Origin of the sequence: Kitasatospora sp. NPDC088264 (genome assembly GCF_040685715.1) — a bacterium.
GTDB lineage: Bacteria > Actinomycetota > Actinomycetes > Streptomycetales > Streptomycetaceae > Kitasatospora.
The window spans coordinates 1-47,587 of record NZ_JBFBIR010000061.1 but is presented as its reverse complement, the minus strand read 5'-3'; the positions used below and the strand labels follow the sequence as shown (position 1 = coordinate 47,587).

General features: G+C 74.7%; 34 protein-coding genes and 1 tRNA gene. 20 read left to right on the top strand and 15 right to left on the bottom strand.

Annotated elements, in window-relative coordinates; all coding sequences use genetic code 11:
• Nucleotides 1–116 precede the first annotated feature (116 nt).
• Nucleotides 117–1,118: an ATP-binding protein gene (locus tag AB0O82_RS31920; protein ID WP_363587429.1), complete on the bottom strand. Its 1,002-nt coding sequence runs from the start codon at nt 1,116–1,118 to the stop codon at nt 117–119.
• Between the two features lie 220 nt (nt 1,119–1,338).
• Here AB0O82_RS31920 and AB0O82_RS31915 point away from each other — a divergent pair, with 220 nt between their 5' ends.
• Nucleotides 1,339–2,229 carry an oxidoreductase gene (locus AB0O82_RS31915; RefSeq protein ID WP_363587427.1) on the top strand — a complete coding sequence of 297 codons (891 nt, stop codon included), beginning with the start codon at nt 1,339–1,341 and terminating at the stop codon, nt 2,227–2,229.
• A gap of 423 nt (nt 2,230–2,652) precedes the next feature.
• Here the strand turns inward: AB0O82_RS31915 and AB0O82_RS31910 are convergent, their stop codons facing one another.
• The gene (locus tag AB0O82_RS31910; RefSeq protein WP_363587425.1) at nt 2,653–3,552 is read right to left on the bottom strand and encodes an HAD-IB family hydrolase; all 900 of its coding nucleotides are present in this window, start codon (nt 3,550–3,552) and stop codon (nt 2,653–2,655) included.
• Nucleotides 3,553–4,279: 727 nt separating this feature from the next.
• On the opposite strand from AB0O82_RS31910, the gene ssd reads away from it, so the two are divergent.
• From ssd to AB0O82_RS31875, 7 genes are all read left to right on the top strand, one after another.
• A complete protein-coding gene (gene ssd, locus AB0O82_RS31905; RefSeq protein WP_363587423.1) occupies nt 4,280–5,404 on the top strand; it encodes a septum site-determining protein Ssd in 1,125 nt (374 codons plus the stop codon).
• Nucleotides 5,404–6,753, top strand: a complete 1,350-nt coding sequence (locus tag AB0O82_RS31900) for a TadA family conjugal transfer-associated ATPase (protein WP_363587421.1) — start codon at nt 5,404–5,406, stop codon at nt 6,751–6,753. Before ssd ends, AB0O82_RS31900 begins: the two co-directional genes overlap by 1 nt.
• Before the next feature lie 378 nt (nt 6,754–7,131).
• The gene (locus tag AB0O82_RS31895) at nt 7,132–7,914 is read left to right on the top strand and encodes a type II secretion system F family protein (RefSeq protein ID WP_363587419.1); all 783 of its coding nucleotides are present in this window, start codon (nt 7,132–7,134) and stop codon (nt 7,912–7,914) included.
• A 17-nt stretch (nt 7,915–7,931) separates the two neighbouring features.
• Complete coding sequence (locus AB0O82_RS31890; RefSeq protein ID WP_363587417.1) at nt 7,932–8,696, top strand: type II secretion system F family protein; 765 nt, start codon at nt 7,932–7,934, stop codon at nt 8,694–8,696.
• 139 nt (nt 8,697–8,835) lie between these two features.
• Nucleotides 8,836–9,108 (top strand): DUF4244 domain-containing protein, encoded by a 273-nt coding sequence (locus tag AB0O82_RS31885; RefSeq protein WP_350882009.1) that lies wholly within the window; start codon nt 8,836–8,838, stop codon nt 9,106–9,108.
• 205 nt (nt 9,109–9,313) lie between these two features.
• Complete coding sequence (locus AB0O82_RS31880) at nt 9,314–9,742, top strand: TadE family type IV pilus minor pilin (RefSeq protein ID WP_363587433.1); 429 nt, start codon at nt 9,314–9,316, stop codon at nt 9,740–9,742.
• Entirely contained in the window at nt 9,730–10,230 is a 501-nt protein-coding gene (locus AB0O82_RS31875) for an Rv3654c family TadE-like protein (protein ID WP_363587415.1), read from the top strand. Before AB0O82_RS31880 ends, AB0O82_RS31875 begins: the two co-directional genes overlap by 13 nt.
• 57 nt (nt 10,231–10,287) lie before the next feature.
• On the opposite strand, the gene AB0O82_RS31870 is transcribed toward AB0O82_RS31875, so the two are convergent.
• Nucleotides 10,288–12,720, bottom strand: a complete 2,433-nt coding sequence (locus AB0O82_RS31870) for a DEAD/DEAH box helicase (RefSeq protein ID WP_363587413.1) — start codon at nt 12,718–12,720, stop codon at nt 10,288–10,290.
• A 221-nt stretch (nt 12,721–12,941) separates the two neighbouring features.
• Here AB0O82_RS31870 and bldG point away from each other — a divergent pair, with 221 nt between their 5' ends.
• The 12 genes from bldG to AB0O82_RS31810 all read left to right on the top strand — a co-directional run bounded on the left by bldG (nt 12,942) and on the right by AB0O82_RS31810 (nt 29,985).
• The gene (gene bldG, locus AB0O82_RS31865) at nt 12,942–13,283 is read left to right on the top strand and encodes an anti-sigma factor antagonist BldG (RefSeq protein ID WP_049659132.1); all 342 of its coding nucleotides are present in this window, start codon (nt 12,942–12,944) and stop codon (nt 13,281–13,283) included.
• Between the two features lie 166 nt (nt 13,284–13,449).
• Complete coding sequence (locus AB0O82_RS31860) at nt 13,450–13,869, top strand: ATP-binding protein (protein ID WP_363587411.1); 420 nt, start codon at nt 13,450–13,452, stop codon at nt 13,867–13,869.
• Between the two features lie 418 nt (nt 13,870–14,287).
• On the top strand, nt 14,288–15,034 hold the full coding sequence (locus AB0O82_RS31855) for a hypothetical protein (RefSeq protein ID WP_363587409.1): 747 nt from the start codon (nt 14,288–14,290) through the stop codon (nt 15,032–15,034).
• Nucleotides 15,035–15,166: 132 nt separating this feature from the next.
• Entirely contained in the window at nt 15,167–16,699 is a 1,533-nt protein-coding gene (locus AB0O82_RS31850) for a methyltransferase (protein ID WP_363587408.1), read from the top strand.
• A gap of 250 nt (nt 16,700–16,949) precedes the next feature.
• Nucleotides 16,950–17,408: a DUF3592 domain-containing protein gene (locus AB0O82_RS31845; protein ID WP_363587406.1), complete on the top strand. Its 459-nt coding sequence runs from the start codon at nt 16,950–16,952 to the stop codon at nt 17,406–17,408.
• Nucleotides 17,409–17,798: 390 nt separating this feature from the next.
• Nucleotides 17,799–20,666, top strand: a complete 2,868-nt coding sequence (gene topA / locus AB0O82_RS31840) for a type I DNA topoisomerase (protein WP_363587404.1) — start codon at nt 17,799–17,801, stop codon at nt 20,664–20,666.
• Nucleotides 20,667–20,892: 226 nt separating this feature from the next.
• Nucleotides 20,893–24,405, top strand: a complete 3,513-nt coding sequence (gene tmk / locus AB0O82_RS31835) for a dTMP kinase (protein ID WP_363587402.1) — start codon at nt 20,893–20,895, stop codon at nt 24,403–24,405.
• Between the two features lie 225 nt (nt 24,406–24,630).
• A complete protein-coding gene (locus tag AB0O82_RS31830; protein WP_363587431.1) occupies nt 24,631–25,842 on the top strand; it encodes a DNA polymerase III subunit delta' in 1,212 nt (403 codons plus the stop codon).
• A gap of 290 nt (nt 25,843–26,132) precedes the next feature.
• Nucleotides 26,133–27,266: a hypothetical protein gene (locus AB0O82_RS31825; protein WP_363587400.1), complete on the top strand. Its 1,134-nt coding sequence runs from the start codon at nt 26,133–26,135 to the stop codon at nt 27,264–27,266.
• Between the two features lie 140 nt (nt 27,267–27,406).
• Nucleotides 27,407–29,074: an alpha/beta hydrolase gene (locus AB0O82_RS31820; protein WP_363587398.1), complete on the top strand. Its 1,668-nt coding sequence runs from the start codon at nt 27,407–27,409 to the stop codon at nt 29,072–29,074.
• 89 nt (nt 29,075–29,163) lie between these two features.
• Nucleotides 29,164–29,829 carry a leucine efflux protein LeuE gene (gene leuE, locus AB0O82_RS31815; protein WP_363587396.1) on the top strand — a complete coding sequence of 222 codons (666 nt, stop codon included), beginning with the start codon at nt 29,164–29,166 and terminating at the stop codon, nt 29,827–29,829.
• Nucleotides 29,830–29,911: 82 nt separating this feature from the next.
• Nucleotides 29,912–29,985: transfer RNA gene (locus AB0O82_RS31810), tRNA-Thr, on the top strand.
• A gap of 60 nt (nt 29,986–30,045) precedes the next feature.
• Here AB0O82_RS31810 and AB0O82_RS31805 read toward each other — a convergent pair.
• From AB0O82_RS31805 to AB0O82_RS31750, 12 genes are all read right to left on the bottom strand, one after another.
• On the bottom strand, nt 30,046–30,690 hold the full coding sequence (locus AB0O82_RS31805; RefSeq protein ID WP_063348719.1) for a response regulator transcription factor: 645 nt from the start codon (nt 30,688–30,690) through the stop codon (nt 30,046–30,048).
• Nucleotides 30,654–31,973, bottom strand: coding sequence for a histidine kinase (locus tag AB0O82_RS31800; RefSeq protein ID WP_363587394.1), 1,320 nt, complete (start codon nt 31,971–31,973; stop codon nt 30,654–30,656). Before AB0O82_RS31800 ends, AB0O82_RS31805 begins: the two co-directional genes overlap by 37 nt.
• Before the next feature lie 164 nt (nt 31,974–32,137).
• Complete coding sequence (locus AB0O82_RS31795; protein WP_363587392.1) at nt 32,138–32,626, bottom strand: MaoC family dehydratase; 489 nt, start codon at nt 32,624–32,626, stop codon at nt 32,138–32,140.
• Between the two features lie 175 nt (nt 32,627–32,801).
• A complete protein-coding gene (sbnB, locus tag AB0O82_RS31790; RefSeq protein WP_363587390.1) occupies nt 32,802–33,833 on the bottom strand; it encodes a 2,3-diaminopropionate biosynthesis protein SbnB in 1,032 nt (343 codons plus the stop codon).
• Between the two features lie 92 nt (nt 33,834–33,925).
• On the bottom strand, nt 33,926–35,626 hold the full coding sequence (locus AB0O82_RS31785; RefSeq protein WP_363587388.1) for an NAD(P)/FAD-dependent oxidoreductase: 1,701 nt from the start codon (nt 35,624–35,626) through the stop codon (nt 33,926–33,928).
• 11 nt (nt 35,627–35,637) lie between these two features.
• Nucleotides 35,638–36,366 (bottom strand): 3-oxoacyl-ACP reductase FabG, encoded by a 729-nt coding sequence (fabG, locus tag AB0O82_RS31780; protein ID WP_363587386.1) that lies wholly within the window; start codon nt 36,364–36,366, stop codon nt 35,638–35,640.
• A complete protein-coding gene (locus AB0O82_RS31775) occupies nt 36,363–37,484 on the bottom strand; it encodes a beta-ketoacyl synthase N-terminal-like domain-containing protein (protein ID WP_363587384.1) in 1,122 nt (373 codons plus the stop codon). Before AB0O82_RS31775 ends, fabG begins: the two co-directional genes overlap by 4 nt.
• A 2-nt stretch (nt 37,485–37,486) precedes the next feature.
• On the bottom strand, nt 37,487–38,755 hold the full coding sequence (locus tag AB0O82_RS31770) for a beta-ketoacyl-[acyl-carrier-protein] synthase family protein (protein ID WP_363587382.1): 1,269 nt from the start codon (nt 38,753–38,755) through the stop codon (nt 37,487–37,489).
• A 61-nt stretch (nt 38,756–38,816) separates the two neighbouring features.
• Nucleotides 38,817–39,065, bottom strand: a complete 249-nt coding sequence (locus AB0O82_RS31765) for an acyl carrier protein (protein ID WP_063348726.1) — start codon at nt 39,063–39,065, stop codon at nt 38,817–38,819.
• A gap of 287 nt (nt 39,066–39,352) precedes the next feature.
• Entirely contained in the window at nt 39,353–39,556 is a 204-nt protein-coding gene (locus AB0O82_RS31760; protein WP_350882087.1) for an MbtH family protein, read from the bottom strand.
• Between the two features lie 50 nt (nt 39,557–39,606).
• Nucleotides 39,607–46,932 carry an amino acid adenylation domain-containing protein gene (locus AB0O82_RS31755; protein WP_363587380.1) on the bottom strand — a complete coding sequence of 2,442 codons (7,326 nt, stop codon included), beginning with the start codon at nt 46,930–46,932 and terminating at the stop codon, nt 39,607–39,609.
• A partial coding sequence (locus AB0O82_RS31750) for a phosphopantetheine-binding protein (RefSeq protein WP_363587378.1) occupies nt 46,929–47,587 on the bottom strand: 659 nt, incomplete at its 5' end. The genes AB0O82_RS31755 and AB0O82_RS31750, both read right to left, overlap by 4 nt.

The window sequence follows — 47,587 nt, the reverse complement described above, 5'->3', positions numbered from 1 at the left end:
GGGCGCGGGGGGGGGCGGGGCGGGGGGGGGGGGCGGGGGGGGGGGGGGGGGGCGCGGGGGGGGGGCCCCCCCCGGGGGGGGGGGGGCGCCCCCCGGCCCGTTCGGGCGGAGCGGCGTCAGGCGCGCGCACCCGCCGGGGCGGGCCGCTCGCCGCCGACCCCGCCCAGCACGAAGGCCTCGTCCACCTGGGTCGCGAGGTCGACGCCGACCTTGGCGTTGGCCCAACTCTCCGCGTTGCGCACGTGGAAGAGCACGGCCTGCTCGGTGTAGCGGCGTACGTCCCGCTGCCCGTACGCGGACTCGGCCTCGGCCCGCAGCTCCTCCAGGACGGCCCGGTTGGTCGGCTCCAGCGACTTCAGCGGCGGCTCGGCGCCCTGCTCCAGACGGCGCACCCAGTCCGAGTGCCCGAAGGTGGTGAGCAGGTCGTCGCCGACCTCCCGGCGCAGGAACGCCAGGTCGTCCGGGCCCTGCACCTTGTTGCCGATCACCCGCAGCCGGACGCCGAAGTCGCGGGCGTAGTCCTTGTACTGGCGGTAGACGGAGACGCCCTTGCGGGTCGGTTCGGCCACCAGGAAGGTCAGGTCGAAGCGGGTGAACAGGCCGGAGGCGAAGGAGTCCGAGCCCGCCGTCATGTCGGTGACCAGGTACTCGTCGGGGCCGTCCAACAGGTGGTTGAGCAGCAGTTCCACCGCGCCGACCTTGGAGTGGTAGCAGGCCACCCCGAGGTCCTCCTCGGTGAAGGCGCCGGTCGCCAGCAGTCGGACCGATCCCTCGTCCAGGGCGATCGGGCGGGCGCAGGCGGCGTAGACCGGGTTCTCCTCGACGATCCGCAGCAGGCGCGAACCCCGGCCGGGCGGCGTGGTCTTGATCATCTCGTCGGCCGAGCGGATCAGCGGGTTGCTGCCGCGCAGGTACTCCTTGATCTCCGGCAGGTGCGCGCCGAGCGAGGGCAGCTCCGCGGCCTGGGCATCCGTCAGACCCAGGGCCGGGCCCAGGTGCTGGTTGATGTCGGCGTCGACGGCGATGACCGGCCGGCCCGCGGCGGCCAGATGGCGGATGAACAGTGCGGACAGCGTGGTCTTCCCGCTGCCGCCCTTGCCGACGAAGGCGATCTTCATCTGGGACTCCGGCTCTCGCTCTGGGCCCGCGCTCGGGGGGCCACCTGCTCAGGGGCCGCACATGCCGAGGCGCCCTAAGTGGAAATAGTTATCGTCTCCGATAGTGGCCATGCTAGCCGGGGTTTGGGCCTCCTCGGCGGAGGGAAGTGAGGATTGCCTCTAATGGGTGATCCGGGGTTGCTGTTCCGGGAGGGGGCGGCTGTTCATTACTCTCGGGTAGGTGAGCACTGGAACAGATCCCCTCGCCCCGCTGGCCCAGCTCCCCGGGGTGCCCGACGCCGTGGCCGAGGTCCGCAAGGCCGTCGACCGGCTCTACGGCCACCGGGTGATGCGCCGCCGCGCGGCCGAGGTCACCTCCGAGTCCGCGCTGCGCGGCGCCCGCGCGTCGGCGGCGCTGGCCGGGGCCGACTGGCCGCTGGAGGAGGTCCGGCGCCGCAGCGACTTCAGCGCGGACCCCGAGGCTCGGACGGTCGGCGCGGCCCTGCGGATCGCCGCCGAGGCCGGCCAGCTGCTCAGCATCTGGCGGCACTCGCCGCTCCAGGTGCTGGCCCGGCTGCACCTGCTCGCCGTCGGCGACGGCGAGCCGTCCGCCGGGCGGCCCCGCCGCGCGGGCGAAGGCGTCGAGGACCTGTTCCCGCTGGGGCTCGAGCCGGTGGAGAGCGTCGAGGTCGTCCAGGTGGACGAACCGCTGCCCGCGCTGCCGCCCGCCCCGGGTGCCGAGGAGGTCGCGGCCCGGCTCGACCAGCTCTCCCGACTGCTGGTGGCGCGCGCCGAGGGCCAGGGCGTGGGGACGCCGGCCCTGGTGGTCGCCTCCGTGGTGCACGGCGAACTGCTCGCGCTGCGGCCGTTCGGCGCGTACAACGGCGTGATCGCGCGGGCCGCCCAGCGGATCGTGCTGCTCGCCGAGGGGCTCGACCCGAAGTCGATCTGCCCGGCCGAGGTCGGGCTGGCGGAACTCGGCACCGACGCCTACCGGCGGGCCCTGGCCGGCTATCTGGCGGGCGCGCCCGAGGGGATGGCGGCCTGGATCGCGCACTGCGGGCGGGCGCTGCGACTCGGGGTGCGGGAGAGTACGGCGGTCTGCGAGGCGATGCAGCGCGGGATGGTCTGAGCGGGCGGGGGCCGCGGGGGCGGCGCGGGCGGGGACCGCGGGCGCTTCTGGCGCTTCCGGCACGAAGATGCGGCGGCACCCGATCCTGCCTGGTGCCGCCGCTGGTGCAGATACCGGGTGACCATGCATGCACCGGAAGTGCTGATCAGACGGGGATCCTGCCCGTTCGTCTGGTCCAGCGGCCCGACAGCGGGTCGGCTGCATGTGGGTGCTCGGATACCTGAACACGCGGTCCGTGGGGCCTTAACTGCGTTGTCGGTTTGACCTCTTCGGGTCCTGACCGGGTCTCGCGGGCCGTGCTTCATTTGTATCGCGTTTCGGGCGAAAGGGGAACCCGAAAAGAGAACTCTGTGCTGATTGTCTGATTTGCCCTGCGCTGCGGGGCCTGCGGTTGCCCGCGTTGCGGGGCCCGAGGCGGGCGGTTCAGGCCTCCGGGCGGCGCCGGTGGGCCAGGTACCAGATGACCCCGGCGGTCACGGCCGCCGTCCCGATCGCCACGGCCGTCAGCACCGAGCCGCTCGGCGCGGAGAACTCCGGGAGCCGCCGCCGCAGTTCCACCGGCCGGTCGAAGACCAGCACCGGCCACTCCCGGGCCTGCGCCTCCTTCCGCAGCGCGCGGTCGGGGTTGACCGCCGACGGGTGGCCGACGGCCTCCAGTAGTGGCAGGTCGGTGGAGGAGTCGCTGTAGGCGTAGGACGCGGCCAGGTCGTAGCCCTCGGACTCGGCCAACTCCCGGATGGCGGCAGCCTTGTTCTCGGCGTAGGCGTAGTACTCGATCTCGCCGGTGTAGCAGCCGTCCTCGACCTTGAGCCGGGTGGCGATCACGTGGTCCGCGCCGAGCAGCGCGCCGATCGGCTCGACCACCTCGGAGCCCGAACTGCTGACGATCACCACGTCCCGACCGGCCGCGTGGTGCTGCTCGATCAGTGAGGCGGCCTCGTCGTAGATGATCGGGTCGATCAGGTTGTGCAGCGTCTCCGCGACGATCTCGCGGACCTGCTGGACGTTCCAGCCCCGGGTGAGCGAGGAGAGGTACTCGCGCATCTTCTCCATCTGGTCGTGGTCCGCGCCGCCGACCAGGAAGACGAACTGGGCGTACGCGCTGCGCAGTACGGCCCGACGGTTGATCAGACCGCCCTGGTAGAACGGGCGGCTGAAGGCCAGCGCGCTCGACTTGGCGATGATGGTCTTGTCCAGGTCGAAGAAGGCCGCCGTGCGCGGCCCGCCCGGCCCGGGGCGAACGGGTGAGCGGGTCTGCGCGGGCCCGGTGGCCTCGCCCGGGGACTCGTCGGCGTGGTCGTCGGCGTTCTCGGTGGTGTCCACGGGAACCGAGGATAGAGGGAGCCGCAAAACAGGCCGCCATTCGGTGTACTCGTGGGCGTGCGGGTTTGTGTTTCTGGCCGCTCGGGTACACCATGGAAGTCACGGATCGTTCGCGACCGTGCTAACCCGGTCCGGCTCCTCCCCCCCGAGTCGGGCCGTGGATAGACGACCCCCGCTCTCCCCCCCGGCGGGGGTCGTCGCACGTCCGGGGCCATTTTTGGGCCCTGAAGGCCCCTCGCGGCGAGCGCCGCGGCCGCCCTGCCGACGGTGTACGGGGGGTGTCGACACCCTGGTCCACTGACCACCTTTCGTCACTCTGCGTCGCTGTTTGCTCATGGCTGCCCGTGGCTCTTCGGCTGGTTCCGATCGGTGGGCAGAGCTGCTGCGGCGGGGTGCCCGAGGGGGCGGCCGGGAGGGTCCGTCCGGTGGCCGGCGAGGGTGCGACGGGCTTCCGGTTCACATCCGTGATCCCCGATCGTCAATTCTTTGACGATAAATCCCTCGCCCGGGTGAACGTTTTCCTCCACAGCCCACGAGTTATCCACAGGTATTCGCATCGTGGATGACGGAATCCCGATCTCCCCCCACCGTGATGGTCGGCGGCGGTCGCCGGGCGGATCTCACCTCCCTCTCTCCCACGAGGTCTGCCGGGCGGCCGTTCGCCGGAACCGTCCGACGTGCGCCCCGGACCGCCCCTGGCGGCCGGGGGCGCAGAGGGGAGCCCACCATGTCGACGCCGATCGCCGACCACGCCACCACCGAAGGGCCCGGGGCCAGCGGCCCGCTCGTCGTCACCGAGGACGAGGGCCTGGCCGAGCACCTGCTGCGGCTCTGCGCGGCCGCCGGCACCGAACCGAGGCTGATCCGGGGCGCACCACCGCCGCGCGAGCTCTGGGAGGGCGCCTCACTGGTGCTCATCGGGGACGACCAGGCCGCCCGGTGCGCCGGGCTCGGCCGGCGCGGCGGGGTGCTGCTGCTCGGGCTGGACCTCGACGACGCCGGGGTGTGGGTCAGAGCCGTCCAACTCGGCGCCGAACACGTGCTGTTCCTCCCCGACGCCGAGGCCTGGCTGCTCGACCGGATCGCCGACGCGGCCGAGGGCGCCGGCTCCCCGGCGCTCACCGTCGCCGTGCTCGGCGGCCGGGGCGGGGCCGGAGCCTCGACCCTGGCCTGCGCCCTCGCGGTCACGGCCGCGCGGGCGGGGCGGCGGACGATGCTCATCGACGGAGATCCGCTGGGCGGCGGCCTCGACATCCTGCTCGGCGGCGAGGCGGCCCGCGGGCTGCGCTGGCCCGATCTGGCCGGCTCGCGCGGGCGGGTCAGCGGGGTCGAACTGGCCAGGGCGCTACCGGTGCTCAAACGGCTCTCCGCGCTCTCCTGCCTGTCCTGGGATCGCGGCGACACCCTGACCGTGCCGCCGGAGGCCATGCGCAGCGTGCTGGCCGCCTCCCGGCGGCGCGGTGGGCTGGTCGTCGTCGACGTGCCGCGCCATCTCGACGCGGCCGCCGGGCAAGCTCTGGAGCAGTCCGACCTGGCGCTGCTGGTGGTGCCGGCCGAACTGCGCGCGGTGGCCGCCGCCGACCGGGTCGCGGCGGCCACCCGGATGCGGCTCGGGGACGTCCGGGCGGTGGTGCGGTCGCCGCGCACCTTCGGACTCCCGGCCCACCGGATCGCCCGCGGGCTGCGACTGGAGCTCGCGGGGGAGTTGGAGCCGGAACCCGGCCTGGCGGAGGACGTCGAGAAGGGCGTCCCGCCCGGAATCCGGGACGGCGGCCCGCTCGCGCGCTTCTGCGAGACCTTCCTGGACGAGGTGCTGCCGCCGGTGCCGGCGGTCGGAGGAGGTGTGTACTGATGGTCCGTCTGCGTAGAACAGGCCCCACCGTGCGGGCGGGGGGCGGTCCGAAGAGCCGGGGCGAGGGTGCGCGGGAGCACCGGTCGCTCAGGAGCGTGCCGCCGCCCGGCGGGTCACCCGAAGCGCCGCGCCACCCCTGCCCGTACGGGCGCACCGCCCGGGAGGAGCGGACGGCGGAGCTGGTGGACGCGGTCCGGCTGCGGCTGGCCGAGTCGGGTGCCGCCCCGACGGCGGGGTCGGTCGCGGCGGTGCTGCGGGCCACCCGGCCGCCGCTCGGCGGGGACGAAGTCCTGGACACCGTGCGCTCGCTGCGTGCCGAACTGGTGGGTGCGGGCCCGCTGGAGCGGCTGCTGGCGGCGCCCGACGTCACGGACGTCCTGGTGAACGGTCCGGACGAGGTGTGGGTCGACCGTGGCGGCGGCCTGCACCGGGCCGCCGGAATCCGGTTCGCCGACGCCGAGGCGGTACGGCGGCTGGCCCACCGGCTGGCCACCGCGGCCGGGCGGCGGCTGGACGACGCGCGGCCCTGGGTGGACGCCCGGCTGCCGGACGGCACCCGCCTGCACGCCGTGCTGCCGCCGATCGCGGCCGGCTGCACGCACATCTCGCTGCGGGTCTGCCGGCCCCAGCCGTTCACGCTCGACGAACTGGTGGCGGGCGGGGCGCTGCCGCCGGAGGGCGCCGGCCTGCTGGCCGGCATCCTGCGGGCCAGGCTGTCGCTGCTGGTGTCCGGCGGGACGGGCACGGGCAAGACCACGCTGCTCGCGGCCCTGCTCGGCCTGGTCGGGCCGGAGGAGCGGATCGTCATCGCGGAGGACTCCGCCGAACTGCGGCCGGCCCATCCGCACGTGGTCCGGTTGCAGAGCAGACCGCCCAACCAGGAGGGGCTGGGTGAGCTCACGCTGCGGGACCTCGTCCGGCAGGCGCTACGGATGCGTCCGGACCGGCTGGTGATCGGAGAGGTCCGCGGGGCCGAGGTGTCGGACCTGCTGGCCGCGCTGAACACCGGGCACGAAGGCGGCTGCGGCACGGTGCACGCCAACACGGCGGCGGACGTGCCGGTCCGGCTGGAGGCGTTGGGCTCGCTCGCCGGGCTCGACCGGCCCGCGCTGCACAGCCAACTCCGGGCCGCGCTCGACCTGGTGGTGCACCTGGTCAGGGAGCCGGGCTCGGGGCGCCGCCGGGTGGCGGAGATCCACACGCTGGCCGCCGGCCGTGACGGGCTGGCCGTCACCACCCCGGCGGTGGAGTTCCCGGTGGTGGGCGGTCTGGTCCCCGGGGCGGGCTGGGAGCGACTGGTCGGGCTGCTGGCGGTGCGCGGGGTGTCGCTCGCGGCGGGGCCGACGTGACGGCGGCGGTGGCCGGGTTGGCGGGTGCGGGGGCGCGGGCGGTGGAACTCGCGTTCGTCCTGCTGCTGGGCGGGTGTGCGGCGGGCGCCCTGACGCTGCTCGGGGCGTGGAACAGGAAAGACCGACGACCGGGAGGTTCCTGACGTGATGGGTGATCAGAGTTCTTTCTGCTGGGTATTGGTGCTGTGCCTGGTGGCCCTCGCTGCGTGGCGTGCGGTGCAGGAGCAGCTGCCGGGTGGGCGGCGGTACAGGCTGGTGCTGGCCGGCAGCGGGCCCCCGCCCGTTCCGGTGCCGGGCCCGCCGGCGGTGACCGCGGGGCGCGCTCGGCCGCGACCGTCCGACTGGCGGGCGACCGAACTGTTGCTCCTGCCCGCGGGGTTGGCCGTCGGGCAAGCGACCTCCTCGCCGCTGCCGGTGCTCGCCGCCGGGCTGGCCGTACTGCCGCTGCGGCGGTGGCGGCTGCGGCGGCGCGTGACGGTGGAGGCCGGGCGGCGGGCGGCCTCCGTGGTGGAGCTCTGCGCAGGGCTGGCAGGGGAGTTGCGCAGCGGGGCGACGCCGGAGCAGGCGTTGCACCTGGTCACGGCCCGCCTCGCGGCCGACCCGGACGGGCTGCGCAGGCTCGGCGAGGAGCCGGTGGCGCGGCTCGCGGCGGGCCGGTACGGCGGGGACGTGCCCGCCGCGCTGCACCTGCTCGCCGAACTGCCGGGCGGGAGCGGCGCGTCGGCGATCGCGGCCTGCTGGCGGGTCGCGTCCGACAGCGGGTCGGGGCTGGCCGTCGCGCTGGACCGGGTGGCGGAGGCGCTGCGCGGCGAGCGGGCGCTGGCGGAGGAGATCGCCGGGGAGCTGGCGGGCCCGCGGACCACGATCGCCGTCCTGGCCGCTCTGCCGGCCGCCGGGCTGCTGCTGGGGGCGGCGCTCGGGGCCCGGCCGGTGGGCGTCCTGCTGCACACGCCGGCCGGGCTGGGGTGCCTCGCTGCGGGGGCGGCACTGGAGGGGCTGGGCGTGCTCTGGACAGCGCGCATCGTCCGGGCGGCGGCCCAGGGCGCCTTGGAGGCGCCCCGGCGGGCTGCCGGGGTGCGGGGCACTGGTGGCGGCGGGAGCTGCGGGCTCTCACGGGTACGGGCGCGGGTGCGGACACGGGCGGAGGTGGTGTCGGGGTGAATCGGGGAGTCGGGTGGGTGGTCGTCGGGGCTCCGGTGGTGGTGGCCGGCGTGGTGCTGGTGTGCGGGTGGGCGCGACAGCGGCGGGCGCTCGGCCGGGTGTTGGCGCGGGTGTCGCCGGGGGTGGGGGTGGGGGCGTCGGCTTCTGGTGGTGGTGGCGGCGGTGGCGGGCGGTGGCGGCCCGTGGCCCTGGCGGTGGGCTCCGGGGCCGGCGCGGCGGTGCTGCTCGGCGGCGCCGTCGGGGTGGTCGTCGGGGCGCTGCTTGCGGCGGGTGTGCACCGGTGGTCGGCCCGGGTGCGGTCCCCGACGGAGCGGCGGGCGGTCCTGGAGGAGGAACTGCTGACCAGGCAACTCCCGCTGAGTGCGGAGCTGTTGGCGGCCTGCCTCGGTTCGGCGGCCTCACCCTCGGCAGCGGTGTCGGCGGTCGGCCGGAGCGTGGGGGCACCGATGGGGCCCCGGCTGGTCGCGATCGGTGCCGAACTGGCCCTGGGCGCACCGCCGGAACTGTGCTGGAGCCGTCTGGGCGAGCAGCACCCGTCGCTGGCCCCGCTGGCGCGCTGCCTGGTCCGGACGAGCCTCGGCGGGGCTCCGGCGGCCGGGCCCTTGATCGGGCTCGCGCAGGGGCGGCGGACGGCGGCAGCCCGGGCGGCCCACGCCCGGGTCCGCCGGGCGGGGGTGCTCGCCACCGCTCCGCTCGGACTCTGCTTCCTCCCGGCCTTCGTCCTGATCGGCGTGGTGCCGGTCGTCATCGGCCTCACCACCCGCTTCGCCCAGGGCGGTTGAACGAGGGCCGCGCCAAGCGGATCGGCGGCGGATCCGTGGGCAGCGGCGTCGGCGGCAGCCGCGTAGACGGCACCGGGGGCATCGGTACGGCGGGGGCATCGGTATTTCGTATTTCGTATTTCGGAGACAGGAGAGATTCATGACCGCAGTGATCGCAACGAGGCCCGGCAGCGGGCTCGCGCTCCGGCACGCGCCCGGGGTATGGCGGCGCAGGAGCCGCTGGGCGGCCCGCCGGATGCGCGGGATGGCCCGGAGCCGGGGCCGGTCGGACGCCGGGATGACCACGGCGGAATATGCCGTCGGCACCTTGGCCGCGTGTGCCCTCGCGGCCGGGCTGTACAAGGTGGTGACCAGCGCGACCATCATGGGGGCGCTGACCGATTCACTGGAACGGGCGCTTCATGCGACCTAGCGACCGTCCACGAACTCCCGCCTGCGCGGCGGCGTTGGGGAGCGGGTCTCGTCGCGTTGCCGTAGGCCGCCCGGCGGCCCCCGGCCTTCGGCCGGGAGGTGCCCCCACCGCGTCCTGCCCCTCCGCCGCCGTTCGGTGCACGCACCCCGACGCCGCCGCGCACCGCCTCCGGGCGGATGGCGTGAGGCCGAGGGCTCACCCCGGCCTGGCGGCGGCACGTGGTGGTGGGCGGGCGTGGTCGCTGCGGCCGGGCCGGCGCGGCGATGCGGGCTTCGTCACGGCGGAGACCGCGGTGGCCCTGCCAGCGCTCGTCCTGCTCGCGGCGATGCTGATCTGGGGCGTGCTGGCGGCGGCCGCGCAGATCCGCTGTGTGGACGCGGCCCGGGTCGGGGCCAGGGCGGCCGCACGCGGGGAGGCGGACGCCGCCGAACTCGCCCGCGCGGCCGCGCCGCCGGGGGCTCAGGTACGGGTGGTGATGGCGGCGGAGGTGGTGCGGGTGGAGGTGGACGCGCCGTGCGGGGCGCCGGGCAGGCTCGGCGGGCTGCTCGCGGTACGGCTGGGCGCGACCGCGGTGGCGGCGCGGGAGGACACCCTCGTGGGGGTCACGGGAGGTGGTGGTTCATGGCCGGCCTGACCGGGGTGCGGTCAAGGGCGCGGCGGTGGGCGAGAACGCGTACCGCCCGGGTGGCCGCCGTCGGCGGGCGCGGGCCGGACGCCGGTTCGGCGACGGTCTGGCTGCTCGCCCTGGCGATGCTCGGCACGGCGGTCTTCGCCGGGACGATCGCGGTCGGAGCGGTGGTCGCCGCGCGGCACCGGGCCGAGTCGGCCGCCGACCTGGCGGCGCTCGCGGCTGCGGACCGGCTGCTGCTGGACCCGGACGGCGGGTGCGGGCGGGCCGAGGGGATCGCCGCCGCGCAGGGCGCCGGCCTGGTGTCCTGCACGGTGGACCGGACGGGGGACGCCGTCGAGGTGGTGGCCGAGGTGACGGTCAGTGGGCTGCCGGCGCGTCTGCCGGTCGGTCCGGCGCGGGCGAGGGCGCGGGCCGGGCCGGTGCGGGCCGCGGTCACCGCCGCCGAGGACGGCCTCGGCGGGCCGACCGGCGGGTCGGCGGCGGGCTCATGAGCCGGTCGGCGGCCCAGCGTCCGCGCTCGGCTCGGGCTTCGCCCCGGAGTTCGTCTCCTAGTCCTTCTCGGAGTCCGTCCCGTGGTCCGCTTCGGAGCTCGCTGAGGGGCCTGCTGAGGGGTCCGCCGTCCCGGAGCCTGCCGTCCCGGAGCCTGCCGTCCCGGAGCCTGCCGTCCTGGGGGCGCCGGCCAGCAGGACGTCCAGCAGTTGGACGGCCGCGGCCTTGTCCAGCGGTTCGTTCCCGTTGCCGCACTTGGGTGACTGGACGCAGGACGGGCAGCCGCGCTCGCACTCGCAGGAGGCGATCGCCTCGCGCGTGGCCGTCAGCCACTCGACGGCCCGCTGGAAGCCGCGTTCGGCGAAGCCGGCCCCGCCCGGGTGGCCGTCGTAGACGAACACGGTGGGCAGTTCGGTGTCGGGGTGCAGCGGGACGGAGACGCCGCCGATGTCCCAGCGGTCGCAGGTGGCGAACAGCGGCAGCAGGCCGATCGAGGCGTGTTCGGCGGCGTGGGCGGCGCCGGGCAGCTGGTCGAGCGGAAGGTCCGCGTCCAGCAGCTGGTCCTCGGTGACGGACCACCAGACCGCGCGGGTGCGCAGCGTGCGGGGCGGTAGGTCGAGCTTGCTCTCGCCCATGATCTCCCCGGTGGAGATCCGCTTCCGGAGGTAGCCGACCACCTGGTTGACCACCTCCACCGAACCGAAGCTGAGCCGGCCCTCGCCCCAGGCAACGGTGGTGTCGGTGTCGAGCACGGAGATGGAGGTGATGTCGCGGGCGGCCGTGGTGTACGGCGGGTCGGCCGGCTCGACCAGGGCGACCGAGTTCTCCAGGTCGAGTTCCCGGACCAGGAAGGTGCGGCCCTGGTGCAGGTGGACGGCCCCGGTGTGGACGGTGGTGTGGGCGGCCGCGGCGTCCACCGTGCCGAGCAGTCGGCCGGTGTCGGCCTCGACGATCTGCACCGGGCTGCCGCCGCTGCCGCGCAGGTCGACGGCGTCGGCCGCGCGTTCGCGGCGGGTCCAGTACCAGGAGCCGTCGCTGCGCCGGCGCAGCAGGCCGCGCCGTTCCAGGACGAGCAGCAGCGGTGCGGTGGAGGGGCCGAACAGCTCCAGGTCGGCGTCGGTGAGCGGGAGTTCGGCGGCTGCCGCGCACAGGTGCGGCGCGAGCACGTGGGGGTTGTCCGGGTCGAGCACGGTGGCTTCGACGGGCGCCGCGAACAGCGCCTCCGGGTGGTGCACCAGGTAGGTGTCCAGCGGGTCGTCCCGGGCGATCAGGATGGCCAGCGCGCCCTGGGCCTCGCGGCCCGCCCGCCCGGCCTGCTGCCAGAGCGAGGCCCGGGTGCCGGGGTAGCCGGCCATCAGGACGGCGTCGAGGCCGGAGACGTCGACGCCGAGTTCGAGGGCGGAGGTGGAGGCGAGTCCGAGCAGTCGGCCGGTGTGCAGCGCGCGTTCCAAGGCCCGGCGTTCGTCGGCGAGGTATCCGCCGCGGTAGGCGGCCACCCGGTTGGCGAGCGGTCGGCCGAGCTGGTCCTGGGTCTGGAGGGCGACGAGTTCGGCGGCCCGGCGGGAGCGGACGAAGACGACGGTGCGGGTCTGGCGCTCGACCAGGTCGGTCAGCAGGTGCGCGGCCTCGGCGGTGGCCGTGCGGCGGACGGGCGCGCCGTGTTCGCCGACGTTCTCGGTCAGCGGCGGCTCCCAGAGGCCGAAGACCATCGGCCCGCGCGGCGAGGCGTCCTCGGTGACCGCCCGGGCGGGCAGGCCGGTCAGACGCTCGGCGGTGGCGGCCGGGTCGGCGGTGGTGGCGGAGGCGAGCAGGAAGGTGGGTGACGAACCGTATCGGGCGCAGACGCGGCGCAGCCGCCGGAGCACCTGGGCGACGTGCGAGCCGAACACGCCCCGGTAGCTGTGGCACTCGTCGACGACCACGTAGCGCAGCACCTTGAGGAAGGAGGCCCAGCGGGCGTGGGCGGGCAGGATGCCGCGGTGCAGCATGTCCGGGTTGGTGAGCACGTACGAGGCGTACTGGCGGACCCACTCGCGTTCCTCGGGCGGGGTGTCGCCGTCGTAGAGGGCGGGTCGGACCCGGGGCGGGGCTAGTTCGGCGGCCCGGCGGCGCTGGTCGGCGGCGAGCGCCTTGGTCGGGGCGAGGTAGAGCGCGGTGGCGCCGCGGCCGTTGCGGGCCTCGGTGCCCTCCAGCAGGTCGCTGAGGACCGGGGCCAGGTAGCCGAGCGACTTGCCCGAGGCGGTCCCTGTGGCGATCACCACAGTCTGACCGCTTTTGGCCAGTTTCATCGCTTCTGCCTGGTGCGCCCAGGGCTGCTCCACGCCGACGGCGAGCGCGGCGGCCACGATCTCGGGCCGGATCGACTCGGGCCACGGCGCATAACGTGCAGGTCGGGCGGGAAGGTGCTCCGTATGGGTGAGCCGGTCGGACCGCCCCCGGCTGGTGGACAGGGTCGTGAGCAGTGCCTCGGGCAGGCTGTGTCGGGGCGGCATGAGGACCCAGTGTGTCACCGGCGTGACGGAGAATCGTCGTAAGCCATCGTGCGGGCATGGTCGCAGGTGGTTGAATGTGGCCGTGACGGCCGGATGGCCGTGGGTCGCAGCGCCGAGGCTTGCCACGTGTGGCTGGGCGCGCCCGGGCTCGCGACCATGCGGTGGCGGCCGGCCGGCCGAGGATCGCACATGACGTAGCAAGGCAAGGTGCTGGAGGTTCCGTGGACCTGTCCCTGTCGACCCGTTCAGTCGGCGATCGTACGGTCGTCGAGGTTGGCGGCGAGATCGATGTGTACACCGCCCCGAAGCTGCGGGAGCAGCTGGTCGAGCTCGTCAACGACGGCAAGTACCACCTCGTCGTCGACATGGAAGGCGTTGACTTCCTCGACTCGACCGGCCTCGGTGTGCTGGTGGGCGGTCTGAAGCGGGTGCGTGCCCACGAGGGCTCGCTGCGCCTGGTCTGCAACCAGGAGCGCATCCTGAAGATTTTCCGCATCACCGGCCTGACCAAGGTCTTCCCGATCCACACCTCGGTGGACGACGCGGTCAACGCGACCGACTGACGCGGCCGGGCCGGCCCGTGCCCGTGGAGGCCGGCCCGTTCGTCCCACGCGTCCGGGGTGCCGGGGCCTGCGGGCCCCGGTGCTTCCCCGGCCGCCCCGGGGCCGGTTCCGCCGGCCCGCAGGGGCCGCATCGTCGGCCCCGGTCGGAGCACCCCGAAGGGGAGAGATGGCAACCGTCGAACTTCGATTCAGCGCGCTTCCGGAGCACGTGCGAACGGCCCGGCTGGTCGCCGCGGCCGTCGCGAGACGGGCCGGGGTCGACGAGTCGGTGCTCGACGAGGTACGGCTCGCGGTCGGTGAGGCCTGCTCCCGCGCGGTCGGCCTGCACCAGCGCGGCGGCATCGGCGGCACGGTCCGGGTCGCGTTGACCGACCAGGAGAAGCGTTTCCTCATCGAGGTCGAGGACGAGGCCGGCCCCGCCGCCGTCCCGACCCCCGGCGCCGCCGAGGAGGCGGACCCGGACGAGGACACCCTCGGCCTCGCGGTGATCACCGGCCTGGTCGAGGACCTGGAGGTCACCAACGGCACGGACGGCGGCCTGATCCGGATGAGCTGGCCGGTCTCGGTCGAGTCCGTGGTGGTCTGAGGGCCCCGACCTTCGGGGTGCCTCGTGCGCCCCGGGTGGTCCGGGTGTCGGTCCAGTCCTCCGGGACGCGTTGACACGTTGTTGAACCTGGCGGTTCGTTGCTTCCGGCACGACCGGGTCCGATCGGTGATCGGACCTGTCGTGACAAGGAAGGCGCTCCGGGCCAAGCTGCCGATCAGCTCCTCGGTGAGCACCTGGGGCGAAGAGGTCTGCTTCGGCACGCCGGTCAGCGTGCCGCGCGCCGTCCGGCCCGGCCCGGCCCGGCTATCCGAACCGCCCGATCCGCGTCGAGCGCGCCTGAGCGGGGCCGGGCACCCGGTGGGGACAACCCGAGGTCCGGGAACCGGGCGCCAGTCGGCGGACATCGGCCGTGTAGGTTCGACGACCGAAGACGACCGAAACCGAAAGGCCTCTCCCGGTGAACAAGCGACTGCTGGCCGTACCCGTCCTCGGCGCGCTGCTCGCGTTCGGTGCCGTCGGCTGCGGCGACGACAACGGCAAGCAGCTGGAGTCCTGGGCGTCGAACGTCTGCGGCTCGGCCAAGGACCCGATCGTCCAGGCGCAGGCCGCGCTCGCCGACACCGCCCAGGTGAAGACCGGCGAGACCCCGACCGAGCTGCAGAAGCGGCTCTCGACGGACATCGGGCGGCTGGCCAAGACCAACCAGGACATCGCGGCGGCCATCACCGCGGCCGGGGTGCCCAAGGTGAAGGACGGCGCGAACCTGCAGAAGGACGCCGTCGCCGAGTTGACCAAGGCGGCCGACGGCTATCAGGACATCCAGAAGAAGCTGGACGCCGTGACCAACACCGACCAGTCGAAGTTCGCGGACGGCCTGCGCAGCATCTCGGACCAGATCCAGCAGCTGGCCTCGCTGTCCACGCAGGCGCAGGGCAAGCTGCAGCGCGGCGACCTCGGTGCGGCCATGGCCAAGCAGGACGGTTGCAAGCCCGCCGCCGCGGCCCCGGGCGGCGCGTCCGCCACCCCGAGCGCCGGGGCGCCCGGCGGGACGCCCGCGCCCGGCGCGACGGACGGCGCGAGCCCGTCGACCGCCCCCTCCGCGAGCCCGTCGACCGCCCCCTCCGCGGGCACCGACACCACCCCGGCGAGCCCGCCCGCCGCCCCGCCGACCACCCCGACCACCCCCGTGCCCAGCACGAGCTGAGCCCGGGGCCCGTCGGGCCGGACCCTCCGACGCCGGTCCGGAGGGTGCCCGCCCCCGACCCCGCCCCCGACCCACCCTCGACCCGCCCCGGACCCGGCGGCCGCCCGGTCCGGGGCGGGGGACAATGGCGGGGTGATCAGTAGCCCCGTTCTCGACCAGACCCGCCTCGCCAAGTTGCGTGAGGCGCTGCTCGCCGCCTCGTTCACCGCCGATGGCTGCCTCGACCTGCTCGGGCCCACCGGCTATGCGGCGTTGGCCCGTAGCGAGGCCGTGCCGGCGCTGCGGGCGACCAGGGGCGGCAGCCCGCTGGAGACGCTGGTCCGGCTGTTCCTGCTCCAGCAGCCGGTGCCGTACCGGGCGGCCGCGGCCGCGCTGCCGGTCGAGGACTGCCTGGCCGACGGCTGGCTGCGCTCCGACGGTGAACTGGTAAGGGCGACGGTGGACGTCCGGCCGTACGCCAACGAAGTGGCCGGGATGGACAGTTCGGACGCCTGGGTGGTGTCCGACCTGGGCTGCGCGGTGGGTGGCGCGGGCGGCATCGAATCCGGCGAGACCGCGCACGGGGTGGCCCGCAAGGACCTGGTGCTCGGGGTCGGCGGCGCGTCGACGACGCTGGCCAACATCACCGTGCGCCGTCCGGTCCGGTCCGCGCTGGACCTCGGTTCGGGTTCCGGCGTGCAGGCGCTGCACGCGGCCCGGCACGCCGGGCAGGTGACCGCCACCGACCTGAACCCTCGCGCGCTGCGCTTCTCCGAGCTGACCCTCGCACTGTCCGGTTTCGAGCGGCGGGAGGCGCTCGCCGGCAGCCTCTTCGAGCCGGTCGGGGAGCGCCGGTTCGACCTGATCGTCTCCAACCCGCCGTTCGTGATCTCGCCGGCCGGCCGGTTCACCTACCGCGACGGCGGCATGGCCGGCGACGACCTGTGCCGCAGCCTGGTCCGCTCGGCCGCCGACCACCTGGAGCCGGGCGGCTACTGCCAGTTGCTCGCCAACTGGCAGCACGTCAAGGGCGAGGACTGGCACGAGCGGCTGGCCGGCTGGGTGGCGGGCACCGGGCTGGACGCCTGGATCGTCCAGCGGGAGGTCCAGGACGTCGCCCAGTACGCCGAGTTGTGGCTGCGGGACGGCGGCGATCACCGCGGTCCGGGCGGCGACTACCAGGCCCGGTACGGCGAGTGGCTGGACGCCTTCGAGGCGGGCCGGGTCGAGGGCATCGGCATGGGCTGGATCACCCTGCGGGCGAGCGGCGCGGAGCGTCCGACCGTCCGGGTGGAGGAGTGGCCGCACCCGGTGGAGCAGCCGCTGGGCCCGCACATCGAGGAGTGGTTCGACCGGCAGGACTTCCTGCGTTCGCACGACGACGCGGGCCTGCTCGCGACCCGTTACGTGCTGGCCGACGAGGTGGTCCAGGAGCAGGTCGGCGAGCCGGGCGCGGAGGACCCGGAGCACGTGATCCTGCGTCACAACCGGGGCATGCGGCGGGCCACCAAGGTGGACACGGTGGGTGCCGGTTTCGTCGGGGTCTGTGACGGTTCGCTGTCGGCGGGCGAGATCGTGGACGCCATCGCGCAGTTGCTCGGCGAGGACCGGGTGGTCCTGCGGGACCGGGTGCCCGAGTCGCTGCGGCTGCTGACCGAGCAGGGGTTCATCCGCCCGGCGGGCTGACCCGGCGCACCTGGCCCGGCGCACCTGGCCCGGCGCACCTGGCCCGGCGCACCTGGCCCGGCGCACCTGGCCCGGCGCCCTCGGGGTGGCGCCCCGGCGCGGTGCCCCTGGCGGGGGCGGTCGGCGCCGGTTCACCTTCCCGTGCCCCCCGGTTCGTCCGGCGGTCTCCGGTCGGCCGCCGCGCGTTGGCCCCCTGCTGCGAGTCTCTGTCCACAGGCTGTGGACAGAGCTGGGGAGCCGGGGGCCAGGAGTGGACACGACGACGGCGACGGTGGGCGGGGTGGTGCTCGCCCTCTTCGGTGGCGTGCTGCTGCTCTGGTGCGCCGCCGAGGTGCGCCTGCGCCACCGGGTCCGCCGTTCGGGGGCGTCGGCGGTGGCCACGGTCGTGGCCGAGGACGAGGCGCACGGCCAGCTCGACAGCGCCCCGCTGCTCTCCTTCTCCGTCCTGCCCCCGGTCGAAGGAGCCGGGGCGGGCCGGATCGCCGAACTGGTGCTCACCCGTCCGCGCGGACACACCCCGCTGCGCCGTCCGGACCGCTTCACTCCGGGCGCCCCGGTGCGGATCTGCTACGACCCGCGCCGCCCGAGCCGGGTGGTGCTGGCGGCCGGGGAGGTCCGCCGGGCCGCCGTCGCCGACCTGCTGTGGAGCGTGCTCGGCATGGGCTGTCTGGCGGCGGGCGCCGGGCTGCTCGCGGTGGTCAACGGCTGAATCCGGGGCGTACGCCCGACCCCGGTCAGGCTTGCCGGGAACCGGTGGCCGGCGCTCTGCGAAGGCCCCGCCGCGGCCCTCCGCGGGGCCGTCGATATTCCGTTGACAGATTTTGAAATCCGTCATTCCATCCTCCGGAACCCGCCGAAGCCCCCCTCCACGGGGCGCGAACCTCCGTCATCGGGTTACCGTTCGAGTGGCGTCGGTGAGCCCGGCAAAGTGAAAACGCGGGATCCTTCCGTTTGACAAGGGTGGCCGGGGTACGGTCACACTCCGCTGGTGGGGTCGTCGTACAGCGGCAGCCCCGGGACGGTGGAGGGGTCGGGCGGAGCGCAGCCCGTGCTGCCGGCGCCGACCAGCCCACATAAGGACCGGGAGAGAAGAGCGAAGGTGTCCCCGAGCAGCGAGACCGCGCACGGACAGCGACTCGTCATTGTCGAGTCGCCGGCCAAGGCGAAGACGATCAAGGGCTACCTGGGCCCCGGCTACATCGTCGAGGCGAGCGTCGGGCACATCCGCGACCTCCCCAGCACCGCGGCGGAGGTCCCGGACAAGTACACCGGCGAGGTGCGCCGCCTCGGGGTGGACGTCGACCACGACTTCGCCCCCATCTACGTGGTCAACGCGGACAAGAAGTCCCAGGTCAGCAAGTTGAAGTCGCTGCTTGCGGAGTCCGACGAGCTCTTCCTCGCGACCGATGAGGACCGCGAGGGCGAGGCCATCGCGTGGCACCTCCAGCAGGTGCTCAAGCCCAAGGTGCCGGTGCACCGGATGGTCTTCCACGAGATCACCAAGACGGCGATCCAGGAGGCGGTGGCCAACCCGCGCGAGCTCAACCAGCGCCTGGTCGACGCCCAGGAGACCCGCCGCATCCTCGACCGCCTCTACGGCTTCGAGGTCTCGCCGGTGCTGTGGAAGAAGGTCATGCCGAAGCTGTCGGCGGGCCGGGTGCAGTCCGTCGCGACCCGGCTGGTGGTCGAGCGCGAGCGCGAGCGGATCGCCTTCCGCACCGCCTCGTACTGGGACCTGGTCGGCACCTTCGGCACCGGCCGCACCCCGGCCGACGCGGCCAACCCGGAGACCCTCGGCGCCCGGCTCTCCTCGGTGGACGGCAAGCGGATCGCCACCGGCCGCGACTTCGGCTCGGACGGCCGGCTGAAGGCCGGCAGCGCCAACACGCTGCACCTGGACGAGCAGGCCGCCCGGCAGCTGGCCGCCGCCCTGGAGCAGACCGCGTTCAGCGTCCGCAGCGTCGAGTCCAAGCCCTACCGCCGCTCGCCGTACGCGCCGTTCCGCACCACCACGCTCCAGCAGGAGGCCAGCCGCAAGCTGGGCTTCGGCGCCAAGCGGACCATGCAGGTGGCCCAGAAGCTGTACGAGAACGGCTTCATCACCTATATGCGTACCGACTCCACCACGCTGTCGGAGACCGCGATCTCCGCCGCCCGCGCGCAGGTCACCCAGCTGTACGGCGCCGACTACCTGCCGGACGCCCCGCGCACCTACGCCAGCAAGGTCAAGAACGCGCAGGAGGCGCACGAGGCCGTCCGCCCCTCCGGCGACCGCTTCCGTACCCCCGCCGAGACCGGCCTGACCGGCGACGACTTCCGGCTCTACGAGCTGATCTGGATGCGCACCGTCGCCTCCCAGATGAAGGACGCGGTCGGCCAGTCGGTGACCGTCAAGGTCGGCGGCGCGTCCGCGGACGGCCGTGACGTCGAGTTCTCCGCCTCCGGCAAGATCATCACCTTCCACGGCTTCCTCAAGGCCTACGTCGAGGGCGCGGACGACCCGAACGCCGAGCTGGACGACCGCGAGCGCCGGCTGCCGCAGGTCGTCGAGGGCGACCCGCTGGCCGCCGAGCAGCTCACCCCCGAGGGCCACGCCACCAAGCCGCCGGCCCGCTACACCGAGGCCTCGCTGGTCAAGGAGCTGGAGGACCGGGAGATCGGTCGCCCCTCCACCTACGCGTCGATCATCGACACGATCATCCAGCGCCGGTACGTGTTCAAGAAGGGGACGGCGCTCGTCCCGTCCTTCCTCTCCTTCGCCGTGGTCAACCTCCTGGAGAAGCACTTCGGCCGGCTGGTCGACTACGACTTCACCGCCAAGATGGAGGACGACCTCGACCGGATCGCGGCCGGCGAGGCCAAGTCCGTGCCGTGGCTGAAGCGCTTCTACTTCGGCGAGGGCGACGGCCACGCGACCGGCGGCGCCGCCGAGGCCGGCAACGGCGACGGCGACCACCTGGGCGGCCTGAAGGAACTGGTCACCGACCTCGGCGCGATCGACGCCCGGGAGATCAGCTCGTTCCGGATCGGCGACGGCATCACCCTGCGGGTCGGCCGCTACGGCCCGTACGTCGAGCGCGCCTCCGACGTCGAGGGCGAGCCCGGCCAGCGCGCCGACATCCCCGACGACCTGCCGCCGGACGAGCTCACCGTCGAGCTGGCCGAGGAACTGCTGGCCAAGCCCAGCGGCGACTTCGAGCTCGGCCCGGACCCGGTCAGCGGCAACATGCTGGTCGCCAAGGACGGCCGCTACGGGCCCTACGTGACCGAGATCCTGCCCGAGGGCACGCCCAAGACCGGCAAGAACGCGGTCAAGCCGCGCACCGCCTCGCTGCTGAAGACGATGTCGCTGGACGCCGTCACCCTGGAGGACGCGCTGCGGCTGCTCTCGCTGCCGCGTGTGGTCGGCGCCGACGCCGAGGGCGTGGAGATCACCGCGCAGAACGGCCGCTACGGTCCGTACCTCAAGCGCGGCACCGACTCCCGCTCGCTCACCAGTGAGGAGCAGATGTTCACGGTCACCCTGGAGGAGGCCCTGGCCATCTACGCCCAGCCCAAGCAGCGCGGCCGGGCCGCCGCCGCCCCGCCGCTCAAGGAGCTGGGCACCGACCCGGTCAGCGAGCGCCCCGTCGTGGTCAAGGACGGCCGCTTCGGACCGTACGTGACCGACGGCGAGACCAACGCCACGCTCCGCAAGGACGACGAGGTCGAGACCATCACGCCGGAGCGCGGCTACGAGCTGCTCGCCGAGAAGCGGGCGCGCGGGCCGGTGAAGAAGACGGCGAAGAAGGCCCCGGCCAAGAAGGCGACCGCCAAGAAGGCGACGGCGACCAAGACCGCGGCCACCAAGACCGCGACCGCGAAGAAGACCGCCGCCAAGAAGACCGCGACGAAGGCGACCACGGCGAAGAAGACGGCGGCCAAGAAGACCGCCGTCGGGAAGGCCGCGGCCACCGACGAGGGCTGATCTCCTCCGGATCCTCCGACAGGGGCGCCGTCGGTGCCGCTGCCAGCGCCTTCGCCGGCGTCTCCGCCAGTGCCCGCCAGTGCTCACGGGCCCGCGACCCCACCCCGGGGACGCGGGCCCGAGGCCGGTCGGACGGTGTGCGCGGAACGTCACAACCCGGTGATGAGCGGGATCCGGAACCCCGTTCATCTCATTCCGGTCAACCTCAGCCCGCTACGCTGACCGTATGACGAGCGAGGAGCAGCCCACCCCCAGCGCCGCCCCGGCCGCCCGCGACGCCACGTCCGGGCTGCCCGAGGTCGCGCCAGCCGGGACCCCGGTCGACCGGGCTCGCGCGCTGCTGCGGACGCGCCCCTACCGGCGCCTGTGGACCACCCAGCTGATCGGCGGCACCGCCGACCGGCTCGGCCTGCTGGTGCTGCTCGCGCTCACCGTGATCGCCGTCGCCCTCGGCGGCCGGTTCGGCGACCTGCCGCGCAGCCTCGCCTTCGCCGTCACGGCGGTCCTCGCCGTCCGGCTGGCGGCCACCGGGCTGGTCGGCGTCGCGCTGCTCGGGCCGGTGCACCGGCTGGTCGCCGTCCGGCTGGACCGGCGCTGGACGCTGTTCGGCGCCGACGCGCTGTGCGCCCTGCTGATCGGCCTCGCACCCTGGTGGACCGTCTGGCTGGGCTCCGGCCCGAAGCCCTCCGTCGGCGCCGCCTACGTCCTGCTCGCCACGGTGTTCGTCACCGGTGCCGCCGAGCGGGTCCGGGGGATCGCCAAGGACGCCGCCGTCCCGGGCCTGCTGCCGCCCGCCGATCCGTACGCCCCCGCCGCCGAGCAGCGGCCCGCCGCCGCCCACCTGGACACCGTCCGGAGCATCGACCGCTTCACCGGCTGGGCCACCCTGCCGCTCGCGGCCGCCGGCCTGGTCGCCCTCACCCTGCTGAACAACATCGGCGCGGCGCTCGGCTCGGACTGGCTCCGGGCCCACCAGCTCACCCTCGCCGCGCTCGGCGCGGCCGGCCTGTTCGCCGCCTCGGCCGCCCGCGACTACCTCCAGCAGCTGCCCGTCGGCCCGGTGGCCGGCGCCCCGCACTCGCCGCTGCAGGGCCTGCGCGCCCCCACCGACGCCACCCCCGGCCCCGCGCTGAGCAAGGGCCGCACCGGCAGCGCCCCGTACTTCACCTTCGCCGTCGCCGCCGGGTACGCCTCGATGGCCGGCGTCGCCGCGCTCGCGCTGCTCACCGCCGCCGAGCACCGGGCCGGGCCGATCGGCTACGGCCTGCTGGTCCTCGCCGCCACCGCGGCGCCCGCCCTCGGCTCCCGGCTCACCCGGGCCACGCTGCCCGCGCTCTCGCGCCGCCGCCTGCTCGCGCTGGCGCTGCTCACCGAGGGCGTGGCGCTGATCCTGGCCGGGCTGGTGCTGGACTTCGTCCTCGTCCTGGCCCTCATCGTGCTGGCCGGCCTCACCGCCGGGATCGTCGTCTCCGCCGGGCGCACCCTGCTCGGCCAGGAGGTCGAGGAGGCCCGGCTGCCGAAGGTCACCGAGCACCTGTACGCGGTGCTGCGGGTCGTGGTCGGCGCCGCGCTGGTCGTCGTCCCGCTGATCGCCGCGGCGTACGGGGACGTCGAGTACGGCACGGTCGAGCCCGGCTCGTTCACCTTCATCCACGGCGGCGCGGCTCTCGCCGTCGCCACCTCGGGACTGCTCACGCTCGTCCTCGCCGCCGTCGTCCTGCTGCGGACCGACGACCGGCGCGGCACCGCGCCCTTCGGCCGGGACCTGGTCGACGCGGTGCGCGGCGCCGTCGGCCCGGCCCCGCGCCAGGGCGCCGGCACCGGCTTCTTCATCGCCCTGGAGGGCGGCGACGGCGCCGGCAAGTCCACCCAGGCTCAGGCGCTCGCCGAGTGGATCCGCGGCAAGGGGCACGAGGTCGTGCTCACCCGCGAGCCCGGCGGCAGCCCGGTCGGCCAGCGGCTGCGCGGCCTCGTCCTGGACGTCGGCAACACCGGCCTGTCGCACCGCGCCGAGGCGCTGATCTACGCCGCCGACCGGGCCGAGCACGTCGAGAACGTCATCCGGCCGGCCCTCGCCCGCGGCGCCGTGGTGATCACCGACCGGTACATGGACTCCTCCATCGCCTACCAGGGCGCCGGGCGCGACCTGGCCGCCACCGAGGTCGCCAGGATCTCCCGCTGGGCGACCGGCGGGCTGCTGCCCGACCTGACCGTCGTCCTGGACGTCGACCCGACCAGGGCCCGGGAGCGCTTCACCGAGGCGCTCGACCGGCTGGAGTCCGAGCCCACCGAGTTCCACCAGCGGGTCCGGGCCGGCTTCCTCGCCCTCGCGGCCGCCGACCCGGCGCGCTACCTGGTCGTCGACGGCAGTCAGGCCCCCGGCTTCGTCACCACCGCGATCCGGCACCGGCTCGACCGCGAGCTGCCGCTCTCCGAGCAGGAGAAGGCCGCCCGCGCGGAGCAGGAGCGGCTCGCCCGCGAAGAAGCCGAGCGCCGCGCCGCCGAGGAGGCCCGCAAGAAGGCCGAGGCCGAGGCCGCCGAGCGCAAGCGGCAGGAAGTGCTGGCGCAGCTGCGGGCCGAACAGGCCGAGCAGGAGCGGCTGGCCAAGGAGGAGGCCGAGCGGGCCGCCGCCGAGGCCCGGCGCAAGGCCGAGGAGGAGGCCCGCCGCCGGGCGGAGGAGGAAGCCCGCCGCCGCGCCGAGGAGGAGGCCAAGCGGAAGGCCGAGGAGGACGCCCGGCTGGCGGCGGAGGCCGCCGAGCGCAAGCGCCTCGCCGACGAGGCGGCCGCCCAGGCGGAGCTCCAGCGGCAGCGCGAACTCCAGCGCGAGGAGCAGCGCCGCCGGGCGGAGGAGGCGCTGCAGCGGGCCGAGGAGGCCCGGCTGGCGCAGGCCGCCGCGCTCGCGGCCGCGGCTGCGGCGGCGCAGACGACGGCGGATCGGGCGGCGGCGGGTTCGGCGGGCCTGGCGGGTTCGGCCGGTCCGGCCGGTCCGGCCTCAGGCTCGGCTGCTGGTCAGGCTGCTGGTTCGGCTCCTGGTGATGCCGTGACCACCGAGCTGCGGGCCGTCCGGGACGTCCCGGGGGCGGGGTCCGTGGGCACTCCCGGGCCCGGTGGGACCGACGAGGCGACGCGGGAGCTGTCGCTGCGGGACAGCCGGGCGGCCGTCCGGGCGGCGGAGGCCGCCGACGAGACCGCCCAGCTGCCGGTCGTCCCGTCGACCGCCGTGGACGAGACGGCCGTGCTGCCGAAGATCACGGAGGAGGCGGACCGGACCGCTGTGCTGCCGCGGATCGAGCCGGGGCGTCCGGCGCCGGAGCGTCCTGTGTCGGAGCGTTCTGTGTCGGAGCGCCCGGCACCGGGCCGGGTGGAGCCGGGCCGTGCGGGGGCGGGTCGTACCCAGGCGGGCCGTACCGAGGACCGGGTGCCGCCGGGGCTGTGGCGCGAGGAGCCGGTGGACAGCACCCGCGAGCTGCCGGTGGTCGGCGACGAGCCGCAGCCCGCCGACGAGTCGCAGGCCACCGCCGAGCGACCCCGGCCGGAGTGGGCCGAGGAGACGCCGATGGACGACCTGCCGAGCCTCACCGACACCCTGCTCGGCTCGCGTGACGAGTGGTCGCGCTGGAATCACGGCGGCCCAGCCCCGCAGGACCCGCGTGGCGGCCAGGACCGGCCCGCCCCCGGGGGCGACCAGGGCGAGGGCGGCGGCAAGGGCAAGGGCCGTCGCTGGGGCCGTCGGGGCTGACCTCGGGCTGCGGCGGTACGGACGCCGGCAGGACAGCGGTACGGACGACGGGCGGCGTCGTCGGGGTGGAGAGCTCCGGCGGCGCCGCCCGTCGCCTTCGGCGTCGGGGCGCCTCCTTCGGTGGTGGGCACCCCGGAGGGCGCCGTGGCTGTCGGAGCGGACACGTATGCTCGACGGCGGGGAAGAGGCGCCGGGAGCGCTGCCGTACGGAGCTTGGGAGCAGCAGTGGCCGTCTGGGACGACCTGGTGGGCCAGGAGCGGGTGGTCGAGCAGCTGACCGCCGCCGCCCGGTCGGCCGGGGCGACGATCGCGGCCGGCCGCGGAGCCGGCCCGCAGCCGGGCGGGAACGCCTCCCTGATGACGCACGCCTGGCTGTTCACCGGCCCGCCCGGGGCCGGGCAGGTCACCGCTGCGCGCGCGTTCGCCGCGGCCCTCCAGTGCACCAGCCCGGACCTCGCGCTCGGCGGTACGCCCGGCTGCGGGTTCTGCGACGGCTGCCACACCGTGCTGGCCGGCAGCCACGCCGACGTCAAGTACGTCCGGACCGACGGCCTGTCCATCGGCGTCGGCGACATGCGCGAGCTCGTGCTGCGCGCCTCCAGCTACCCGACCGGCGGCCGCTGGTCGGTGATCCTGGTCGACGCCGCCCACCGGCTCACCGAGGCCGCCGCGAACGCGCTGCTCAAGGGCGTGGAGGAGCCCTCCCCGCGCACCGTCTGGCTGCTCTGCGCCCCCTCCGTCCAGGACGTGCTGCCGACCATCCGTTCGCGCTGCCGCCTGCTCGTCCTGCGCACGCCCACCGCCGAGGCCGTCGCCGACATGCTGGTCCGCCGCGACGGCGTCGACCCGGAGACGGCCCGGCTGGCCGCGCTCGCCGGGCAGGGCGACGTCGGGCGCGCGCGCCGCCTCGCCGTCGACGACCAGGCCCGCACCCGCCGCGCCGAGGTGCTGCGGATCCCGCTGGAGGTCGCCGACATCGGCGGCTGCCTGGCCGCCGCCCAGCGCCTCGTCGACACCGCCAAGGCCGACGCCGAGGCGCTCGCCGAGACCCAGGACGCCAAGGAGACCGACGACCTGAAGGCCGCCTACGGCGCCACCGAGGGCAGCAAGGCGCCGCGCGGCATGGCCGGGGCGGTCAAGGAACTGGAGAAGCGGCAGAAGAGCCGGGCCACCCGCACCCGCCGGGAGACCCTCGGCGTCGCACTGCTCGACCTGCTCGGCTTCTACCGGGACGTGCTCGCGCTGCAGCTCGGCTCCAGCGGCACCCTCGCCAACGAGGACCAGCGGCAGGCCCTGAACCGGGTCGCGCAGGAGGGCTCGCCGGAGAGCACGCTGCGCCGGATCGAGGCGGTGCTCGCCTGTCGGCAGGCGTTGGACCGCAACGTGGATCCGCTGCTCGCCGTCGAGGCGATGACGGTGGCGCTGCGCGCGGGCTGAGCTGAACCGCGCTGCCGCGCTGCCGCGCTGCCGCGCTGCCGCGCCGCCGGGCCGTTCCGGGGTGGGCCCGTCGGGCTGAACGCCCGGCGTAGGCCCGGCGTAGGCCTCCCGGAGCCGTCCCGTTGTCCCACCTTCGAGTGAATGATCGATACGCGCCGGGCACACCCGCGTGTGACCGTCCGCCCGTTGTGCACGCTGGGGGCCGACTGTGCCCCGGTGCCGGGGCCGTCGCCCCCGTACGGCACCGGGTCCCGTCCGGCGCCGGCCCTCCTCCCGAGGCGGTGCGTCCCATGGTTCGTTCGCTCCTCGTCATCCCTCTGCTGATGGCCGCGCTGGGCGGGATCTGGCTGGCCCGCGGCGCGCTCCAGCGCTGGCGCGACCTGCGCGCCGCCGCGACCTACGAACTGGCCGGTGAACGCTGGCCGATGCTGGTGCGGGCGGCCGGAGCGATGATCTGCGGGGTCTGCGTCACCGCGTTGACGCTGCTCACGGCGCTCGGGGCGTTCGGCGGCCTGACCCCCCGCGGCCAGGAATCGGACCGGGCCGAGCCGGTGGTCGACGCGGCGGGTACGGGCCAGGGCGGGGGACCGGCGGTCCGGCAGCAGCCGGCGCCGCCCGTCGTGGCGGAGCCGGCCGCGGCCTCCGCCGCCCCGTCGGCCGCCGTGAGCCACTTCGACGGTGTCGGCCAGCCGGGCGGCGGCGAGCTGCTGCAGTCCGCCGTGCCCGGCCCGGACGGGCAGCCGCGCACCGTCCGGGTCTGGCTGCCGCCGCAGTACGCCAAGGAGCCGAACGCGCGCTTCCCCGTCGTCGTGATGCAGGCGGCCACCCCGCGCAAGACCGCCGACGCCGAGGTCCCGGACGTCTTCGAGGGCCTCACCGCGGCCCTGCAGACCGGCCGCGCCCGCCCCTTCATCCTGGTCGCCCCCGAGGCGCCGAACGGCACCGCGCACCCCTGCGACCTGGTCGCCGCCGCGCCGGCCGCCGTCGCCGACGACGAGACGCTGCGCGCCGCCATCGCCGCCTCGTTCCGCATCCTGGCGCCCGGCCCGGCCTCCTGGGGCACCCTCGGCGTCGAGGGCGGTGCGCCGTGCGCCGCCGCCGCCGTGCTGTCCCGCCCCGACCTGTACGGCGCCGCCGCCGCGGTGTCCGGCCGCTACGACGCCGCCGCGCTCACCCAGGCCGGCGCCGAGGCCCCGGCCGGCAGCGCGGCGAAGCTCCTGCTGGCCGCCGCCAAGGCCGACACGGCCGGGCTGGACGCGGCCCGCAAGCTCCAGGCCGCGCTCACGGCCGGGGCCGGACCGGCGGCCAAGGCCGAGGTGAAGATCTCCGACAACGTGCAGGACTACACCCCCGACCGGGAGCGGATGCGGCTCGTCCGGCAGGCGGCGCAGTACCTGGCCGACGCGCTGGCCAAGGCGTCCTGAGCCGCCGTCCCGGACGGGGCGTCGCCGCCCGGTGCCCGTAGCGGGTGCCGGGCGGCGTGCTGTGGTGCAATGCGAGTCGGGTCGCCGGGCGACGACCCTGGGTGACGATCGAGAGGGCTCGGATGATCGCGAGGGGTCGGATGAGGGCCACCGGGCGGGTACTGGCGGCGGCGCTCGCCGTCGGGCTGCTGGCGGGCGGGTGCGGTGCGGGTTCGTCGGGTTCCTCGGGTTCGTCTGGTTCGACGAGCTCGTCGGGTTCCTCGGGTTCAGAGGGTTCAGAGGGTTCAGCGGGTTCGTCCGGGGCGGGGGGCGCCGGGCCGTCCAGCCCGGCCGCGCCCGGGGTCACGCCGCTGGAGCCGCTGCCCGCCGCCGTCCCGGCCGGGCTGGCCCCGTACTACGCGCAGCGGCTCGACTGGCAGCCGTGCGACGGCGGATTCGAGTGCACCGCCTTCCGGGTGCCGCTGGACTACGACCGCCCCGGCGACGGCGACCTCACCCTGGTGGCGGCCCGCGCCACCGCCGTCCCGGCGGGCTCGGGCTCCAAGGAGGGGGCCGGGGGAGGCCGGCTCGGCTCGCTGCTGCTCAACCCCGGCGGGCCCGGCGGCTCGGCGGTCGAGTACCTGGAGGCCACCGCGCGGACGTACGACAGCGGCGTGCGCGCCCGGTACGACCTGGTCGGCCTCGACCCGCGCGGGGTCGGCCGCAGCAACCCGGTCACCTGCCTGAGCGGCGACCGGATGGACGCCTACACCGCCGTCGACCTCACCCCCGGCGACCAGCACGGGATCGACGCCCTGGTCGCCGCCGACAAGGAGTTCGCCGAGGGCTGCCGCCAGCGCGCCGGGGCGGCGCTCGGCCACCTCGGCACCGTCGAGGCCGCCCGCGACATGGACGTGCTGCGCGCCCTGCTCGGCGACGAGCGGCTGAACTACGTCGGCAAGTCCTACGGCACCTTCCTCGGCGCCACCTACGCCGGGCTCTTCCCCGGCCGGGTCGGGCGGCTGGTACTGGACGGCGCGGTGGACCCGTCGCTCGACTCGGTCACCGGCAACCGCACCCAGGCCGGCGGCTTCGAGACGGCCTGGGCCGCCTTCGCCAAGGACTGCGCCAAGCACGAGGACTGCCCGCTCGGCCGCACCGAACAGCAGATCGGCGAGCAGCTCACCGCCCTGCTCGCCACCGTCCAGGCCAGCCCGCTGCCCAGCACCGACCACGACCGGCGACTCACCGAGGCCCAGGCGACCACCGGCGTCATCCAGGCCATGTACGCCGACTTCCTCTGGCCCAAACTGCGCACCGCGCTCACCGACGCCAAGGCCGGCGACGGCACCAGCCTGCTGAGGCTCTCCGACTCCTACTACGGGCGCGAGGCGGACGGCTCGTACCCCAACCTGATGTTCGCCAACACGGCGGTGAACTGCCTCGACCTGCCCGCCCCGTTCGCCGGGCCGGAGGACGTCCAGCGCGCCGTGCCGGACTTCGAACAGGCCTCGCCGCACTTCGGCCGCGACATGGCGTGGATGGCGCTGGCCTGCACCTACTGGCCGGTCCGGGCCACCGGCACGGCGCACACCATCCGGGCCGCCGGCGCCGCCCCCATCGTCGTCGTCGGCACCACCCGCGACCCGGCCACCCCGTACGCGTGGGCCCAGGCGCTGGCCGGGCAACTGGAGTCCGGACGCCTGCTCACCTACGACGGGGACGGCCACACCGCGTACGCGCACCACGACGCCTGCGTGGACGGCGCGGTCAACCGCTACCTGCTGGCGGGCGAGGCACCGGAGCCGGGCGCGCGCTGCACCCGGTAGGCGGGATGGTTCCCGCTTCAACCGACCGCCGGTGCGACGTTACGATGAGCGCCCCCCGCCCTCATCCCCTCCCCTCCCCGGAGCGCACCGTGCTCGGAGTCAACGACCTGGCGACGTACGTCCTCGGCGCCCTCGTCATCGTCCTACTGCCCGGCCCCAACTCCCTGTACGTGCTGTCCGTCGCCGCCCGCAAGGGCATCCGGACCGGCTACCAGGCCGCCGTCGGCGTCTTCGTCGGCGACCTCACCCTGATCAGCCTCACCTCGCTGGGCGCCGCCTCCCTCCTCAAGGCCAACCCGGCCGTCTTCGCCGTGGTCAAGCTCGGTGGCGCCGCCTACCTGCTCTGGATCGGCTACGGCATGCTCCGCGCCGCCCGCCAGCTCTGGCGCGAACGCCGGACCGCCGACAGCCCCGACAACCCCGCCGCCACCGCCGAACCGGCCGTCGAACCCGTCGAGCGCCCGTTCCGCCGCGCCCTGGTGATCAGCCTGCTGAACCCGAAGGCGATCCTCTTCCTGCTCTCCTTCTTCACCCAGTTCGTCGACCCGGCCTACGGGCAGCCGGCCCTCTCCTTCGGCCTGCTCGGCGGCATCCTGCAGACCTTCAGCGTGCTCTACCTCTCCCTGCTGATCTTCGCCGGCACCACCCTCGCCACCGCCTTCCGCCGCCGCCGTCGCCTCTCCGCCACCCTCACCAGCGGCGTCGCCGTCCTCTTCGCCGGCTTCGCCGCCAAACTCGCCGTCTCCTCCGCCTGACCCCCACCCCCGCCAACCGGGTGTGGATCACCCGCGAAACCTGTGTAGACTGGCCCGCGTTGCCACCACGCGTGACAACGGCGCCGCCTTAGCTCAGCTGGCCAGAGCAACGCACTCGTAATGCGTAGGTCGCGGGTTCGAATCCCGCAGGCGGCTCTGTAGAAGCCCCAGGACTCACTCGCCGTGACCTGGGGCTTTTGCGTGGGGTGGGGCGGGTTACTGGTCGAGGTAGGCGAGGACGGCGAGGACGCGGCGGTTGTCGCCGTCGGTGGGGAGGAGGCCGAGCTTGGTGAAGATGTTGCTGATGTGCTTGGCGACGGCCTTCTCGGTGATGAAGAGGCCCTGGGCGATGCCGGCGTTGGAGCGGCCCTGGGCGAGCCATTCGAGGACTTCGCGTTCGCGGTCGGTGAGGCTGCCGACGTTCTCGTCGCGTTCCTTGCGGACGAGGAGCTGGGAGATGACGTCGGGGTCCATCGCGGTGCCGCCGTCGGCGACGCGGCGGATCGAGTCGAGGAACTGGGAGCCGTTGGTGACGCGGTCCTTGAGCATGTAGCCGACGCCGCGGCCGCCGCTGGCGAGGAGTTCGCGGGCGTAGAGCGGTTCGACGTACTGGGAGAGGAGCAGGACCGGGAGGTCGGGCATGGTGCGGCGGGCGGTGAGGACGGCCCGCAGGCCCTCGTCGGTGAAGTTCGGCGGAAGCCGGACGTCGACGACCGCGACGTCCGGCTGCTGCTCGGTGAGGGCCGCGAGGAGGTCGGCGCCGTTGTCGACGGCGGCCACCACCTCGTGTCCGTAGGCCTGGAGGAGGCGGATCAGGCCGTCCCTCAGGAGGAAGTGATCTTCGGCGAGGACAATACGCACGGAAGCTCCATCGTCACCATGGTCGGGCCGTTGACGGGGCTGTTCACGGCCAGGACTCCGTCGAACGTGCTGAGTCGTCGCTCGATGCCGCGCAGGCCGGTGCCCCGGGTGGCGTCGGCGCCGCCGCGGCCGCTGTCGGTCACGGTGATGCGCAGCATGCCGTGATCGTAACGGATGTCGATCCAGGCCCGGTCGGCGCCGGAGTGCTTGGCGACGTTGGTGAGGATCTCCGAGATCGCGAAGTAGGCGGCGGACTCGACGGGCATCTCGGGGCGTCCGGGCAGGTCCACGACGACCTCGGTGGGGACCGGGCAGACCATGGCCAGCGCCCGCACCGCGTCGGCGAGTCCGCGGTCGGCGAGGACCGGCGGGTGGATGCCGCGGACCAGGTTGCGGATCTCCTCCAGGGCCTTGGAGGAGGACTGGCGGGCCTCGATGAGCAGGGCCCGGACGGCCTCCGGGTTGGTCTCCAGCAGGTGTTCGGCGGCGTCCAGGGTCATGCCCATCGCGACCAGGCGGGCCTGGGCGCCGTCGTGCAGGTCGCGTTCGATCCGCCGGATCTCGGCCATCTGCGTGTCGACGGCGGTGCTGCGGGTGGTGGTGAGGTGCTCGATCCGGCTGGCCATCAGTTCCTGCTCGCTGGGGGCGAGCATGGAGTGGGTGTACCGGGCGTGCTTGCGGATGGCGCGGGGGGCCATCCACAGGGCCAGCGGCAGTTGCAGGACGCCGAGGACGCCGGCCAGCACCGCGGTGGCCTGGCCGTCGATCGGGATGAACTGGTACCAGAGGCCGTCCCACTGGGTCGACAGCGGGACGCCGAAGAAGGCCAGGAAGATGCCCCAGAAGCCGCTGAGCAGGACGGCGATCGGCATGAAGGCGAGGAAGCCGCCGACGATCGGGTCGGTGAGCACCCAGGTGAACTCCCGCTTGGTCTGCGGGTCGCTCATGATCCAGCGGTAGCGGGCGACGGCCCCCGAGGCGCCCTCGGGGGCGGCCGGCAGGCCGCTGGGCGGGCCGGGGATCTGCACGCCGGACCAGCGCTCGGACAGGCCGCGCTGGCGGGCGGCCAGTGCCCGGACGCGCTCCATGGCCCGCGGCACCAGGCCGAGGCCGGGGCCGACCAGGGAGATCGCGCCGGTGACCCCGAGCGAGCGCCCGAAGGCCGCGACGGACATCCAGCAGAGGGCCAGCGCCCGCCGCAGTCCGGTGAATCCGGCGGGGACGGAGAATCCCCTGATCTCGACCGCCGAGGGGCTTCCCCCGAGCTTCATCGTGCGGTCCATGGCCCGCTCCTCTCTGGTGCCGTTCGCTGTGCCCCGGCCGTGGTGGCCGTGTGACCATTCTGGCGGGGGCGGCGCGGCGAAATCGGTAGTAATAACCCCCCTCTTGCGCGACCGGAGGGGGAGGTTCTTCTACCTGGCGGCGGCGGTGACGTCGGCGGGCGGGCTCAGAAGCCGTCCGATGCGCCCTCGGCGGTGTCGGGGGCGGCGACGAAGAGGGACAGGGTGTCCGCCACGCAGGCCGCGTGCTGCTGGCCCTCGACCTCCACCGTCATCCGGACCGCGGCCAGGTGGCCCATCGGGGTCTCGCGGACGCTGGTGACCTTGGCGCCGCCGCGGACCCGGGCGCCGACCGGGACCGGGCGGGGGAAGCGGACCTTGTCCAGACCGAAGTTGACGCCCAGTTCGACGTTGTGGATCTCGAAGATCGCGCGCATCATCGCGGGCAGCAGGCCGAGCGTCATGTAGCCGTGGACGATGGTCCCGCCGAACGGGCCGGTGGCGGCGCGCTCCGGGTCCACGTGGATCCACTGGAGGTCGCCGGTGGCGTCGGCGAACTGGTCGACGCTGTGCTGGGTGACGTCGAGCCATTCGCTGTAGCCGAGGTGCTCCCCGGTCGCCCCGGTGAACTCGGCCAGGTTGGCAAAGGATCTCATGCGGGTGATTCTGGGCGGCCGTCCATGGCGCGGACAAGGCGTCGGGGGGCCGGGGGGCCGTTCGGTCAGCGCGGCGTCAGTTGGCCGTCAGCGGAGGGGGCGGGGCGGCGGGAAAGGCCGGAGGCCCGCCGGCGCCGGGAGCGCGGGCGGGCCTCCGGGACGGGGCGGGGAGGGCTCAGCCGTAGCGCTTGAGCTCGTGGAAGAAGTCCGGGACGGTGTACAGCTGCCCGGCCGCGAGGACGCGGTCGTAGACGTGCTTGGCGACGGCCATGTCGAGTACGCCGAGGCCGAACGGGGAGAAGACCACCGGCCGGTCGGACGGCGGGGTGATCGTGCCGGTGAGCACGTCGTAGAGCGTGCCGGCGACGAACTCGCGGTGGCCGACGCGCTGTTCGGCCAGGTGCGGCGAGGTGCCGGCCTTCATGCAGTGCTCGATGTCGTCGACGACGTTCCACGAGTCGAGGACGATCTCGGGGGAGAGGTCGCGCAGCGAGACGTGCAGCACCAGTGGGTTGTGCGAGAACCACTGCGGGTCCGTCACGTGCGGCTCGCCGGCGACGGTGGCGAAGACCACCAGGTCGCTGGAGCGGATCAGGTCCTCGGCCTTGTCGTGGACGGTGATCTCCACGCCCTCGCCCTCGGCCCGGCGCAGGTAGTCGGAGAAGCCCTCGGCGTGTTCGGCGGACAGGTCGTGGACGCCGGCCGCGGTGAAGTCGAAGCCGTTGGCGGCGAGGTAGGTGTGCACGTAGCGGGCGATCAGGCCGACGCCGAAGAAGCCGACCCGGGTCGGGCGCTCGCCGCGGGCGTCGGCGAGCCGGGCCGCCGCGAGGGCCGCGGAGGCGGCGGTGCGCGCCGCGCTGATGATCGAGCTCTCCAGGCAGGCGAACGGGTAGCCGGTCTCGGCGTCGTTGAGGATCAGGACGGCCGAGGCGCGCGGCAGGCCGGCCGCCACGTTGTCCGGGAAGCTGGAGATCCACTTGATGCCGTGCACGCCGACCTCGCCCTTGACCGAGGCCGGCAGCGCGATGATCCGGGAGGACGGGCGGTCGGGGAAGCGCAGGAAGTACGAGTCCGGGTTGACCGTCTGCCCCTCGCCGTGCAGCCGGTACGCGGCCTCGACCGTGGCGACGACCTCGTCCTCGTGCCCGTTGAGGGCCTCGTGCACCTGGGCGCCGGAGACCACGGCGAAGGGAGGTACCTGATTCATGGGAACAGTGCTCCTGGTCGGAGGGGTGAGGATCGGAGGGGTGAGGATCGGAGGGGTGAGGATCGGAGGGTGAGGAAACGGAGGGGGAGGGGTCAGCCGATGCGGGCCAGGCCCTTGGCACGCTGCCGCGCCCGCCCGCGCGAGACCACCAGCGGGTCCCAGTCCGGGCCGCGTTCGGGCAGCCGGGAGGGGTCGCCGAGCACCGCGCCGCCGAACACCTCGCGCAGCAGCGCGCGGCCGATGATGTCGGAGGCGGCGGCCATGCCGCTGTTCGCGACCGCGGCGATGCCGCTGCCGTAGCGCACGCTCTGGCCGACCACGTACAGGCCCTCGACCTCGGTGCGCACGTCCGGCCGCTGGCTGGAGCCGCCCCAGCTGGCCATGCCGTACGGGGTGCCGCCGGTGGCCCGGATGTAGCGCTCGTGGGTGAGCGGGGTGGCCGTCTCCAGGTGGGTGACGCGCTCCCGGAACGGGCCGATGACCTTCTCGGCGGTGGCCAGCATGACCTCGGTGAGCTGCTGCTTGCGGGCGAGGTAGGCGGCGTTGCGGCGGTAGGGCTCGCCGTCGGCCGGGCCGCTCTCCAGGCCCCAGAACCCGTAGCCGGGCGGCAGGCCCGTCATGAGCTGGAAGTTGCTGTGGCCGGGCGGGCAGACGGCGGCGGCGCCCGGGTCCTTGAGGGAGGCGAAGGAGAAGGTGAGCGCCGGCACCGAGTCCATCGAGCCGTCCCGCGCGTACCGCTCCAGCATGGCGGCGTGCGCGCCCTCCATGTCGTCGCTGTCGTGCCACCAGAGGTTGGCGTTGGGCAGGCCCGGCAGTTCGGTGTCGAGCCCGATGTACACCGAGACGAAGGAGCCGCGCATGGTCGCCGCGCGGGTGCGGGCCACCACCTCGGAGGGGAAGGCGTCCTCGCCGCCGCACAGGTCGAGGACGGTGCGCCGGTAGTCCGCGTTGGAGATGACCAGCGGGGCCGAGACCCGCTGCCCGTCGGTGAGTTCGACGCCGGTGGCGCGCCCGTTCTCGATCAGGATGCGGCGGACGTCGCAGCGGGTGCGCAGTTCGCCGCCGTGCGCCTCCAGCGCCTCGACGAACGCGGCGACCATCGCCTGGCCGCCGCCCTCGGGGTAGTACGCGCCGCGCAGGTAGTGGTCCATCATCGAGGCGTGGTGGGCCAGGCTGATGCCGTCGGGCATGGTGCCGTAGTTGCCGGCCTGTGCCGCGAGCAGCGTGCGCGCCTTGGCGGAGAGGCCGAAGTGGCCCAGGGCGTCGGCGAAGGTGCGGCGGGACCAGCGCATGGTCTGCGGGGACTTGCGGAACAGGTCGACCAGGGAGACGCCGTTCAGGCCGGCGCGGGTCGAGCCGGCCACGTTCTCGGCGAGTTCGAGGAAGCCGGCGATCCGGTCGGCCTCTTCGGGCAGGGCCTGCCGCAGCCGGTCGCGGTAGGCGTCCCAGCCGGCCGGCACGTCGACGGTCGCGGTGGGCGTGATGATCCGGTCGAAGCCCTGCTCGTTGTCCATCGGCCGGAACCGCACCCGGTCCAGGACGCCGAGGCCGGCCAGGATCGCCGGGAAGTGCCCGTCGGGGCCGCAGTCGCCGAGGTAGTGCGTGCCGACGTCGAACTCGTACTTGCGCCGGCGGCGGAACACGTGCGCGTTGCCGCCGGCGATGTCGTGCTGTTCGAGGACGAGGACGCTGCGCCCGTCGGCCGCCAGGTAGCCGGCGGTGGTCAGGCCGCCGATGCCGCTGCCGACGACGATCGCGTCGTAGTGGTCGCGCAGTCCCTGGGCCCCCTGCATGCGTGCTCCCATCAGAACGTGCCGCCGCCGTGGATCTCGAAGACCGACCCGCTGATGTAGGCGGCGCGGTCGGAGAGCAGGAAGGAGACCAGGTCGGCCACCTCCTCGGGCTTGCCGGCCCGGCCGAGGGCGACGTTCTTCAGCATCCGCTCGACCGCGGCGTCGGACATGTCGCCGACCATGTCGGTGGCGATCAGGCCCGGCGCGACCACGTTGGCGCGCACGCCGCGCGGGCCGCACTCCTTGGCGAGGGACTTGGTGAAGCCGATGATGCCGGCCTTGGACGCGGCGTAGTTGGCCTGGCCGAGGTTGCCGTAGATGCCGGACACCGAGGACAGGTTGACGATCGATCCGCTGCGGCGCTTGCTCATCGCGAAGGCGGCGGCGCGGCACACGTGGTACACGCCGTCCAGGTTGGTGCGCAGGACCTGGTTCCAGTCGTCCTCCGGCATCAGGATGACCGGGCGGTCCCGGGTGATGCCGGCCGAGGTGACGGCGGCGTCCACCGGGCCGACCTCGCGCTCGGTGCGGTTGTACCAGTCGCGGACCTGCTCCGGGTCGGCCACGTCGCACTGGGTGGTCGTGATCCGGGTGCCGAACTCGCCTGCCTGCTTGGCGAGTTGCTCGGCTGCCTCGGCGTTGGAGCGGTAGCAGAAGGCGACGTCGTAGCCGTCCTGGGCCAGGCGCAGCACGATGGCCTTGCCGATGCCCCGGGACCCGCCGCTGACCAGGGCGATCACGCGTGCTCCCCGAAGAGTCTCAGGACGGCGCAGCCCACCGCGCCGTCACGGTCGACGGCGGACACCAGGGCGATCCGGCCCCGGGCCGCCGGGTCGGTCCCGGCCACGCCGAGCACCGCCTGGATCTGGAAGGACGCGGAGGCCGCGCCGGTGTCGCCGAGCAGTTCCATGGACGGGACCCGGCCCAGTGCCTCGGCCGGCAGCAGCGCGGCGAGCGCGTCGTACTCGGCCCGGCCGGCCGCGGTGGGCGCGGCGCACGGGACGGCGGCCCAGACCTCGTCGGCGGTGACGCCGGCGCGGGCCAGGGCGCGCTGCACGCACGCGGTGACGGCGGCCTTCGGGTCGTCGTCGATGTCGACGCGGGTCTCCACCGCGAGCACCGCGGCGAGCGCCGGGCGCTGGGCGGTGCCGGCGTGCTCGACCACGAACAGGCCGCAGCCCTCGCCGAGCAGCGGCGTGGAGTCGCCGGCCGCGACGGCGGTGTGCTCGATCCAGGCGTGCGCGGCGGAGAACTCCTCGGCGGAGCCGACCAGGTACTTGGTCGCCCGGCCCTGGCCCATCAGGCGCCGCGCGTAGTTGAGGGCGAGCAGGCCGCTGACCCGGCCGCCGGCGACGGTGGTGTTGGGGCCCTTGAGGTCGTGCCGGATGGCGGTGGCGCCGGCGGCGTGGTTGAGGCTGCCGAAGGGGATGCGGCCGGCGTCGACGTGGAAGGGCAGCGCGTTGGTGTAGGACTGCTTGAGGAAGTTGGTGACGTTCTCCAGGCTGCCCATCGAGATGCCGAGGACCACACCGGTGCGGTCGTCGGTCTCCACCACCCGGTTGCCGTCGGCGTCCTTGAGCAGGCCGTCGGAGGCGACCAGGGCCAGCGCGGTGAGCCGGTCCATCTTGGCGGTGCCGGTGGGGCCGAGCAGGCCCTTGATGTCGAAGCCGGGCACCAGGCAGACGTCGGGCGACGGCAGCGTGCCGAGCGCGGCGTCCGCCTTGACGGCGGTCTTGGCGCCGGCGCGCACGCCGGACGCGAAGTCCTGGCGGGTCAGGCCGTACGGCGACACGGCCGACCAGCCGGTGATGACGAGTGTCTCCGGCGGCAGGGCCGCCGGGGTGGCTGCGGTGGTCATCGTCAGACTCGCTCTCCGTACGTGCCCAGAATCAGGATGGCGTTGTTGCCGGCGAAGGCGCTGGAGTTGTTCTCCACGATCCGGACCTCCGCGTCGACGGCCTGGTTGGGCACGACGTCCAGCGGGCAGTCGGGGTCGGTCTCCACGTGGTTGATGGTCGGCGGGATGAACTGGTGCTCGATGGCGAGGCTGCAGGCGATCGCGCCGAGCGCGCTGGCCGCGCCCATCGAGTGGCCGAGCATCGACTTCACCGCGACGGTGCGCGGCGGTGCGTCGCCGTACACGTCGACGATGGCGGCCGACTCGGTCTTGTCGTTGGCCTTGGTGCCGGTGCCGTGCGCGGAGATGAAGTCGATCTCGTCCCGCTCGACCCCGGCGTCGTCCAGGGCGAGCCGGATGCCGCGCGCGATGCCGTCGCGGTTCGGCGCGGTCGGGTGGGCGGCGTCGCAGCTGAGGCCGTACCCGAGCACCTCGGCGTAGATGTGCGCGCCGCGGGCGAGGGCGGACTCCAGGCTCTCCAGGACGAGGATGCCCGCGCCCTCGCCGGTCAGGATGCCCTGGCGGTTCCTGTCGAACGGGCGGACCACGTCCGGGGTGAGCGCGCCGAAGCGCTTGAACAGCGCGAAGGCCTTGCGGCAGACGGCGTCGGCGCCGCCGCACAGCGCGATGTCGACCTCGCCGGAGCGGATCGCGTCCAGTCCGTAGCCGATCGAGTAGTTGCCCGCCGCGCAGGCGGTGGTGATGGTGGTCGGCTCCACGTTCGGCATCCGCAGCTCGCGGGCGATGACGGTGGTGAGCCGGCCGGCGTTGATCCGGCGGGACAGCACCGGGTCCATGGCCCCAGGGTCCCCGGCCGCGAGCTCCTGCTCGACCAGCACGCCGATGTCGTGCCCCTCGCCGTCGGTGGTGCCGACGCTGATGACGGCCTGGCGCTCGCCGAGGTCGGCCTCGGTGAGCCCGGCGTCCTCCACGGCCATCCGGGCGGCGGCGACGGCGAACTGCCCGGCGCGGCCCATGTCGTCGAGGGGGACGTTGCGGATCCAGCGCTCCGGCTCGAAGTCGGGGACCTCGCAGGCGATGTTCTGGCCGAACCCCTCGGTGTCGAACCGGGTGATCGGCCGCGCACCGGAGCGGCCGGCCCGCAGCCCCGCGGTGTACTCCTCGACACCCGTGCCGATGCTGGAGATCGCCCCGAGGCCGGTGAGGACGACCCGGCGGCGGTCGGCCGGCGCGCCGGCGCGGGGTGCCGCTGGTGACTGTGCGGTGGACATGGGACTCCTTAAGCAGTGGGATGCCTGCGGGCGGGGGTTCCGGTCCCGGAACCCGCCCCGATCACCAACCGGCGGCCGTCGCGGTCACCTGGTACGTGGCCTCCACGTTCACCATCTTCGGCAGCTCGTTCATGTCGATGACGATGGAGTACTCCATCTCCAGGGCGCTGAGCACGTCGATGAGCTTCAGCGAGTCGGCGCCCAGCTCGTCGACGAACAGCGCGGTGTCGGCGAACTCGGTGTGCACGTCGATGTTCTCGGCGATGATCTCGCGGATCCGGGTGAGACGCTCCGGCGCTACCGTCGTCATGCTCGTTTTCCTCCGTTTTCGCGGGCGCCCTGTGGGGGTGCCCTGGGGTGCCCGGAAACCGGGCCTCTGGGCAGCAAATTAGTCAGGCCCGATGACGGGTCGATGACGTCCAACTGACCGCTCACTGACGGGTCCTGGCGGGGTGTAGCGCGCCTGGTGGGGAGGGGTGTCGGGGACAAAACGGCCGCCCGCCGCACCGTCGGGCGAAGGCCCTGGGGGTGCGGCGGGCGGCGGGGTCGGAGCCGTCCGGCGGCGTTCTTCCGGATTCCGGGCGCGGGCCCGGCCGGTCAGCCCTGCTGCTGGAGGCTGAGCGGGCGCATGTCCGTCCAGCTGCCCTCGATGTGGGCGACGGCGGTGGCCCGGTCGGTGGCCTCCAGGGTCACCGACCAGCCCTCCGGGACGGCGGCGAAGGACGGCCACAGGGAGTGCTGCCCCTCCGCGTTGACGAGGACGAGGAAGGTGCCGTCTTCGCGGTCAAAGGGGTTCGCCATGACTGTTCTCCAGGTCTCGGGATCTCGGGACGTGCCGGGTTGATCGGGCGTCAGGTGGTCGGGGTGGCGGCCGGTGCGGCCGGGGTTCCGGTCGGGTCCGCGGCCAGGGCGGCGAGGGCGTGTTCGACGACCGCGCCGATCGCCGCCGCCGGTGCGGGTTGCAGCAGCTGCTGGTGCCCGCTGTCCACGTCGTGCGCGAGGACGGCGGAACCGACGTGCGGCTCCCAGCTCTTGACCTTGAGGGCGCGCTCCTCCGGGGTGGGGCGGGTGTCGCCGCCGGCCGCCACGAAGAGCGTCATCGGGCAGCCGTCGAAGCGGCCCGGGGTGAACCGCTGGAACAGCTCCAGGTTGTTCCGCATGACCCCCAGCAGCCGTTCCAGCGTACCCGGTTCGAGCGCGGCGAGGGGGCCTTCGGTGCGGGCCAGGTGCGCGGCGACGCCTTGCGGGGTGAGCCGTTCCGGCTCCGCCGCGTCGACCCCGGCCTCGGCCAGGAAGTCGGCGAGGAACTCGGCGTCGCTGGGCCGGGCCCCGAGGGCGTCGTCGGGGTAGGCGTCCAGGTTGGCCAGGAACGCCACCCGCTCGCCGGCGGCGTGCAGCCGGACGGCCATCTCGTGCGCCACGACGCCGCCGTAGGACCAGCCGAGCAGGTGGTACGGGCCGTGCGGCTGCACGGCGCGCACCCGGGCCAGGTACTCCTCGGCGACGTCGCCCAGGTCGGTCGGCAGCGGGCCGTCGTCGGACAGGCCGCGGGCCTGGAGGCCGTAGACCGGCTGCTCCGGGTCGAGGTGCTCGGCGAGCGCCGCGAACGGGATCGCGAAGCCGAGGCCGCCGTGCACGCAGAACAGCGGGGGCCGCCCGCCGGTGGGCCGGATCGGCAGGACGGGCCCGAGCAGGTCGACCGCGCCGCCCCCGGTGGTGGCGGCCGCGGCCAGCGCCTCCAGGGTGCGGTGCTCGAAGACCGCCCCGAGGCTGATCGGCAGCCCGGCCCGGCCGGCCGCGTTGACCAGCCGGATCGCCTTCAGGCTGTCCCCGCCGAGGGCGAAGAAGGAGTCCTCGGGGCCGACCGGGCCCGTGCCCAGGACCTCCTCGACGGCGGCGCAGAGCAGCCGTTCCGGCTCGGTGCGGGGCGCCCTCGGGGCGCGGGCCGAGGGGGTGGCCGCGGGGGCGGGCAGGGCCTTGACGTCCAGCTTGCCGTTGGCGTTCAGCGGCAGTTCCGGCAGCGCGGTGTAGCTCTCCGGCACCATGTGGCCGGGCAGCGAGCGGGCCAGGTGGCCCCGCAACTCGGCCGGTCCGGGGGCCGGCCGGCCGTCGGCGGGCACCAGGTAGGCGACCAGGCGGCGCTGGCCGGCGGCGTCGGCGGGGGCCAGGACGGCGGCCCGGGCGACGTCCGGGTGCTCGGCCAGCAGCCGTTCGACCTCGCCGAGTTCGACCCGGTAGCCGCGGATCTTGACCTGCTGGTCGGCGCGGGCGACGTACTCGATCCGGCCGTGCCGGTCCCAGCGGACCAGGTCGCCGGTGCGGTACATGCGCTCCCCGGGCGCGCCGAACGGGCAGGCGGTGAAGCGGGCGGCGGTCAGCGCGGGCCGGCCGAGGTAGCCGCGGGCCAGGCCCTCGCCGGCCAGGTACAGCTCGCCGACCACGCCGCGCGGCACCGGCCGCAGCGCCTCGTCCAGGACGTACGCGCGGGTGTCGCCGATCGGCCGGCCGATCGGGACGGTGCCCTCGGCGCGGCCGAGGTCCTGGCCGGTGGCGAAGGTGGTGGTCTCGGTGGGGCCGTACACGTTGAACACCGTGGTGTCCGGCAGGGCGGCCCGCAGCCGGTCCAGGTGGTCGCGGGAGTGCGCCTCGCCGCCGGTGAGCAGCGCCCGCAGCGGGGCCAGGGCGCGCGGCCGGGTGTCGGCGATGGTGTTGGACAACTGGGTGGTGAGGAAGGCGACGCTCACCCGGGCGCGGGCCAGGAAGGACTCCAGGGCCCGCGGGTCGGCCGGGCCCGGCGGGTGGACCGCCACCCGGGCGCCGTGGGCGAGCGCGCCCCAGATCTCGAAGGTGGAGGCGTCGAAGGCGACCGGCGCGAAGTAGAGGAAGGTGTCCGCGGCGGTCGGCGCCAGCTCGGGCAGGCCCAGGACCAGGCGGACGGCGGCGCGGTGCGGGACCGCGACGCCCTTGGGCTTGCCGGTGGAGCCGGAGGTGTAGATGACGTACAGCAGGTCGTCGGGGTCGATCGGGGCGGCGGGCACCGGGGCGGTGACGGGCCGGCCGGCCAGGTCGGCCAGGGTTTCGGGGGCGTCCAGGAGCAGCTCGACGACCCCGGCGGGGAGCTCCCGTCCGGCCGGTGACCGTTCGGTGACGAGCAGCCGGGCGCCGCTGTCGGCCAGCATGTCGCGGACCCGCTCGTCGGGGTAGGACGGGTCGATCGGCAGGTAGGCCGCGCCGGTGCGGGCGATCGCCAGCAGGGTGCTCACCACGGCCGGGCCGCGCTCCAGGCGCAGCGCCACCAGGTCGCCCCGGCGGGCGCCGCGCGCGGTCAGCAGGTGGGCCAGGCGGTTGGCCTCGGCGTCCAGTTCGGCGTAGCTGGTGTGCCGCAGCCGCTCGGGGTGGCCGGGCTCGGTGTGGACCAGCGCGACCGCGTCCGGGGTGGCCGCGATCCGGCGGTCCACCAGGGCGGTGAGGGTGCTGCGCGGGGTGCCGGCCCGGTGGGTGCCGAGGGCGAGCAGTTCGGCCTCCTCCTCGGGCCCGAGCAGGTCCAGCCGGGACAGCGGCCGGGCGGGCTCGGCGAGGGCGGCGGCGAGCAGCCGCAGGTAGGCGTCGGTGATGCGGCGGGCGGTGGCGGGCTCGAACAGGTCGGTGCGGTACTCGACGGCGAGCGCGAGCGCGCCGCCGGCCTGCTCGGTGAGCTGGAAGAACAGGTCCCACTTGGCGGTCCGGACGGGCACCGGCTGCTCGGCCACGGCGAGTTCCGGGTCCTGCTCGGGCGCCGGGGCCGGGCCGGCCTGCTGGAAGCCGAGCATCACCTGGAACAGCGGGTGCCGGGCCATCGAGCGCTCGGGGTTGAGCACCTCGACGAGCTTCTCGAAGGGCACGTCCTGGTGCTGGTGGGCGGCCAGGTCGTAGGCCCGGACCCGTTCGGCGAGTTCGCGCAGGCCCGGGTCGCCGGAGGTGTCGGTGCGCAGCACCAGGGTGTTGACGAACATGCCGACCAGCTCGTCGAGCCGCTCGTCGGTGCGGCCCGCGATCGGGCTGCCGAGCGGGATGTCGGTGCCCGCGCCGAGCCGGGTGAGCAGGGCGGCGAGCCCGGCCCGCAGCAGCATGAAGACGCTGACGCCCCAGGCGGCGGCGAGCCGGTGCAGCTCGGCGGTGAGCGGCTGCGGCACGGTGGTGCGCACGACGTCGCCGCGGTGCTCGGCCCGGGTGCCGCGCGGGTGGTCGAAGGGCAGCGCCAGTTCCTCCGGCAGGCCCTTCAGGGCGGCGGTCCAGTAGCCGAGTTGGCGGGCGAGTTCGCTCCGCGGGTCGTCCTCCGCGCCGAGCAGTCCGCGTTGCCACAGGGCGTAGTCGGCGTACTGGACGGGCAGCGGCGGCAGTTGGGCCGGGCGGCCGGCCACCCGGGCCCGGTAGTACGCGGTGAGGTCGCGGGTGAGCGGGGCGAGCGACCAGCCGTCGCCGGCGATGTGGTGCAGGACGATCGTCAGCACGTGCTCGTCCGGGCCGAGCCGGAACAGGCGGGCGCGGAGCGGGAGGTGGCGCTCCAGGTCGAAGCCGCGCGCGGCCTCGGCGGCGAGGGCGGCGGGCAGGCCCGCCTCGGTGGTCTCGCTCACCGGGAGCGGGACGGCGGCCTCGGCCGGGGTGAGCACCCGCTGCTCGGCCGGTCCGCTGCCGGTGGTCCCGGAGGTGGCCCCGGGGGCGGCCCCGGACCCGGTGCTCTCGGGGGCGCGCTGCGGGAAGACGGTGCGCAGCGCCTCGTGCCGGGTGACCACGTCGTGCAGGGCGCCCGCCAGGGCGGCGGTGTCGAGGCGCCCGGAGAGGCGGATCGCCAGCGGGATGGCGTACAGCCCGCCGGGTGCGCCCAGGTGCTCGACGAACCAGAGCCGCTGCTGCGCGTACGACAGCGGCAGTACGGCCGGGCGCGGCCCGGCGGCGAGCGGGGCGCGGCCGGGTGCGGCGGCGGCCAGCCGTTCGGCGAGGCGGGCGGGGGAGGGGGCCTCGAAGAGGTCCCGCACCTGGAGTTCGGCGCCGAGTTCGGCGCGGACCCGGTTGACGATCCGGGTGGCGAGCAGCGAGTGGCCGCCGAGGGTGAAGAAGTCGTCGTCGACACCGACCCGGTCGAGTCCGAGCACCTCGGCGAAGACGCCGCAGAGCTGCTCCTCCTCGGCGGTGCGCGGGCCGCGGGCCGAGGTGGTGTACGCGGGGGCGGGCAGGGCGCGGCGGTCGAGCTTGCCGTTGGCGGTCAGCGGCAGCGCGGCGAGCGGGACCACGGCCGCCGGGACCATGTACTCGGGCAGCCGCTCGGCGGCGAACTCCCGCAGCCCGTCCGGGTTCGCGCCGTCGCGGGGCACCACGTAGGCGACCAGGCGCTGGTCGCCGGGCCGGTCCTCGCGGGCGATCACGGCGGCCTCGGCGACCGCGGGGTGTTGGCCGAGGACGGTCGCGATCTCGCCCAACTCGATCCGGAAGCCGCGCAGTTGGACCTGCTCGTCGGCGCGGCCCAGGTACTCCAGGGTGCCGTCGGCCCGCCAGCGGCCGAGGTCGCCGGTGCGGTACATCCGGGTGCCGCCGGGCTCGAACGGGCAGGCGACGAAGCGGGCCGCGGTGAGGTCGGGGCGGTGCAGGTAGCCGCGGGCCAGGCCGGGGCCGGTGATGTACAGCTCGCCGGGCACGCCGGCCGGGACGGGCCGCAGAGCGCCGTCGAGCAGGTAGACCCGCAGGTCCGGGATGCCGCGCCCGATCACGCTGCCGCCGCCGGCGGCGGCCGTCGGGGCGTCCAGCTCCTGGTAGGAGACGTGCACCGTGGTCTCGGTGATGCCGTACATGTTGACCAGGCGCGGCGCGTCGTCGGAGTGCCGGCTGTACCAGTCGGCGAGCCTGCCGATGTCCAGCGCCTCGCCGCCGAACACCACGGTCCGCAGGGCGAGCGGGCGCGGACGGTCGGCGTCGGCGCGCATCAGCTGGTAGAAGGCGGACGGGGTCTGGTTGAGGACGGTCACCCGCTCCTCGGCGAGCAGGTCCAGGAAGGCGTCGGGGGAGCGCGACACGTCGTACGGCACCACGACCAGCCGGCCGCCGCGCAGCAGCGCGCCCCACAGCTCCCAGACGGTGAAGTCGAAGGCGATGGAGTGGAACAGCGTCCACACGTCGCCGGGGCCGAAGTCGAACCAGCCGTCGGTGGCCTCCAGCAGCCGCGCCACGTTCTGGTGCGGCACCACGACGCCCTTGGGGCGGCCGGTGGAGCCGGAGGTGTAGATGACGTAGGCCGGGTGCTCGGGGGAGGCCGCGGTGTCCGGGGCGGTGGCCGGGTGGGCGGCCAGCGCGGCGGCCGTCTCCGGGGTGTCCAGGTCCAGGCGCGGCAGGTCCGGGGCCTCGGGCGGTTCGGGCAGCACGCCGCCGGCGGTCAGCAGCAGCGCCGGACGGGCGTCGCGCAGGGTGTAGCCGATCCGGTCGGCCGGGTGGCCGGGCTCCAGCGGCAGGTAGGCCGCGCCCGCCTTGAGGACGGCCAGGACGGCGACGATCAGCTGGGCGCCGCGCGGCAGCGCGACGGCCACCAGGCTCTCCGGGCCGGCGCCGCGGGCGGCGAGCAGGTGGGCGAGCCGGTTGGCCCGCTCGTCCAGCTCGCGGTAGCTGAGGGCGGCCTCGCCGGGAGCGGTGACCGCGACGGCGTCCGGGGTGCGGGCGGCCTGCTCGGCGAACAGCTCCGCGATGGTGGCGCGCCGCGCGGGCTCCCGGGGGGCGGCCGAGGCGCCGCTCCACTCGCCGAGGATGCGGGCCAGTTCGGCGGGCTCGGGCGCGCCGAGCCGGGCGAGCGGGGCCTGCGGGTCGTCGGCGACCTGCTCCAGGACGCGGACCAGCTGGTCCAGGACGCGCTGCGCGGACGGCCGCGGGTCCTCGGTGAGGCCCTCGGGGTTCCCGGCGAAGGCCGAGGGCCGGTAGGCGAGGTGCAGGTCCAGCCGCTCGCCGGGGAAGACGGTGAGGCTCAGCGGGTAGTGGGTGGCCGAGAGCACCTGCGCGGAACTGACGGTGCCGCCCGACTCGCGGAACAGCGCGGCCTCGTCCAGCGGGTAGCTCTGGAAGGCGAGGACGGTGTCGAACAGCTCGCCCTGGACGCCGGAGGCGGCCTGCGCCTCGGCGAGCGGCAGGTGTTCGTGCGGCATCATCGCGAGCTGCTGGCGGGCCAGCGCCTCGAACAGCTCACTCGCCCGCTGGTCCGGGCGCAGGTCGGCGCGGACCGGCAGGGTGTTGGCGAACAGGCCGATCATCGACTCGACGTCCGGGACCTCGGCCGGGCGGCCGGAGGTGACCGACCCGAACACCACGTCCTCGCGGCCGGTGAGCCGGCCGAGCAGCAGTGCCCAGCAGCCCTGCACCACGGTGTTGAGGGTCAGGCCCCGGCCGCGGGCCCAGCCGGCGAGCGCCGCGGTGCGCTCCGGCGACAGGAACCCCCGGACGAGCGACGGCAGTTCGCGGGAATCGCCGGCACCGGCGCCGGGCAGCGCCCGGACCGGCCCGTCCAGGCCGTCCAGCAGCTGCGCCCAGGCCGCCCGCGCGGCGGCCCGGTCACGGCCGTTCAGCCAGGTCAGGAACGAGCGGTACGGCGCGGGCGCGGGCAGCGCCGCCGCGCCCGCCGCGCCCGCCTCGTCGTCGAGCAGCACCAGCTCGCGGACGGCCAGCGGGAACGACCAGCCGTCCATGACGATGTGGTGCACCGACCAGACGAACCGGTGGTGCCCCGCGCCGAGCCGGATCAGGGTGAACCGCATCAGTGGCGGCCGCGCCAGGTCGAACCGGCGCAGCCGGTCCTCGCGCGTCAGCCGCTGCGCCGCCGCCTCCCGGTCGGCCTCGGGCAGGTGGGTGAGGTCGTGCAGCTGCCACTCCGGCTCGACCTCGGTCTCCTTGAGGACGACCTGGACGGGCTCGCCGGTCTTGCGGTTGCGGAAGCAGGCCCGCAGGTTGGGGTGCCGGCGCAGCAGCGCGGCCGAGGCCGCGCGCAGCCGGGCGGCGAGCTGCTCGCCGTCACCCGCGCCCGGCCCGTCGATCTCCGCGACGAACTGGAGGGTGTACAGGTCGGGCGAGGCCTGGTCGTACGAGGACAGGAACAGCAGTCCCTGCTGGAGGGGGGAGAGCGGAAGTACTTCGCTGATCTTCGACCCGGTTCTGGGGGCGGTCGTCACGAAAGTTCCTCATTCAACTCGAATTCCAGATCGGCCAGTTCCTCGTCGGACAGGGCGATCAGACTGCCTTCGGGTTCCGTCGGGGCGGGTTCGGCGGGGCTCTGCTCCTGCTCCTCGGCGACCTGGGCCAGGGCGGCGGCGGTCTTGTGGGTGAAGATGTCGCGGGTGGTGAGGGTGAGTCCGGCCCTGCGGGCGCGGCTGACGACCTGGATGGAGCGGATGCTGTCGCCGCCGAGGGCGAAGAAGTCCTCGTCGATGCCGACCCGGCCGGTGCCGAGGACCTCGGCGAGGATCTCGGTCAGCACCTGCTCGCGCTCGGTGCGCGGCGCGCGGGCCTCCTCCTGGTCCCCCAGGTCGGGCCTGGGCAGGGCCTTGCGGTCGAGCTTGCCGTTGGCCGTGAGCGGCATGGCGGGCAGCACCAGCCAGGACGCCGGGATCATGTACCCGGGTAGCAGCTCGGCCAGTTGACGGCGGATCCGGTCTGGGTCGACGCCGGGGCCGGTGAGGTAGCCGATGAGGCGGGGGTTGCCGGAGGCGTCGGGGAGGACGGCGACGGCGGCGTCGGCGACGGTGTCGAGGGAGCGGATGACGGCTTCGATCTCGCCGGTTTCGACGCGGCGGCCGCGGATCTTGACCTGGTGGTCGCGGCGTTCGA

Excerpts from the sequence above, each read along its gene's own strand:
- AB0O82_RS31920 (WP_363587429.1), bottom strand. The coding sequence starts at position 1,118 with ATGAAGATCGCCTTCGTCGGCAAGGGCGGCAGCGGGAAGACCACGCTG.
- ssd (WP_363587423.1), top strand. The coding sequence starts at position 4,280 with ATGTCGACGCCGATCGCCGACCACGCCACCACCGAAGGGCCCGGGGCC.
- AB0O82_RS31900 (WP_363587421.1), top strand. The coding sequence starts at position 5,404 with ATGGTCCGTCTGCGTAGAACAGGCCCCACCGTGCGGGCGGGGGGCGGT.
- AB0O82_RS31885 (WP_350882009.1), top strand. The coding sequence starts at position 8,836 with ATGACCGCAGTGATCGCAACGAGGCCCGGCAGCGGGCTCGCGCTCCGG.
- AB0O82_RS31875 (WP_363587415.1), top strand. The coding sequence starts at position 9,730 with ATGGCCGGCCTGACCGGGGTGCGGTCAAGGGCGCGGCGGTGGGCGAGA.
- AB0O82_RS31870 (WP_363587413.1), bottom strand. The coding sequence starts at position 12,720 with ATGCCGCCCCGACACAGCCTGCCCGAGGCACTGCTCACGACCCTGTCC.
- AB0O82_RS31860 (WP_363587411.1), top strand. The coding sequence starts at position 13,450 with ATGGCAACCGTCGAACTTCGATTCAGCGCGCTTCCGGAGCACGTGCGA.
- tmk (WP_363587402.1), top strand. The coding sequence starts at position 20,893 with ATGACGAGCGAGGAGCAGCCCACCCCCAGCGCCGCCCCGGCCGCCCGC.
- AB0O82_RS31825 (WP_363587400.1), top strand. The coding sequence starts at position 26,133 with ATGGTTCGTTCGCTCCTCGTCATCCCTCTGCTGATGGCCGCGCTGGGC.
- AB0O82_RS31820 (WP_363587398.1), top strand. The coding sequence starts at position 27,407 with ATGAGGGCCACCGGGCGGGTACTGGCGGCGGCGCTCGCCGTCGGGCTG.
- AB0O82_RS31800 (WP_363587394.1), bottom strand. The coding sequence starts at position 31,973 with ATGGACCGCACGATGAAGCTCGGGGGAAGCCCCTCGGCGGTCGAGATC.
- AB0O82_RS31795 (WP_363587392.1), bottom strand. The coding sequence starts at position 32,626 with ATGAGATCCTTTGCCAACCTGGCCGAGTTCACCGGGGCGACCGGGGAG.
- sbnB (WP_363587390.1), bottom strand. The coding sequence starts at position 33,833 with ATGAATCAGGTACCTCCCTTCGCCGTGGTCTCCGGCGCCCAGGTGCAC.
- AB0O82_RS31785 (WP_363587388.1), bottom strand. The coding sequence starts at position 35,626 with ATGCAGGGGGCCCAGGGACTGCGCGACCACTACGACGCGATCGTCGTC.
- AB0O82_RS31775 (WP_363587384.1), bottom strand. The coding sequence starts at position 37,484 with ATGACCACCGCAGCCACCCCGGCGGCCCTGCCGCCGGAGACACTCGTC.
- AB0O82_RS31770 (WP_363587382.1), bottom strand. The coding sequence starts at position 38,755 with ATGTCCACCGCACAGTCACCAGCGGCACCCCGCGCCGGCGCGCCGGCC.
- AB0O82_RS31765 (WP_063348726.1), bottom strand. The coding sequence starts at position 39,065 with ATGACGACGGTAGCGCCGGAGCGTCTCACCCGGATCCGCGAGATCATC.
- AB0O82_RS31760 (WP_350882087.1), bottom strand. The coding sequence starts at position 39,556 with ATGGCGAACCCCTTTGACCGCGAAGACGGCACCTTCCTCGTCCTCGTC.